The organism is Vibrio sp. VP6 (assembly GCF_028823755.1).
GTDB classification, from domain to species: domain Bacteria; phylum Pseudomonadota; class Gammaproteobacteria; order Enterobacterales; family Vibrionaceae; genus Vibrio; species Vibrio parahaemolyticus.
On sequence record NZ_JAPEID010000005.1, the window covers coordinates 1 to 57,671 of the forward strand.

A 57,671-nucleotide genomic window follows, 5' to 3' on the forward strand; every position below is an offset into this window, starting at 1 on the left:
AACCGAGGTCCACGGATTTGCAATCCGCTGCATAGCCACTCTGCCAACGCGCCTTTCTTTAACGCTTTAAGAGGTCTCCCCCGTTGCGTGGTTGCTACTTTACGGATTCAGAAAAGATAGTCAAACAAAAATCTTTCATTTTCTGTTTGTTTGCTTTTTTTTAAATCAATCAGATGAAAATTCGATCCAATTGCGTATTTATTGATTCTGCCCCAAACACTTTCATCCGGTAAACGAACTAAAAATAAAGCGGCGAATTCGCCGCTTTAGGTCATCAACCGTTACTTACACGCTTGAGTAAACGTCCCACAACGTTTGGATGGTAAGACCAAGTATGATCAAACATCGACATTAACGCAGGGTTTCCGTACTTAGATAAACTGATCGCATGGAAACGGTTTTTCTTCGCTTTAAGCGCATCCACTTTTGCCAACAACTCATCTTGCTGTTTTGGCGCAATAAAATCAGAAATTACCACCATGTCTGCGTTTTTGTATTTATCTCCACTCATCAAATCGATGGATTTGATAAGCGTTGGCTCCAAATCTGTACCACCATGGAAACTATACGTTAAGAAATCCGCCGCCTCACGCAAACCATCTTGTTTGGTGAGCTCGTAAGTAATGTGCTCAGTAGAGAAAATGATCACGTAACAATCGCGCTGTTCGGCCAGTGCAATCTGCATTAACGCATACGCCATCGCTTTTGCGCACTGCTCAGGGAAACCACTCATCGAGCCAGAGGCATCCACACAGACGATGAACGGCCCTTTTTCGATATCCACAGCTTTGTTGTCTGGACGATGCGCTTTGACTTTACGTAAAGTGCGAGATTTACCTTGCGTGCGATAGTTCATTAAACGCTTGTCGACCAGATGCTTGTAGAACACAACTTCTAGCTCAGGGTAAGCCAAAAACATGGTCTCGTTTGGCAGCAGCTTGTTGAGATCGTCACTTTCATGGATACCGACGATATCATCAGTCGCTTCGTCGCTTTTTTCTTCAACCATTTGCAGCTCTTCCGCTGGTGCACGGTTTAAGTCAGGATCATTCACTTGCCCAGCCATACGGCCAAGCTGTTCTGCGATTTCTTGCAAGCCTTTGTGCTTTTTCAAAAACTCCGCATGACGCTTCATCACCGTTAAATCGGTTTTGCTGAGTTTCGCCGAAGCCATATCCCACAAGCGCCCTACGCTTTCAGCGTCACCAGATTCCGTCACTTTATCCATATTGCGCATGGTTTCCATACGTTGATACAGATCGTTAAGAACTTTCTCTTTGTTGGCTTCTAACTCACTTACTTGCGCCTGTTTAATTGCATCAGCAAGGCTTTGATACCATTGGTCACAGAAGTAATGCGGGAACATCGGGTTGTTGACCCCTTTGTTCTTTTCCATCATGCGGCGTGCTTGCATGTAAAACGCAGAGTGCCACTCAAGCTTTTTGATCACATCCTCTATGCGCTCAAAAAACTCGTCTTCATCCCAGTGAATCACTTCTTGATATAAAGCGAGCTCTTGTTGGAAACGCTCCGTCTCACATACTTTGGTGATGCGTTTCTTTACGTTGCCGCGCCATTTTAACAAATGGTTTTTCACCGACGATTTTACACCTCGGTTTTCTGCCATCATCATGACTTGAGAGCGAGCCATCAAATCATTTACAGCACTGTCGATGATGCCTGAATCCGCCACCATCAGCGCCAAGTTGAGTCCGTCTGCACCTAACATGTCGTCTCCTTAAGAGAAAAACTGATGTAAGTTTTTAAAGCGTTGAATGATCTTCTCGCTTTCACCTTGGATAGACTCAAGTCGTTGGCTCACCTGTTGCAGACTCGACTCCATAAGACGTGGTAATTCAGGATCCACAAAACTGTGTGGCAGTGCATCATGAAAGTTCGCTTTGACTTTACGCATGTGGTGCTCTGCTTCACTCAGTTGGTTTACGGCTTTTTCGCTTTGCGACAACCATTTTTGGTACAGCTCAATGTCCAAACCTTGTTGCGTTACCAAGCTCACCAAAATACCGCGGTTAGCAATATCGCGGATCACCAAGTTGTTCGCCGCATCCATATCAAAACGCAGACGACACATATTGGTGTTTTGGTTTACGTAACCGTACACATCACCTTGGCCATCTTTGATCACACGGTCCAGTTCATCTTTCGGTACATAAACCCAACGGCTATCGCCTTTTTCCGATTCCGATACCGACATGTTGCTTTGCAAGATAACCAACTTCACTAGGTTAACGGCCGCACCCACTTTGTAGGTTTTCGCCTTCGAAGTATCGAAACGCATGGTTTCTTTGCGCAAAATACCGGTTGCTGCTTCAGAGGTCAGCGTCATACGGTAGGTATCTTCTAGCTCATGCTGAACATCAATCAAAGACTCGCGGCAGTACTCGATTTCCTGCTCTGCGTCTTGTTGGTCAAAAGCGTGCTTGAGCGCGAATTCTTGTACCACTTCACGCACGACATCACGCGACTCAGGGCTATTCCAGAGACAGTCTTGCAATAACAACAGATCAAGAGGATTAATTTCATCACGACCATTAAAGAAAGCGCTCGCTTTCAGTAACTTAACCGCCTTTTTCCAGCGACGGTCAGACACGTACATGTCGGTATGTGCTGCGTCACCAAATTGTGCTTCCACTTTGGTTTCCAGCATCGTTTTTAGTTGGAACAGCTTTTCAAACGCATTGTCGGTGAGCGTCAGTTTGTCGAGTTGTTGCTGCCACTGGTGATACTCTTCATCGGTAATCGCCAAACCTTCCGGAATTTGCGCTTCTTGCGATGTGCCAACGGTCAGCATGGATTTGAAGTTTTGCTTATTCTGAATTCGGTTTACGAACACACGTACGAGCATTCGGTCGTACAGTGCGTCTAGGCCGCTGTCTTCATCTGGTAATTCGTTGGAAGCAGAAACCAGCAAACGCATTGGAACACGTTCAATGTCACTGCCATTTTTGAATGTTTTTTCGTTCACAACGGTCAACAGAGTGTTCAGAATCGCAGGGCCCGCTTTCCAAATCTCATCAAGGAAAACGACTTGTGCAGTAGGTAGGTAACCTTTGGTGAGTCGGACATAACGGCCGTTGTCCTTCAACTCTTGAATACTCAAAGGACCAAACACTTCTTCTGGTGTCGAGAATCGAGTCATCAAGTATTCAAAGTAACTGCTGTTATCAAAAGCTTGGATAAGACGCTTTGCAATAAGACTCTTTGCAATACCTGGAGGACCTAAAAGAAAGACGCTCTCCCCAGCCAAAGCGGCAAGGAGACAGAGTTTGATGGTGTGTTCGCGTTCATAAACGCCATCAGTTAACGCTTTTGCAAGCTTGTTAATACGCTCGGAAAGTAGTGCTTTTTCGGCATTGGATGCAAAAGAAGGTTGGATCATACGTACTCCGGCTGCTGAACTGATGCTGTGTATTTATTTTTATACATTTGTTATCACTTTGTTACAAGTGTAATTTGTTCGAATCACCCTTATAACAGATGCTTATCCCTCTCTTTGCTGAGCAATCAAAGTTTCCATTTATGAGATATAGCTCACTGAAAGTGCAAACGCTTTCGTGGTCTTGCAACAGTTTTTGCTTTTGTTTCCCAGCGTTTGTGGTTAATGTTCAAAAACGTCAAATTGCGGTCATTGCTAGGGTTTACAACTGCATGAGCAAAACAATTCATAAATGGAAGCAAATTTCTTTGGTTGAAGAAGACGTTCAGCTTCCTACAGGTCAAGTCATTTCACACACCACCATTCACCATCCAGGCGCTGCTGTAATACTGCCAGTCGCCGCCAATGGCGATATAGTCTTAGTGAATCAGTTTCGACCTTCTCTCAATAAATGGCTTCTGGAGTTACCAGCAGGGACTCGCGAAGGCGACGAAGACCCGCTCTGCTGCGCGCAACGTGAGTTGGAAGAAGAAACCGGCTTCAGCGCAGATAAATTTACCCCACTCGGCCAAGTGACACCGCTTGCTGGGTTTTGTGATGAAATTCAGTATTTGTTTGTCGCCGAACACTTAGCCAAAACCAATCGCTACGAGTGTGACGACGATGAAGTGATTGAAGTCGTGACATTGTCACGAGAACAGCTCGAAGAAAAAATTATTGATGGCACCATTACCGATGCCAAAACCATCGCTTGCTTAAGCAAAGCTCGCCTTTGCGGATACATTTAGGAATTTGGACCAAGGAGATATTCATGGATTTTCGTTCAGACACAGTGACTCAACCCACCCAAGCTATGCGCGAAGTAATGTTCAGCGCCCCTGTTGGCGATGATGTTTATGGTGACGATCCTACCGTAAACGAGCTAGAGCAATTCGCGGCTGAATTAGCAGGGTTTGAGGCAGCGTTGTTTACCACTTCTGGCACACAAGCAAACCTTTTAGGATTAATGGCGCACTGTGAGCGTGGCGATGAATATTTATGCGGCCAGCAAGCGCACAATTACAAATATGAAGCAGGTGGCGCAGCGGTACTGGGTTCTATCCAGCCTCAACCAATAGAAAACAATCCAGATGGCACGTTGCCATTTGACAAATTAGAGGCGGCAATTAAACCTGATGACGCGCACTTTGCTCGTACTCGTCTGCTAAGTTTAGAAAACACCATCAACGGTAAAGTGATCCCACTGTCTTACTTAGCGGAAGCTCGTGAATTCGTTAATAAACACAATCTGAAACTGCATCTCGACGGTGCCCGCGTGTTTAACGCAGCTGTTGCGCTCGATGTTCCCGTCAAAGATATTGGTCAATACTTTGATTCCATGACGATTTGTTTATCGAAAGGTCTTGCGGCACCCGTTGGTTCACTGCTGCTTGGCAGCAAGGAATACATCGCGAAAGCTCGCCGTTTAAGAAAGATGGTCGGTGGCGGAATGCGTCAGGCAGGTATTTTAGCGGCAGCAGGTAAACTGGCGATCACGGAACAAGTCGCGCAGTTAAAGCAAGATCACATCAATGCAAAAGCATTGGCGGAAGGTTTAGCTGAACTACCGGGTTTCTCGGTAAATCCTGACTTCGTTCAAACCAACATTGTGTTTGCTAAGTTGGATGCTAAAGTCGATATCCAAAGCATAGCGGAACAACTCAAGCAACAAAACATCATCATCAGCCCAGGAAACCCAATTCGCTTTGTCACACACAAAGACATCTCTGCTGAAGATATTCAAACCTTCCTATCGAGCCTTAAATCTCTGCTTTAGATTGATTTTGATCATTGAGCTTCCCCTTGGGGGAAGCTTTATTCTACGGTCAATTATCGCTAAATCGAGAATCCATAATGCTAAGAACCCTCCTTTTAACGTCTCTCATTTTTACTTCCACCGTTTATGCCAATCCTTTTGGCGATGCTGAGAAAGGCAAAGTTAAAGCCCCAAGCTGCGTATATTGCCACGGCACAAATGGACTAAGCAGTAATGACGCCTATCCGAACCTTGCAGGTCAAAGTCCTAAATACTTGTATGACTCGATGAAAGCCTATCAGGATGGTTTGCGAACCGGGCCACTGGCAGAGATGATGAAAGCGCAATTACGTATGCTGAACGATGAAGATCTCCGCGATGTTGCTGCATTTTTTGCCGAGCAATCAGGCGACTAAACGGTCTGCATTAATGAGTGAGAAAAGGCTCGTCAGCAGTACGAGCCTATTTATTTTCCTGAATATAAAACCAACAACACATTCCACTAGCAAATGAACACAAATCAATCAAACACACTTTAGATCAAATATTTGATGAATTTATAGTTCACTACAGGCATTAATATTGACTTTTTATTCTACTTTATCGATATTTCATGCTTTGTTTGATTCGACGTGAAGTAAGTTATGTCTCACACACATGCGCAGCCATCGGAATCGGCTGCAACAAAGCAATCATGGCAGATGCCTGACACTCTCATTTTAATCTTTTTTGTTGGTATCTTTGCTGCGATTCTTACCTATCTAATTCCTGCTGGTCACTTTGATAGCCAACAGGTGTCTTACGTGGTAGATGGTGCGGAAAAAACACGTACTGTTATTGATCCGTCTTCTTTCTCGTACGCAACCGACGAAAACGGCGAGCTGGTTTACAACAAAGTGGGTCTCTTCGCTTCTGGCGGCGGTATCGGCTTGATGAACTTCCCATTTGAAGGTCTGGTTTCAGGTTCAAAATGGGGCAGCGCAATCGGCGTTATCATGTTTATGCTTGTGATCGGCGGCGCTTTTGGTGTCGTGATGCGCACGGGCACTATCGACAACGGTATCCTTCGCCTGATCGACAAAACCAAAGGTAACGAAGCGCTCTTCATTCCTGTTCTGTTCTTGCTGTTCTCTTTGGGCGGCGCTGTCTTTGGGATGGGTGAAGAGGCGGTGGCGTTCGCCATCATCATCGCTCCATTGATGGTTCGCCTAGGTTATGACGGCATTACGACCGTAATGGTGACTTACGTTGCGACTCAGATTGGTTTTGCGACATCTTGGATGAACCCATTCTCGGTTGCGATTGCACAAGGTATTGCTGGTATTCCTGTACTATCGGGCATGACGGTTCGTATGGCACTTTGGGTTGGTTTTACACTCATCGGTATCGCCTTTACGATGGTTTATGCGTCTCGCATCAAAGCAAATCCTGAGTACTCTTACAGCCGCCGTACGGATAAATACTTCCGTCAGCAAGAACTAGGTAGCCACGACTCTCGTTGGAACTTCGGAGACACGCTCGTTATTCTAACGGTTATCGCAACGACGATTTGGGTGGTTTGGGGCGTAGTAGCCAAAGCATGGTACATCCCAGAAATCGCTTCTCAGTTCTTCACAATGGGCTTTGTGGTTGCCATCATCGGTACGATCTTCCGCCTAAACGGCATGACCCTTAACTGTGCGGCGGACGCATTCAAAGAAGGCGCAGCAATCATGCTAGCTCCTGCTCTTTTGGTTGGCTGTGCGAAAGGTGTATTGCTTATTCTGGGGGGTGGTACTACCGATGAAGCAAGCGTACTGAACTCGATTTTGAACAGCGCAGGCGGCGTGATCAGCGGCCTTCCTGATGTTGCCGCAGCTTGGTTGATGTATGTGTTCCAATCCATTTTCAACTTCTTCGTGACCTCGGGTTCTGGCCAAGCAGCACTTACGATGCCTCTGCTGTCTCCTCTTGCAGACATCGCTGGCGTAACGCGTCAGGTAGCGGTTCTGGCATTCCAACTGGGTGATGGTTTCACTAACGTGATCGTCCCTACTTCTGCGTCCCTAATGGCAACACTTGGCGTGTGTCGTATCGACTGGGGTGACTGGGCGAAATTCTGCTGGCGCTTTATGCTATTACTCTTTACCCTATCGAGCATTGTCGTCGTCGCAGCTCACGTGATGGGTTTTGCGTAAACTGATTAACAGATAAGAAGGCGAGACAAGTTCTCGCCTTTTTTGATTCAAGCCAAATGGCAAATAAGCATCAAAACGATGTTTTGGAGTGACAACTTTAATGGCAACACAATTTCTGGATGACGTAATTCAAGGTCATCAAGTCATTCAATCTCTCGACGTAACTGACTTGCCTGCTGGCGAGCATAAATTCTGGTTCCGCATTGCAACCAATGCCCTATCTCAGTGGCAACACCTACCAGTATTGGTATTCAAAGGCGACAAGCCGGGCAAGAAGATTATGATCACTGCCGGTGTTCATGGCGATGAATACAACGGCGTTCTTGCCGCGCAAAAAACAGCTCGAGAGCTGATCGGCAAAGAACTGGCGGGCACTGTCACTGTTGTTCCAACCATCAACTTAACGGGTATGTTGAACCACAGCCGCGATTTTTACTCCGCTGATCCTGATGCCTCACCAGCAAACCTAAACCGCTTTTTCCCAGGCGACGCAAACGGCAATGAGGCCAATCGCTACCTGTTTGCATTATGGAACAATCTGCTTAAGCCAAATGCAGAGCTTGCGATTGATCTTCACACCCAAACCAGTGGTGCCGCTTACCCATTGTATGTGTTTGCCGATTTCCGTATCGAACAATCGTTGGAAATGGCTCGCTCAATTAACCCAGACGCTATCTTAAACGATCCGGGGGACGCAGGTGTTTTAGAAACCGTGTGGAACAACAGCGGCATTCCAAGCATTACTATCGAAGTGGGCATGGGGCGTTACACTGAGCAAGCGCTGATTGATCGTACGGTTGCGGGGATTTTTAACGTGCTAAAGCGCCACGAAGTGATTTCTGGTGAAGCTTCGCCAGTCATCCCTTGCCTTGAAGGTAACGAGATCATCAGTATTCGAGCCGAGTTTGGTGGCTTCGTTCTACCACAAGTGAAAATGATGGATACCGTTGAACAAGGTCAATTGCTTGCGATTCAATACGATAGCTTTGGTGACGAAATTCAGCGCTACATGGCACCAACTAGTGGCACGGTATTAAGTCACAACATTGAGTCGATCAGGGCTCCTGGTTCATTGGTTGTTCGCCTAATCAAATAGCCCTAGTTGTTCGCTATTTGAAAGCACTTTTTCGGATAGGTCAATTTGCAACAAAAAGCCCCGCTCATTTAGTGGGGCTTTTTACGAATAAGATCTATTTCTTCATTCGTGACATTGTCACTAACAATACGGTTACTGCACAACTTGTCTGTACTACACCTAGGTTTTGAATTATTCCTGCCAATCCAAGCCCCGACCCAATCAGTAAGTAGTACATCAGCCCAAATACTGCGCCAGCACTGCCCGCTTGCTGTTTATAATCCACCAAAGCAGCGCTTAGTACGTTAGGTATCGCAATGCCAAACGCCATCACGACCAATAACATTGGAACTAAAAACCAAATAGATGTTTGAGCCCAAAAGACACCAAACCCACCAGCCAACAACAGTATCGATGCGATCCACAACAAAGATGTTTGCGTCCGTCCTTTACCCAACAAAAATTTATTCAACAAGCTGCCGACAAATGTACCTAAGCCAAGTACAACGCCACTGTATCCAAACTCCGATGAGCTAAAACCTAACGCCTCAAATGTGAAAGCACCTAATTGGTAGTAAGAAAACAATGCGATATTGTAGAGCGCAACTAATAACGTCGATTGCCAGATTTGCGCATCTCTCAGCATTCGTCCCAGAAGTGAACCAATATTCAAAGGCTGTTTCTGAATTTGTGTCTCTGGCAGTTTGAAAGCGTTGTAAACAAACAAGCCTAATGCCATGACAAACAGTGTAAAAAAGACGGTTTGATAGCCGCCCAAGGCGGTTAATTGGCCGCCGAGCAACATGCCAATCACCGGACTGACAGAAATTCCTATTCCCATTACGCCGAATACTTTACCCAATTCTTCGCCAGAAAAACTGTCCCGCAACATGGTTTGCGTCACCACAGAACCAACCGCAATACCAAAGGCGCTCAACGCTCGTGCTAACATAACCACATCAAAGCGGTCAGTTTGCATCGCAACCAATGCAGAAAGCCCATAAACGAGCAAGCCAACTAGCATGGTTGGACGTCTTCCCCATTTATCTGCTAGTAGCCCCCAAACCACGACTCCGATTGCAAATGCTGTAAAGTAGATCGATAGGGTTTGCGCTGCTTGCGTATAGGTGACTGAGAATGACTGTGCAATATCACCAAGTGCAGGGCTGTAAATCGTCTCTACAATTTGTGGAAACATCAGCATCACAACCATTAATCCAATAGAAGGTTTCGTTTTCATTTTTGCCTCTCTATCCCACTTCGACCTGATGAATTCAGAAGCTTAAGTGGGTAACAAACTTAACTTGGCGCGCAGTATAGAAGGCGTTATGCTTTACCCATTAACATCATTAAGACCAAAAACATCAAAATTCGGACAAATGGCACTTATTGAAGAAAACACTCAGTTTGATGCAGACAAGCTCACAGCCAACGTGGTCGGCATTGCTGCAGATGTTGGTAAACACGACTCAGGGATGCATCAGCACCATAAAGGTCAGTTACTTTACGCGCCACAAGGATGCATGACGTTTGCCCTAAATGATTCCATTTGTATTTTGCCGCCAACCAAAGCAGTGTGGATCCCGCCTCATACTCCACATCGCGCCGTAATGACGAATGTTGTGTCGTATCGCTCTGTTTATTTCGATTGTGACAAGTTTTCTTGCCCGAAAAGCATCGTGATGATTGAAGTTAACGATCTTCTAAAAGCACTGATCAATAAAATGGCTTTGTGGGAGTGGGACATAGAGCAAACCAAAACAAATGCGACAACCATATTGTTTTGGGAAGAGTTTTATCAAGCAAAGCAATTCGAGCTCACTTTACCATTGCCATCGGATCGTCGTTTGGCTTCATTTCGAAACGCGATGACAAAAGACGGATTCATTGCTCCTGATCTCAACCATTTATCGAAAACAATCGGGGCAAGCGGTAAGACAATTACAAGACTGTTTAAGTCCGAAACAGGCATGTCTTATCAAGATTGGCGTCAGCAATGGCGATTGTTAAAGGCAATAGAGCTGTTGTGTGAGGAGAGGCAAGTCAGTGATGTTGCCCATTGCTTGGAGTTTTCATCAGACAGCGCATTCATTGCGTTTTTTAAAAAACAAACGGGACAAACACCACTGAGCTTTATGAAGCATCGAACCTTACTGTAAGGTCAGCAGTTGGACCATTTACTGTTTTTGATCGACCAGGATCAACTCATCTAGCGCAAAGCCTTTCTCTTTGGCGACTCGCTTAAATCGCTCCACCGTCGCCTTATCGACATTTGGTTTCCGAGAAAGTAGCCACAAGTAATCATGGTTAAAACCTGAGATAAAGGCATACTCATAGTTTTCTCCTAGCTCGAACACAATGTACGAGGAATAGAACGGGCCAAAAAATGAAACTTTAAGATGGCCGATGTTTTCATCTCCAACGAAATACGCTTGGCCTTCGGCTTGTGTCCACTTTTTATTTTCTTGCGAATAACCACGGTTGATAACCGTGACACCACCGTCTTCACGCAATTCGTATTCAGCCGTAACGTTAGAGAGGCCGCGCTCAAAGGAATGATCCAGTCGAGCTATTTCATACCATTTACCGAGGTATGGTTGGAGTGCAAAGTTGTTTACAGGCTCAACATCATCTGGTTTTGACGTACAACCAAACATCGCGATCAAACATAACAACATCCATGCTTTTATAGATTTCATTTTTAACTCCAATAGCGATTACTCATTGATTTTACTCTATAAGATTGAAAATCGATCACAGACGAAAGATTTTAGAATCTCCGCAAGCCAACCCTTGTTCCTGATAACCTTGCAAAGCTTCAAAAACATTGAAATGACTGACGACAATAACTTTGTCATATTGTCTGTACCTTTCCAAAACCGCCATCGTTCGTGCTTTTAACGCCGTCACATGCTCATAGCGCTCGTCGCTCATCGGCAGTCTTAGTTTTAGCAACTCGCGATATTCGTGCCAACGCCGGTCTCGCTCAGCCAACGAAATATAACCACCAGCAGTATCCGCCCGCCACTCTCTCAGATCGTGTTCGACAAACAATTCAAATCCATGACGGCGGTTAAGGATCTCCGCCGTTTGGAGCGCTCTCGTATATGGTGAACAAATAATAGCCTGCGCATCATCGAATACGGCGTTGGTAAGCTTTTGATGAAGTTCCGATAAATACGCTCGATCTAATGGCGCGTAATCTTTCTCTAACTGCGTCATGCATCTTTCATCAGCTAATGAAAAATCTGGCACGCCATGTCGCACAAAAATAATGTCCATCTATCTGTTTTCTCTTAGTTTTTACTTATTTTATAGTTTTTCGAGATAAGCTTGTGCTTTTTTCGGGTTAGTCAAATGAACAAATTGAATGGGTGAGCCGCTCAATTCACGTTTCAGTTGAAGATATTTTCGTCGTCGTTTTGCGTAGTTTTTAATAGACCATAATACGATGGAGTCTTTTGTGAACAGTCGATACAGACTTTCTCTGTTACCAGTCCCTTCCCACAGCTCTTGCTCTGTGTAAATACGAGTGAGTGCACGTTTGATCGCTCGGTAAAACGTCACCGTTCTTGAATAATCCAACCAAATGATCGTGTCGACGTCTTGCCACTTTATGCTTTCAGTTCGAGAATAGTTTCCATCCAAAACCCATTCGCTTTGCGTGAGGGCCGTTTTTAAGTTGCTGAAAAACTCATGGTCGGTGCTTTCTCGCCAGCCCGCTTTCCAAAACAATTTGTCCATTTCGATATGTGTAACGTCGAGCTTCTGAGCTAAGGCTTTTGCGAAAGTAGACTTACCACTACCGCTACTACCAATGACATTTATCCTTTTCATATAACGCCCTCCATGGCGCTGGCAACAAACTGACGAAGAACGCTGCAATTAGTCAAAACTACAGCTTATTTTTACAGGTCGGTGATAGTAGTGTTTTGTATGATTGATAAGAAGTTTCAATGTCAATCATGTAAACCATAACTCATATTAAATTTGATTTATAGCGCTTAACGCTGCCCCAACTCTCGAGTAAATTGAGTCTTCGTAGGCAACAACATCACGAGTTTTTACACTGTAAACTGATTTATCAAGAACAGAGCGTTTGATTTATCGTGCTTATTTTCTATGTAAACTCGCTCCAATTACTCATCGAATTAACTTTGTGCATATCAAAAGTTTGCACAACATAGACAATGGCGTGATCTCATCACCACTATAATACGACCCGATATGAATAGAGGTGATGGTTATGATGTTAAAAACAGTGTCGACTTGTGCAATTTTGGGGTTGCTTGTTGGTTGCCAACCAAAAAACCAAGAAGAGACGACACATGTAACAGCCTCGGCAGATGTATGTAATACACAGGGAAACATGCCAGGTGGGTGGAACGAATTTGATGCTACCCCTGATGCACAAAAGGCGATGGCCTTTGTCCTGAAACAAATGGATACCCTTTCGTCATTCAAACAAATTCTGACAGTTCATGCACAAATAGTGAGCGGTGTGAACTACGCAATTGAATTTGAAATGGATGATGGCTCGATTTGGAACACTATTGTGTATCGTAATCTCGACGGAGAGTACGCGATTACTCAATCGCCAAAAGAAGGTCACTTCTGCGAACAATAAGTATCAGAGTCGATAAAAAAGCCCCATAAAGGGGCTTTTTTGTTTTCATTTAACTATTTGATTTTTATTTAGATATTAGCATCTGAGATTTAACCGAAACGGTAGAACCAAACCTAGACGGTTCAACATCGATTCGCAACGCCATCTGCTCTTTGAGTTCAGACACGTGCGAAATTACGCCAATCATGCGGCCCGTTTGTTGCAAGTCGACCAATGTTTGAATCGCCAGATCGAGAGATTCAGGGTCCAAGCTACCAAAGCCTTCGTCGATGAATAACGTATCTAAACGAATTCCACCGCTGTAAGATTGCACGACATCAGACAAGCCTAATGCCAAAGCTAAAGCTGCCATGAAGGATTCTCCACCCGACAACGTTGCAACATCACGCATTTTTCCGGTGTAACCGTCTTCCACCACGAGATCAAGTCCTCGCCCTGCTGCACCCTTAAAACCCTCTGTTTTACGCGCTAGAATATATCGACCCTTGCTCATCAAACTCAGTCGTTGAGAAGCTTGAATCAACACATCATCCAATAAAACCCCCAACACAAATCGGTGTAAACTGATACGGCTGCCCGTTTTACCACTGGCGACATCATAAAGCGTACCGAAAACTTTGTACTCTTCCTCTAATTTACGGTTTTTATCGTGCAGATTAGAAATTTCATTGCGAACTTTTTCCAAGCCTTCAAACAGTGAACGCGTGCTATCCAGCTGATTTCTAATTTCTAGATACGAATGTTGAGCAGTGCTTAAACTCCCGTTAAGCGCTTCTAAATTAGGCTTCTCGACCGCCTTCAAAGCTTGATTTAAATCCGCAAGAGTTTGTTCTAACTGAATTTTTGTCTGCTTAAAGTTATCTATTTCTTGTTGCCAAGTTTGAGTTTGTTGTTCACTCACTTTACTCTGTAAGAAGTGCGCTTCATCAGCAAACGCACTCGCTTTTAGTGCGCTTTCCCATTCGGTTTTAGCATTTTCCAGTTTACTATTCGCTTCCAACAGCCACTGTTGGTGAGTCGTCAACTGACTATCGACATTTGATTTCGCCAGCTCAGCTTGTTGTAACTGCGCTTGCGCAGATTCTAGGCCGTTATTCAGCTCAACAATTTGCTTGTGTATCTGAGTCAAGTCGTTTTCTAGTTGCTCTAGTGATGTGTATTTATCATCTAATGACGCACTCAATTTCGCTAACTGCTGCTGATTTGCTTTAATCGTCGATTCATTTGCAGCCATCTGGTTTTGCAAATCGTTGATCTTACCTTCGCCAACCACACAACGTTGATTCAACTCGTTCACGCTTTGCTCAAGCTGAGCAATATTAATTGCGTTCAAATGCTGTAATCGTTCATTGAGTTGATGAATTGATGCCTGTAATGCTTGCAGCTCTAGGTTCGCGTTCTGCCCCAACTCCGAAACCATTTGCTCAATTTGCTGCGTGTATTGAGCAATCGCAATATTGTGTTGTTCCAACTGGTTGCTCAATTGGTTCAGCGTGATTTGAGCCTCACGCTCCTGATGACGAGCCTGTTGAACTTGCTCTTTTGTGACTTCATCACCAACAAACTGAGCAGGCTGAGGATGTTCGGTACCACCACAAACGGGACACTTCTCTCCAGTTTGTAAACGAAGAGCAAGAACTGCCGCTTGCGCATTATGCCAACTGAGCTCTAACGCATCCGCTTCACGTTGAAGGTTTTCATAGTGAGACTTGGCTTGAGTTACCGAGGCTTGTTTACTTGATGTCAATGCATCTAGCTTTGAAAGCTCTTGATTTAAGTTACCTAACTTTTGAACATCCGACATCAAACGCTGCTGCTGTTTGATCTTTGCATCCACACTACCAATACTTGCGACATCAATGCGAGCTTGCTCCAACACTTTTTGCGCTTGCAGGGCGTCTTGCGTCAGTTTTTCCCTAAACACTATGTATTTTTTTAGCGTTTCTTCAAATTCTGATTTCTGCTGTAGTCCTGCAGCGATGGCGATATCCAGTTCAACCTTCTCGACCAACTTGCCTTTCATGCTTTCAAGTTGGTATTGCTGCTCTGTCAGCCTAGGAACCCGATTCGCTTGTTCTTTCGCCTGTTGGAAGGCTTGTTCCTTCGTTTTTAAGACGTCGTCAGCGGCTTTTAGGTCTTGAGAAAGAACGGCAACCTTTTGGTTTAAATCTTGAACTTGCTGGGCGGCATTTTGCAGCGTGATATAAGGCAGTTCAATCCTACTCGCCTTTTTCGCATTATCTAACTGCAGTTGGCGAGCCGAAATGGTTTCAGTTTGTTGCAAGTGCAGATGGAGCGCAGCTTCTGCTTGTTCACGCTTTTTAAATTCATTGCTTAACGTTTCAGCTTTCTGAATTTCTGTTTTCACGGCATTTAACTGAGCAAGCGATTCCTGCTCTCGCTTTTGCGCTGACGCAAATTGGACAGACAGCGTTTCACGTTGTTCTGTTAATTCCGCTTCTGATGTCACTCCCGCAACTTGAAGCGCGCCACGAATTTGGTTATCAAACTCATCTTTTGCTTTGCTTATCGAGCTTGCTTTGTCTTTTAAGGCGTATTCAATCTTTTTGTAGATATCCGTTTCGAACAACTGGCCAAAGATCTCTTCACGCTCTTTAGACGTTGCTAATAACAGCTCGCGAAATTTACCTTGAGGCAATACCATAACCTGACGGAACTGAGTTTCGTTCAAACCGATAATATTAGTGATCTCAGTTTTAACTTGGGTCGTTTTGCTGGTGATGAGTTTTTCTGTCTCACCCAATTCATACAATGACGCCGTGTGTTTGCGAACGGTCAATCCCTCACCACGGGCTTTCGGAGCTTCTTGCTCCGGCGCGCGAGTCACTCGGTAAACTTTGCCATGCAAAGAGAAATCTAGAATTACTTCGGTTAGCAGCTGTGGCGATGCTAAATCACAGCGCATTTGGATCCCTTGACGTTCATTGCTAGTGGTTTCGCCATATAGCGCAAAGCAAATCGCGTCTAAGATCGAGGTTTTACCTGAACCAGTAGGTCCATTAATTAAAAATAAAGCATTACTTCCAAGCTTTTCAAAATCAATAGTTTCTGTTTTCGCAAACGGACCAAAGGCTTGCATCGTGAGTTTGATTGGTTTCATATTTGGCCCTTACTGCTGTGAAAGTTGCTTAATGATGTCGCTGATTGCTTGCTCTTGCTCATTGGATAATTCACTATCCTGTGCTTCAGCAAAGAAATCTTTGAACATGTCAATTTCACTGCGAGCGAGCTTAGCTTGCGCCATTTCTTGCTCGACACCAATTAGCATTCCTGGCTTCTCTAGATGCAAAACATTCGGGTAAACCGTACGAAGTTTCTCCATCGGGTTCAAAATGGCGTGTTTATCCATTAATCTCACCAGTAAATAATCTTCATTTTTCGGGTCCGTTTTGCCCCACCCTAGAATTTGTTCCAATTCGCCTTCAACGATACGCATTTCATGAGGCGCCGTTAACTCAATATGTTCCGCCCCAATAAAGCCATCTTTGCCGATTTCAACTAATGTGAAGCCTTTCTTTTGATTTTGTTCACCGAAGCTGTACTTCATCAACGAACCAGAATAACGAATGTACTCCTCACCTTTCTTTTGAGGTTGGTGCAAATGACCTAACGCGACATAATCGAAGTTTAAAAAGTGCTCGTGGCTAACTCGATCAGAGCCACCGATAGAGAGCGGTCGCTCTGATTCAGATTCAATAGCACCATCTACAAAGCAATGACTGATTAGAATATTTCGATGCTCAGATTGGAACTGCTCTGTAATTTTTTCGGCAATCAGTTTATGAGCTTCATCGTGTGTCGACACCGGCTCTTTATACACATAACGTACTTGTTCAGGATCATTGTATGGCATTCCATAGAAAGCCACATGACCAGCGGCTTTCGTTTCAATCACAACTGGCGTTAACATATCTTCAAAATTGCTGATGATATGCAATCCCGAACGTTTCATTTGCTCAGAACCAAAACCCAAACGCTCTGCGCCATCGTGATTGCCTGAAATCAATATCATAGGAGTATTGAGCTCACCACAGATTCGCTTTACGACTCGATTAAGCAACTCGATAGCAATCGTTGGTGGAACGGAGCGATCATAGACATCTCCGGCAACGATTACAGCATCAACCGGATTGTTTTCAATATATTGGATAAGTTGCTCAAGAACTGCCTGCTGATCTTCAAGCAAAGAGACATTGTGAAACTGTCGGCCAAGATGCCAATCTGAGGTGTGGATAAACTTCATTCGAATTCACTTTCTGCCACAAACATGGCGTTATCTTATTATCCCGTTAGGATATCGTGACTTCGTAAGCTTTTCATGTGGTTTGTGTTGATTGATCTAAGAATTTTCGCTCTCATTTCGACCAAATAAGGCTCCAACAACATACCCACTTGGCTCGATGTCTAGCTGAACAGCGTGAAAGCGTTCGCTCGCCTCGTTCAATTGTTGTTGATACAGGCAAACTGCTTTGAGAATACCGCTACAGGCTCCAAGCGAACCTAACTTCACATTCAGAAAATGGTATCTCGTGTCGGAGGTAATCCACGGTGAGAAGCTCTGAATATGATGCATCCAAATAGGCTCTTCGCCTTCAACAGATACAGTAAAGTCACTCACCGGATATTTACAGTTAAGCCCTAACTGCTGCATGACCTTCTCTACTGCGATTGAGTGTTGTGTGGCATCTAAATCAACACAAACGTTTCTGCTGAATAAACCACCTTTGCTCGGCTCGCATTTCGCCGCCACGACCGAACTACGCGAACCATTCACGTCATCATTTTTGGCATTAAATCCCAAAACCCAGGTAGGTCGACTTGAGACCAACTCTCTTTCTATTCTTCCAAGAGCCATCAAAAAGGATGCCTGCCCGTAAGGATACAAGTAGATATTTGTACTTGGATGACCACCTAAGGCAGATGATATCTCAAGCATGATTTTTTTCAGTAGCGTTTTATCGCTGAGTTGGGGCAACAATACGCAAACACAACCAGATACTTCTGCTTGTTTTAAGCTTCTCTCATGTGACGCAATCAGCTTAAAAAGTCGTTCTTCATAAACTTCATTGTTAACGTTTTGTGTTCTTTCACCGGAAAACCTAAATGAAGCATCGAGAATAGAGCTGACTTGTACTTCCTCATCGTCAATAAGACATAAAGGCATCTTAAAACCAATTCGCATCTATCCCCCGATGAGGACGGTCGGTACACCCACGAGAATTTTTCCACCATGAGATGTAGAGTCCCCTGATCTAGCAGCCGGTTTACCATTAATCTTAACGCTAGAAGACCCCGCAGATATGCTGTCAGGCGGCCCGATACAAACGAGTTTGTCACCTTTTCTCGCGGCAGGGATGCCTCCTATTTTTACATTTGGAGAACCCATAACAACAGGACCTCCAACATGAGGGATCTTGCCTGTTTTCTTTGGACAAAGGTGAAAACTTCCAATCACTGCTGCTGGTTTACCCATTCTCAGTTCCCTCTTAATTCAAAGAGATTTGTCCTGCTTTCAATGCGATTGCAGAGCCATTGATAGAAATCTTGTTGCCCTTAATGTTGATTTCGCCAGAACTCGACATTTGAATTGAGGCTCCACCGACTTTAATTTCAATACTTTTCCCTGCATTGAGGGACAACACTTTTCCAGTGTCAGAGGTATAGTTCTCTCCCACCTTTAACATCGCATTTTTTCCAACGTCTTGAGTGACATCGTTGGTTACTTTCTCAACTTTATTGTTTTCAACCACAATATCCACGCAGTCTTCGACTAACATTTGGAACAACTTTTCTGCGTGAAGGTAAATGTGTTCTTCGCCAGGTTTATCTTCAAAGCGTAACTCGTTGAAATTGGCGTTTCCTTTTTGAACTGAGCGGGACTTAAAACCGCTTTGAGAACTTTTCTCTGGAAGAGAATACGGGGGCAACTGGCTCCCGTTATACAGCGCACCCGTGACAATAGGTTGATCTGGGTCGCCATTCACAAACTCTACGATAACCTCTTGCCCTACCCGAGGATGAAACACCGCACCCCATCCATTTCCGGCAACACTTTGAGCAACTCGAATCCAACACGAACTATTTACATCGTACTTACCCAAACGATCCCAATGGAACTGTACTTTTATTCTGCCATGTTTATCAACGTATACCTCACCGTCTTTATTACCAGTCACAATGGCTGTTTGAAGACCTTTAATTTGCGGTTTAGGGTAAGTAACCGCCGGCCTTAAAATGGTTTTAGAGTCCACACAAGTAAACGCAACACGAACACCTTGAGAAGCGGTGCCACCCAGACCAGTTTGATTAAACACAGAAGCAAAAATCGTCACAGAGGCCAAGACATATTCTTTTCCTACTCGCGATTTATCTTCGTGTTTTTTGAACTTAAAACATTTACCCACAGAAAAGGTTCGACAACTCGCCTCTCCGCTACATAGATAAACGTTCTGTTGAAGGGATTCAATTGCGTGAGTGTTTCGAAGCGAGTACTGATCGTCACTTTCTGTTTCACCCAGATACTCAAAATACTCACTCGCAGGTACGGTAAACAGTGCAGTATCACCAGCAGCTACGTTTTTGGGTTGTGAGGCTGGTTTTAGCATATTGAAGCCAGACTTCTGGCTTGATTTAGTCGTTATAACTTGTGTTTCGTTCCAAGCAGAAATGTGACTCGACTCTGAACTGCCTGTATCGAAATCGACCATAAACTCAGGACTGGGTTTGTAAAAGCTTACATCATCAAAAATATCTAGGACATGGGATGATTTAGAGTGACTAAAGCAAAAAGAGAGCCCTTCTTCGGCTAGGAGGCGCTGAACAAAAGCAAGATCAGATTCTTCATACTGAACTTTGTAGGAATATTGGGGATACGTATTTTTTAGTTCAAATTTAAATGCAACACCATGCTCTGAAAGCACTTCGGAAATAATGTCTTTTATATTTTTCTTCTGAAAGATCTTACAATTATTTCTGTACGCTGCGAACTTAACTTTCGGTTCAACAATAATTTCAATATTTTTGTAGTTTTCTCCATTATGAGAATTCATCACTCTCTGGCCTTCGAGCTTTGCAGCAGAGACAATGCCATGGAAAAAACGCGGACTTTTAGAAACACGACTACTATTTTCCACTGAAATCGTTACTTCTTTACCCACGATTTCATTGAGCTCATTTTTTTGATCATTAAAATAAGCTTTAGCACGCAATGAAAAAAGCTCCGAGATCCCTTCTCTATATTCGAACGAATTGAGAATTAGAGCATCTTTTCCAAACGGAGAAGAAATACGGATAAAGTTGTTGTCTTGACTTGCTTTTTTCATTGGATACTTATATTTCCTTTTGAAATGGCGGAGGAGATAACCCCTCCGCACAATAAATTACATTTGTTGACCTTTAACACCGCTGTAACCGTAAACCAACGGAGCAGAAGTGTTGTTTTTGTCATCAGTAGGTGTCACTGTCATCATCATTTCAGTGTATGAAATTGTGATAGTTTCTACTGGGCGATCATCTTGAATCGATACTGAGTAGTTAGAAATCATCGCATCAGTCAGTTCGATTTTCATGATTTCTTCAACTTTTTCACCCTGCTTAGTGATGTGGAATACTGCAGGTTTACCTTTACCGATTGTTGCTTCCTTGAATAGATCAGGAGACGAACGATCTTGAAGTTTAGTGATAGTTAAATCATATAGGCGTGTTGCACTTGCTTCACGGTCCATTGCTGTACCCGTGTAAGAAGAAATTTCACGACCAACACTCCAATCTACAGATAGTAGTGTAATTAAATCCTTATATTGTTCCGCTGTCGCTTCACCTTTAATATCTGCGTATTTAAGATACGTATTAGACTGCATGCTAATCTCCTAGAGCATTATTAATTGACATATTTCGTATTAATTAAATTATCTGAATAATGATAATTAATGATTGATGTATCAAAAACTTCATTTTAAATACGCTCCTTTATATCTTTAAATTAGATTTAAATTAAGCGATATTTATAACTAATAATAGTTATTATGAAGCAACTCTCAATTATTATTTACAGAGTTAAACTTGTTAAATAAGTGAGACTTCTAGTTCTTTAATTGAACCTCTAACATTAATTTCATCGAACGTCTTACCATTAAGAATTGCATTCAATATTTCATGAGAAATTTTAGGAAGTAAATTATTTTCAATGGTGGTTTGAACTACACGAGCACCACTTCCTGACTCATTACTATTGTCTACAATGTCATTAATTAGTTGTTCATCAAAATATAACCCTGCCGAATAATGTTTTCGGATACGGTTAGATACTTTGTTGAGTTTTAACTTAGTTATTTCCGTTAGGACTTCTTTTCCGAGAGGCAAGTAAGGTAATACATTAACTCGCCCCAAAAATGCAGGTTTAAAATCTGTTAGCAAATCATCTCTAAGCGCTTCTTTTAGAGCTTCCGGTTCTGGCGCTAAGTCTGGATCTGCATAGAGAGACATTGTGGTTTCTGTGCCAGTATTCGCCGTCATGATAATGATGGTGTTTTTAAAATCGATATCTCGACCTTCACCATCTTTAATGGAGCCTTTATCAAACACTTGATAGAAAATATCTTGCACACCGGGGTGCGCTTTTTCCATTTCATCCAACAGAATCACACTGTAAGGTTTACGCCTTACGGCTTCCGTTAGAACGCCCCCCTCACCGTATCCGACATATCCAGGAGGAGAGCCTAACAACAATGAAACCTTATGCTCTTCTTTGAATTCCGACATATTGATCGTGGTTACGTTGTCTTCGCTCCCATAAACTTTCTCTGCGATAGCAAGAGCGGATTCCGTTTTTCCGACACCACTAGGGCCAGTTAATAAAAACACGCCATTAGGTTTAGTTTCATCCGTCAATTGGGCACTTGCTGTTTTGATCACTTCGGACATGATTTCTAGAGCATGATCTTGCCCCACCACTCGCTCGCACAAGCTATCTTTTAGGTTAAGAACCGCTTCAATTTCGTCATCTTGCAATTTTCCAAGTGGAATACCTGTCCAATCAGAAATTACCTCAGCAATCAAAGATTCATTCACATGAGAAAAGACTAAAGGTTGCGCGTTGAGCGCTAAGTTCGATTCGATTTCCTGTAATCGCTCTTTGTCACAGTCGGCATTCTCTTCTATCACCTTAGCTCTCAAGGACTTAGCTTCTTGAACCCACTGCTTTTCTTGTTCCCAAATTGCCTCTAATTCTATGACTTGATTAGATAACTCATCGATCTCATATCGAATATTATTAAGCTGTTCATCGTGACTTACGCCTAACAGAGCCTCTTTGGAAAGTTGTTGAAACTCCGCTTCTTTGATGTTTAGCTTTTTCTTTTTGCTATCCAACGCGCCCGGAGTGGCAGATTGGCTCAATGCAACACGCGAACATGCAGTATCTAATACCGATACTGCTTTATCTGGTAGTTGGCGTCCGTTGATGTAGCGAGCAGAAAGTTGTACCGCAGCATTCAGTGCTTGGCTTGTGATATAAACATCATGATGTTGCCCCATGATGTTAACCAAGCCTCTAAGCATATCTACCGCTAACTCAGGAGTCGGCTCGTCTACTTTCACAACCTGGAAGCGCCTCGTTAACGCGGCATCTTTCTCAAAATATTTTTTGTATTCAGCCCAAGTAGTTGCAGCGATGGTCCGTAACTCTCCTCGAGCCAACGCTGGTTTCAATATATTAGCAGCATCACCTTGTCCCGCTTGACCACCACCTCCGATTAGACCATGAGCTTCATCGATAAAAAGAATGATTGGCTGCGAAGATTCGTTAACTTCTCGAATGAGATTTTTAAGTCTGTTTTCAAACTCCCCTTTCATCCCCGCACCCGCCTGAAGCAAAGCAAGATCGAGTGATTTGATGGCAACATCATGTAAAGCCGGAGGAACATCCCCATCCACTATTTTGTGCGCCAGCCCCTCAATTACCGCAGTTTTACCTACACCAGCCTCACCCGTTAAGATCGGATTGTTTTGGCGGCGACGCAATAAGATATCGATCATCAAGCGGATTTCATTGTCGCGACCGATAACAGGATCTATTTTTCCAGCTTTAGCTTGCTCAGTAAGATCCGTTGTGAACTGATTCAATGCTGAGTTCGAGCTACTCGTCGCCTTAGAAGTATTGTTTCCACCATCGCCCGCATGCTCTTTCATTGCGACTAGGCGAGATGGTTCGACTTTGTCTAGCTCCGCGCTAATAGCGTTCATCATATTCACTAGCGTGTCATCAGAAAGATACGCAAACAGTAAGTGGATACAGTTCACTTGTTCTTCATGAAACTCTATCGTTGCGCACATCAAAGCATTCTGCATCATGGTTACAGTATGAGCAGAAAGGCCTGGGACGGTTTGGCATCCCGTTTTGTATTTTTCAAGCTGAGCTTGCAGTTGTTCTTCGACTTTTCTTTCATCAATATCAAAAGCTTCAAACACTTCTGAATAAATACCGGATGGATGTTGAACTATCGCCAACAACCAGTGGGTCAACTCTATACTATGATGTGTACGCGAACTTGCCATTGCCGCCGCTTGCTCTAGCGTTTCCTTCGCTTGCGGAGACAATCTTTCGACCAACGCTGAAAGTGATAATGAAGCCATTATGTTTCCTTTAAACCGTAATTGTTATGTTGCGATCTTCCGTACGTTCATGTTTTTTCAGTACAGAGCCGACACCTAACTGACCTTGTTGCTTAGATATTTGAACTTGAGGCAATAGACTATGTTTAGTCGTAAGTTGCCACTTAACGTTCTTGTGTTTGCCAATGAAGTCACCTGCTACCCGTTTTATCGTTTTCAATGTATTGGTCTTGGGTAATAGATTTTTGACTTGCTTACTTTCCTTTGGGAGAAACTCAATTGTTGTACTTGCATTGATATTCCAGGCTTTTTTCCCTAGTGACGCACCAGCACCGAGTTGTGCAAACTGGCCTTCGGGCATACTTTTCGATGCCAAACGAGTTTGTTCAGATTTAGACAGTCGCATCCATTGACCTTGAAACTCGTGAATACGAATTTGGCAACCAGACAAACATTCCAAAATGCTCTTCAATGCACCTTTACTTCGTGTTGGAGATGCATACATGCCGCCATAATGCAGTGCTAGATCATTCCCATCGCCAGTCAATGACGACATGCAATCAGTTAATGGGGAACGCTGATTTTTTGCATGCGCACGCGCTTGTATGGTTAACTGACTCAACTGCCAACTTCGATAATAGAGGGATAAAAGCCGATGGTTAAAAATGTCATAGAAGTCCACCATCGCATGATCGCCTTCTTTCAGTCGATTCAATGCAAACTCGCTGTAATGCTGAGGCAGTACTCCCTGCTCCCCCGTCAAACCAATCAAATTTGTCTCAAGCGCTAATTTATCTTTACCTAATGGTTTAGTAGAAACGAGTTGCGCATTCTCAAACCCTAAAGACGCATTGACCTTTAAGTTAAGTTTCTCGTTTTTTGGTAATGCATCTGTTCCAATTTGCGATTCAACTTTCAAAAGCTCTTGCTCAATAAGATGAATAGCTTCAAACAAAGAACGTTGCTTTAGCTCGCGGTAGAAGTCCTCTGAGCTCATAACAACACCTTATCACCTGTCAGCGCAGGCCATACGTGAAAGGAGCTGCTGGTTGATTTCAACTTAATCTCTAACTGCGTAAACACGTTAATCTCCGCATATTGAGTAAAGTAAACAGATAACACGCTACCCAATAAAAAGATCTGCTCTTTTGGCAGTATCTGATCGGATACTGTTAGAACCAGCTTTACTCCATGTGCAAAACCAACTTTTCCTTTCTGACTAACCCTACCGGTTGTATGTTCAAACTCTAGCTTGACTAGAGCATCTATAACGGCTTTTGTTTCGGCAGTGCCTGCAAATGCATACAAGTTCAATGTTTGTTTTAACGTTGCTAAGCCGTCAGCTTCAGTAAAATTGTTCAATGTTAATAGCTTGGTAAGCTGCCATCGTGTGCTTTCATCCATCTCTGGTCTAAGCGTTTCGGAGAGAGACGTTAAGCACCTGATTGATTTAAAATTATCATCAACATTGGGTAACTGAACCTTTGGTAGCCCGCCACCAAATGGAATTTTTTGTGGCAAATTACGATTGCAACACTCAGCTTCCACATACATCAGCCAATTATCTCTGCTTTCAGGGCTGAACAACTGGTATTGCTTATCAACAAAAGAAACATAAGTCTCTCGACCAGGCTCATCGTAGCCACCGGCCCAGTTTTTATCCTCTCGTCTCATTAACCAATACACTTCACTCGCGCTCATGTAGTGCGTGTGTTCTCCTGAATGGTAGCAGGGTAAGTGCTCGTAAGTTTTGTTCCAGTTTCTCAAGGTCACATCAGAAATCGAGACAACTTCATTACTCTCTGCATCTTGGTACTGAGGAGATAATTGATACTCGTACTCTGTTGGAAGGAGACGTTTAGGTTCCATGGTTGATTTGAACAGATTTACAATGGGAACACAGCCAACCATGACACTTTCCTCGTCTACTTGCTTTGGTAGCCAGTCATCGCTTGTATCGAAGTAAAAGCAAATCTCGACCTGCCCTTGAATCTGTAACTTATCTAAGCCGAGCTCAATCAAGTCAAAGAACATGAATTTTTCTGGGAAATGAAGGTACTCGACCAATAAACGAGATCCCGAAAAACTTCTCTTACTGTAAGGGACGACTTGCTCCTCGTCCCCAAAACCAACCGATTGAAGATGCCTCTTAGTTAGAGGCATGATTTCTTTACCATCCAATACGATTGAAAGACCAATCAAACTTTGGAATAACATTTGATATAGCTTGAGTGTTAATTGCGTCTGTCCATTTAAGTACAAACGCAAACAATCAATACCCATGGAATTGATAGAGGACTCTGAATCATGAGCACACAGCTGACACCTTAGTACAGAGTGCGCATTGTGCTCCCACTTGGAGCCAGTAGGCTTGAAAGGCGCGTTCTCAAATGAACCAGAGATAATATCGAGTGGATACATTGTTGTCGGGTAACAGGTTCGAAACTGGCAATCTTGATATCCAGGGGCGCTAACTTCGACTCTTTCACCCACAGGAATAGCAAATGAACTAGTGGTTGACTCTGAACAGTTCAATTTGATCACTGACATCGAAGGAATTGGCGCATGAAAGTCCGGATATAGCTGTCCCATCAGTGATTCCGTAAACTGTGGGTAACTGTTATCCAGACTTTGTCTTATCCGAGCGGTTAAAAAAGCACAACCTTCCAACAAACGTTCAACATGTGGGTCTTCAACTTGTTCTTCGCTGATACGTAACCTAGCCGCAATTTTAGGATATTGCTCGCCAAACTCTTGTCCTTTGTGTCGCAGATAGGCCAATTCACGATTGTAGTATTTTAGAAACTCTTCACTCATTTCGCTCGACTCAACTTCATTCCTAAGTTCACAGGCTCGACTTCCGAATTGAATTTCAACTCGTGGATATCATTATCAATCAAACAAGTTGCGCTAATTTCTAACCGTAAGGTTCGATCTATCGCATTTTTTTCATCAGAAATTTGAACGTGCGGATTTCTTAACCGAGGTTCAAACTCCCGAATAGCTTCATAAACGATGTCACACAACTGACTTTGTCCATCTTGGCTGCTATAAGGCATTGAAGAAAAATCAGGTAACCCATAGTTCAGAATTGAGTATCTAACTTCTAAAAAGTCTTCGTGAATATTTTTCCAACCAATACGACTATTAAGCATCGACTCTAAGTCTCTTAACAAACCATTGAGCATGTGTTGCTGACTGACAGGAAAATCTTTTTCTTCTCTGGTAGTTGGGTCGCTATCAATCAACTTGTCTAGCAGTGAAACCGTTAAAGCCATAATTGTTCTTACGCCAACTCTTTTATTACTTGTAGATTTTGTAAGTCAGAAATCGGCAGCGCCATTTCACCGACAAGCCAACACTTCAGACCTAAACCTAAGTAAACTTCTTCGTCTGCTATTTGTTTCCAGTCCGTTTCACGACCTAGTTTCTGAGCATCACTTTCTGAATCCACGTAAGTCATCGGCATATGGCCTTCACCTTCACCTAAACCGTCAATGTCAAACTCAACGGGGCGCCAAACACTTTCTAGCAAAGAGGTAGCAGATTTGATTTCTAAAGTGTTGATGCTAGCAATAGGGACGAGGAAGTAGTTGCCTGCGGTAGAAAACAGCTCAATGTAACCACCTAAACGATCATCAATATCCCGCACGTCTGAGAACGAAGTATCATTAGCTAAAAAGCCTTTTTCTTGTCTCAGTTCTTCGATTTGAAGAGCAAGTTCAGAAACTTGTTCATAATCTTGACTCACCATTGATAAGTTGAAGCTAACCAATGACTTAGTTAGTTCTTCGTTCTCACCCAATACCTTCGCGGTTGCCGCACCTTGAGCGAAATCCTTTCGCGCTTGAGCAGCTTTAACCAGATGTCTTAACTGGCTAGCGCCTGGAAGATATTCAGGAAACAGTTTAATAGACTGCATCAGTTGCTCATCAGCTCGCTCAAAATCACCATCAATACAAAGCAGCTCAATAAAAGAGCTTCTCAAACTGGCATCCTTTGGAGATGCCTTTATTGCTTCGATTAGTAGTTCTAAAGCTTGTTGCAACTGCCCTTCAGATAAGACATTTTTCCACAAAGTCATATTTCTTTCCTTACACCAAATGTTCTGGTGATAATTCCGTAATTAATTTGATACTTGAGACCATTTGGTCGAGCTGAAAATGAGGGCGTAAATGTATCACCGAGTAGAAGTGCCCTGGCGTATCGCGTTTCTCTCTAACTTTGATCTTCGCTTCGTTCAATGGGTACTTAGCTCTGAGTTCATCCGAAGCTTCGTCTGAAGCCGTTGTATATTGATGTAACCAAGTCTGAAACTCCCTCTCGAGCGATGCCGCGTCCTGATAACCACCTATCTTGTCTCGCCCCATAACTTTGACGTAGTGTGCTATACGCGATACACACATCGTGTATTGGAGCATTGAGGTGAGTTTTGCATTAGTCGCAACATGCTTCTCTTCGTACAGTTTTGGCTTATACAACGAAACATTGGAAGTCATGCCGACCATGTCTGTTTCAGGAACTGGTGAAATCGGAATGAATCCACAATCAGACAGTTCTTGCTCTTTACGCTCAGAGACTTTTAGATTTAAAGGGCATCTATCTCTGTCATTTTTGCCATTAATGCGCGTTTTGTTTCTTGTAGGAGCAACAATAATGCCTTGACTATAATCCCCCTGTTTTATTCCTCGCATGTGAGTAAACCAACCGTGCTCTTGGAATGCTCTAATCGAAACAGCAGCAAAACAGAAGGCTCCACTTCCCCACAATAAATCGTTATTTGAATCGTCAATATTCTCTTGAAATTCAAATTGATCGTTTCGAGAACCATCACTTTTGTAGGGTTGTCGAAAAAGCACGTTAGGAGCGGTTAAGCCAATAAACTTGGTATCATCGTTATCTCGCAACTGTCTCCATTTGACATAATCAATTTGTTCAAATTGTGCCGCAACGTCTCGAGTCGACGAAAGTTCGGCAAATGTGTTCACACCGAATATTTCAGGAGACGCAGACATTACAAATGGACTAAATGCCGCAGCAGCAGACTGAGATATCTTGCTTAGCACAGAGATATCTCTATCAAAATAATTTGTTCTCGGGTCATAACGTAATTGATAATCACCAACAACCACACCAAAGGGTTCTCCTCCGGCCATTCCATATTCATTTTGATAGAGCAATTTAAACAAGGCAGACTGATCGAACTCGATAGCCTTGAGCGCATCTTTACTTACTTCATTCCATGTTGCAGATAGAACTTTAATTTTTACGGAGTCAGACGATGGTTTATCAACTTGTTCACATAAATATCGAACGCCTACCCAACTGCACTCTAATTTCTGAAAATCTGGATGATGAATGATCTCATTGAGCTGCTTCTGTAATAGTGTGTCAATGGTATTAATCGAGCTCACAATGCTATGGCGAAAACTCGCAAAATCTTTAGATTGCGTGCCTTCCAACCAAATTCGTGCCGCAAGTATTGAATCTGAACATTCAACAAATTTAGTCAACCAATGACTGTCAAACTCAGCCAGGCCCATCGGTGTAAACTCGTGTGTGAGTTCCTCTGGGTCTAGAAAGTTCAATGCATCTATTTTCGTCATAACTACCATAAGCTTGGCTGAATGGCTGGTCGAAGTGACCAGCCATTAACTCTATTTAGCCACCCGACTGAGGAATTTTAGCAACGAGTCTTAAAGACGTGGTTAGCTCTTCCATTTGAAGCCATGGTTTGAGCCAAGCAACCGCGTTGTAAGAACCAGGAGAACCTGGAATCTCCTTAACTTGTACGCGAGCGTCGGCAAGAGGGTATTTCGCACGAATTTCTTGACCGCCACCTTCAGAAGCGTTCACATAGCCAAGAATCCAACGGTTCAACCAAGATTCAACGTCTTCTGCTTCCATAAAGCTACCGATCTTGTCTCGAGCCATTACTTTCAAATAATGTGCAAAACGAGAGGTTGCCATCATGTAAGGAAGTCTTGCTGAAATTGCCGCGTTTGCTGCCACTTCTGGAGATTCATGATTTGCTGGTTTTTGACAAGTTTGAGCACCAAAGAACACGGCATAGTTCGTATTTTTGTAGTGACACAAAGGTAAGAAACCCAGTTTACCCAATTCCGCTTCACGGCGGTCTGTAATGCCAATTTCCGTTGGGCACTTCATATCTGGGTCACCATCATCACTCATGAAGAAGTGTGTTGGTAGGTTATCAACTCGACCACCACCCTCTGCGCCACGAATAGCAGTACAGAAACCATACTTAGAAAATGCATCCGTCAGTTTGACGCCAAGCACGTACGATGAGTTCATCCAACAATAATCATTGTGATCAGCATTAACGGCGATACCCGACACAGGATCCACATCAAACTCTTCAAAGCCAAACGCTTCTACAGGAGAGGTAGCTTGGCCGTATGGTAAGCGAGCTAATACTTTAGGCATCGTTAAGCTTACAAAACGAGAATCTGCACTTTCACGGAAAGAGCGCCATTGCGCATATTCCAACGACTCAAAGACTTTATCTAAATCGCGCGGTTTAGATAGTTCTGTCCACTCATCAAAACCAAATAGCGCAGGAGAAGCAGCAGACAAGAATGGTGAGAAACCCGAAGCAGCAACATTCGACATTAAACGCAAAGACTCAATATCTTCTGGATGGTTTGTAAACTCGTAGTCACCAATTAAAGCACCATACGGTTCACCACCAGCGCTACCAAATTCAGATTCGTACACTTTTTTAAAGATTTGACTTTGATCGAATTCAACCGCTTTACTTAAGTCTTTATGAAGCTCTTTCTTCGTGATGCTGATCATGCGAATTTTCAGCGTAGAACTTGTCTCAGAATTCATGACTAAGTAATTCAGCCCACGCCATGAGCCTTCTAACTTTTGTAGCTCAGGATGGTGCATAACTTCAGAAAGCTGCTCTGAAATCTGTCTATCAAGCAAATTAATCGCTTCACGGAAAGTTACGGTTAGGTTTTTATTCCAAGAAACCGTCCCCTTCATCGCTTCTTCAGTCAGTGTCTTGATCAGCTCTTCTGCTCTCGATGCTTCTGTTTGTTTCGTCGCACCAATAGCCTGTTCAAGAAATGAAGTGGTTTGTTCACCCACCGTAGGATCGAGTTGTTTTTCAACTTGAGTCGTCATTATTCTGCTCCCTCAGTACTTTCTGATGGCGCTTTTTTGCCAAGATCTAGCTCACCAGCTAGTTTTGCCAAATTGTCTGTATTGTTGAGAACTTCTTCTAGGATGTTTTCAAGTTCTTCCGAACGGTCGACTTTAGTCATCAAGTCTCGCAGTTTGTTACGAGTTTCCATCAGCTGACGCAATGGTTCTACTTGATTGACAATCGCTGCTGGTTCAAAGTCTTGCATCGATTTAAAGCTCAGTTCAACCGCAAATTCAGAATCGTCATTTGCTAACTTGTTTGCGACTTTGAACTTAACCGATGGACTCATCTTTTTAAGTACATCATCGAAGTTATCACGATCGATTTGAATGAAACGGCGATCCTTTAATGGTTTCAATGCTTCGGTATTTTGGCCTGCAAAGTCGCCCATAACACCCACCACAAAAGGAAGCTCTTTTTTCAAAGTTGTTCCTTCGGTTTCAACATCGTAGGTAATGTGAACACGAGGCTTCCGTACTCGTGAAAGTTTCGAGTGGATACTCGTCATACCATTCTCCCTTTATTAATTTTCATTTTGTTCTGCTATGCCAACCAAACGGAAGTAGCTTCGTTTTGCGTCTCCGTCGGAGATTAGTTCCGCCAGTAATTCAGGCAGAGGCATTCCACACCAACGAATAATTTGTTCGATGGAGTAAGAAACTGGTGAGTGAGGCTCGCTTTCTCTAAAAAAGTCCGCCACATGTTGCAACTGTTGAATAGCTTGTTCTCGAGATTGCATGTTTGTAACTAATAACGCAGATGAGTTGTGAGTAACTGCTTGTTGACTTGCTTCTTCTAACTCTTCATCACCATTTTCGTCAGAAATGGAGACCTCAGCCTTATCCTTAAAACGATTACCCAACAAGTGCTTAAGTGCCGCGTGTATTGATTCAATTCTTTTTGAAATATATGAGCTAGGCGTTACATCCCCTACAGCGTCATCAAGTCTCTGACTGAACTCATTAAAAGCACCTGTAGCGAACTCGAGATCTGCAATCAGAGACTGGTAAAACTCATCAGAAGTTGATTTCACAGTGTCAGTGATACGCGACAATTCAATTGCGCCTTGATCTACTCGTGCTCTTCGCTTGTCTTCGTCCAAGCGCTCGAGTTCAATAGCTTGTTGGTATTCCCAATATGCATAAGCTTGCTCTACACCCATATCCGTCAATGGAATCGAGGCAAGAGGAAAGATCAGCGTTCCCTCACTATCAATACCATTAAGTCCGGTGATGGCAGAAATCCGCGTTTCTATGCCGTCTTCATCAGGCATTGGGTGCAGCTCATCCCAATATGACTCAACAAACGCGCTAGCAATTTTGTAGCCTACGCCCATGCCTCTAAAACCATAAAGCCGAGTTAATGCTTCTATTAGCCAGGCAACAAACTCAAAATCTTTTGATTGTGTAGCGAGAACTTCTGGTACTTCTTCAACAAAAACTCGCCATAAGTTGTTATGTGTATGAATACTCTCTTCTTCGATGATGGCGTTTCGCTCTGCGTTTCTTGCCACCATTCGCTGATCTTTAAGTCGATAATAAGCAGACTGAGGAGAGACATCCTCTCTTGGATCAATGCCAGTCGGATTGTCTTCCGAAATTGGTGCAAGGACTTGCTCATACCAATCAAACATCGTGTTACTCATACTCTCCCCCTCAAAAACACAGGAATAGTCGCATCATCTCGCCTAGCGGAGTCAAACTCACTAGGTTCTTGACGCACTTTAATGAGCGCACACGTCACGTTATCACTAGCGCCACGCACCAGAGCAGAGTGCATCAATGCCAAACCAGCTTGGTTAACTGAATCTGCACATAGAGTTTTATGCATTTCATCACAGCTTAGTTCCTTGGAAAGTCCATCACTGCACAACAAGAACTGGTCACCATCCGCAAGCTGTCCCGATACTTGGTCTATCGTCACCATCTCATCAACCCCAACAGCTCGGGTAATTACATTGGCTAATGGATGGGACTCTGCGTCTTCAAATGCCAACAAGCCTTGTTCAACTAACTCCATCACTTGGCTATGGTCACGAGTTTTTTGTACAAAAGTACCGTTTCTTAGTTGATAAATACGGCTATCACCAACCCATAGGCAGTGGTAATAACCATCCTGAATAAACAACAGCACCAATGTTGTGCCCATTGTCTTTCCATCTAAGTTCATTTGAGCATATTGATAGATCTCAAAATTCGCTTTCTGCACTGCAACGCGAATATCATCTATATTGGTGTTTGGCACGTCTTGCATATGGCGTGCAATTCTGTCGACCAGCATTTGACTCGCGATATCGCCAGCGCTATGGCCGCCCATGCCGTCAGCAACAACCCAAATATGCTGTTCAGTCATATCCAGTAACGCATCCTCATTATAAGGACGAACTTTACCTGCATGAGTTTTAGCAAAAGTAAAATAATTCCAATTCATTCTTTGCTTCCTACCAACTCCACTTTTGCCAACGACCATCTAACATTGCAGAGAATTGGCCAATAGATGGCAGTCCTGTGCTAACAAACATACATGATTCAATATGAGTAGAGCCTTCTGTCCACCAGAAGCATGGTTTTCTCTGTTGACTCTCAATTAGATGATTTAACAACGTGTTTTGCGTTGCTTCAGTTGAAAAGCTAAACACTGTTGAGATCGGGCTTTGGTACAAAAGCGCCATTTCTTCATTGCATATCGATACTTCAGAAACAAGCTCACACTTTTCCTGCATGCTTCGGTGCCATGCATCAAATACAAATTCATCATCTAACACTGACAGTGCTAGAGCCTGGCTATCTTCAGTCCAGCCACTTTGTGCCCAATACTGTGCTGCTTTGCCTTTTACCGCTCGAACAACAGTAAAAAAGAAGTAGCGACCGCATGCATCTACACTTGGAATCATGCTGCCGATATACGTAGCATCGTCCATGTAACTCACATCCAGTGCAAAGTGCCAAACTGGTGCAGTTAAAAAATAATCGTTCCAAGTGTCACCCAGTTGCTCTTTACTCACTGCAATAACAGCTTGCTGCCAGTCGTGCCAACGGTTTGCAAATTCAGGAGAAATACCGTCCTTAACAAAGTCACCTTTAGCCGGCATTTTTCCGATGTAGCCCCACTCAGGCGTTACAAGGTTTGCGGACATCTGAACCTCTCCATCTCATTAGACCAAAATGGGTTGATTGCACTAGATGGAATCAACTCAAGCTGAACCTTGTTCCCCTTCAAATCGATCATGACAATGTTGTCGTTGCGGGACTCTGGTCGAGCCTTGAGTGATTGGTCCAATAGTTTGAAAATGCCCCATTCCCCTTCATAGGTATGAGCAATTTCTCGTTTTGATTCGGGCGGTGTAAACACAATACGCGTCTGATCTTGACCCGATGGCCAGCGAAGTTCCTTCGATCTCGCAGGACCGTGCTTATAAACCAAGTCTTGATCACCTAGCTCTAGCACAAATCGAGTAATGTGTTGATCTAGATATACGGGTTTCATACCAAACTCGACTCGTAGCGAGTTATCTGATTCAAAGAACGATTGTCTAATGCGTTTTGCCCTTTGAAAAACCGCAAGCGTCTCGGGCCTTACACCGATTTCTTTTTCTAGTCTCCAACGACTCTTAGACGTATCAACAAACGGCTCCAGATATTCTTGGAAGAACGAGTCCAACGTACCACCGTACCCGAAGAATCGTTGAAAGTCCTTTAGACGAACTTCCTTCGTTGCATTAGGTTCAAATGGGTATCTACCTGCTATAGTCCGCTGATAAGGACGCACTACATTAGTCATCCAAAGTTGATTTAGATGATCTTTAGAGCCGCTTTCTGCAAACTTAACCGATTCCTGTGACAACTCTCCCAACCATTGATTAAACGGTTTTGGTAAGAGATCTTTTGCTCTAGCAAAGGAGGCAGCAACATCCTGAGTTACCGTTCCATCCAATATGCTTTTGTAAGCAATTTTTTGATTGTTGCCAGAGCTAGACAAATCAGATAAGTACGAACGCAAATTCACCATCGCTTGCTGAATATCATCAAAGTCTTGTTCACTAAGTCGTAAGATTTCGGTGAAATGGGATTCAACTTCTTTACCTGGTAGAGCAACATTAAATCCATTCTCTTCAGGCAAATACATATCGAGTTTGTCTGCCGTATTAGAAAACTTCACTTTTGCAACCTTTCCTGCGACTTCCGTTGCTGCCTTTTGATTTTCCGATAACGTTACTTTCGATAACCCCACTTCCTTTTGTATTGCACGCAGAAGTGATTCAATTGGTCTTTCTACACCGGATAAAACTCTTGATTGCTCTGTTGCTAAAGCCAAACTCGGAGCTTGTTTAAGCTGAATATCCTCTATCAGAGTTTTCCACTCATTGACATAATCTTGATAATAGCGGGCTTGAACCCCCTGAATAGCACTATCATGATCAATTTCATGAGCTTTAAGATCATCCCCATACACCCAGTTTTCTTCCATCAATCCTTTGACGGTGCGATTAATCTGAATTTGGAAAATGCTGTGAAAACCGTTGTAGGTATAAAAACCGGAAATACCTTGCGATAGAGGTTTTCCACTTGCTCGCTCAAATTGTTCTAAACCTTTAGGTCCTAACACGTCTGTTAAACGGAAAGACGGAACGTGACTTTTAGCAAACTGCATCTTCATACGCTGATATGCACGCTCTGGAAGTGACATTTGCGTTAGAACTTCTCGTGCTGCACTAATAGCAGTCGCATTCATTGAGAAGCCTTTCTCGTCGTTCTCTAGTAAGTTTTTAGTATGCACTAGCAAACGCTCACGTAGCTCTTTGTTTAACTCTCCTGGATACTGACGTTCAAAGTAGAAGTTGAACCAAGCAATTACCTCTTCTTGTTGATACTTTTCCGGATTAAACAACATCAAATACGTCTTTAACGTCTCGTATAAGTATTCACGATGCTGCTTATTCGCTTCCATTTCCGAGAGCAAACTCTCTGACAGCAGAGTAGCAAAGTGTTGAGAAAGAGCATCTGAATACGCGTTATTTGCTGCTTGAGAAACTTTGTCACCTTGATACAGACCAAACTTTTTCACTGCATCAGAATGACCATATTCACTATTTTTCCCTAGTGGCAACATCATGATCTTGTCTAACGTGTCTACAGCACTGATAACGTCCGATTCAAAATCAAGGCTCTCTGCACCTATCATCGCTTCAATATGATTTGCTTGGTTATTGGTATCGACAATTAACTTTGAATTCCATTGATAACTCAGGAACCAAAGGGCAGAAGCACCAACAAGAACACCAGCACAACCCACGTATATGCCCGTACGCATCCATCCAGATTGCTTTTGATAGTGGCGGTTAACGGTACCTAGTAATTGCTCTTTAAAGATGACTCGCTCAAAAAGATTTTTAACAAAATAGCTATGCGAACTGTTAACGTTTGTCGCTAAAGGCAACCTCCCTAGTCCCAATCCATTAGTTGATTCACTCATCAGTCGATCAACAGGAATGCCTTCTTGTACAGAGCTAAGCAAGAAAACACCGCGAATAAGGGCTGGCTCTTCAAACGTGTTCTGCGCAAATATCTCAGACAAAAACTCATCTAAGTTTGCTTGTAAAACTCGCAGCTGTTTTGGAAATTCGAATATTAGCGTGCGCTTTTCTAAGTCATCTTCAGTTTCTAATATACGTAACATGCGCGCATCGAGCCGCTCCAACATGCCGTGAAACTCTTTATTGAATAGAGAAATCACACCACGTTCGTCATCAACTTCTCGTGGGAACATAAATCCAAAAAGTTCCTCACGCTCTTCTTTACTTAAATCAGCAAAAAATTCATTAAAGCCAGCAACCAGATCCATTTTCGTCAGCAGAACATAGATTGGGAATTGCATACCCAACTGATTTTTGAGTTCCTGAAGGCGAGATTTTATTGATCTGGCATGTAAGCTACGCTCCGTACGAGTTTGAGACATCACACTTGCTAGGCTGACTGTTACGATAGCGCCATTTATAGGCCTTTGAGTACGATATTTCTTAAGTAACCCCAAGAAACCGTGCCAAGCTTTAGAGTCAACCTTTTCTTGACTATCTTGCGTGGTGTAACGTCCTGCTGTATCAATAAGTACTGCTTTATTAGCAAACCACCAATCACAATGACGTGTTCCACCTACACCAGCTATAGAGTCAGCTCCTAAGCTCTCAGCTAACGGAAATTCCAAGCCAGATTGCTTTAGAACCGTGGTTTTACCTGTTCCAGGAGGACCAATCAGAACGTACCAAGGTAAATCGTACAAACTACGCTTTCCTTTATGCGTTTTCGTCACAACTTTGATCGCTTGCTCTATACGATCGCGCATTACGTCAATTTCACTGGCGGCTTCTTTGTCTGACTGACTGTCTACTTCAAGCAACGTCTGAATACTTTCGTCTTCTCTAACTTTCTGTTTGTGCTGCTTTGTTAAGTTGATAAGCGCCCAAGCAAAAACAATCACTAAGATCGTAACTAAACGTTGGAAATCACTTTTAAGCGGCTCGTAACCTGCAACCGTGATCAGAGGACCCACAACCCAAATAAAAATGGAGCACGCGGCTACACCAACTAAACCAAGAAACCATCTTTGGGTAAATACTCTGCCTATTTCTTTAATACTCATTTCATTGCCCAACCGTTAGTTGCCCACAATAAGGTCGATTTCAATTCGACGATTCATTGCTCGGTTCTCTTCACTGTCATTTTCTACCAAAGGTCTCGCATCACCCAACCCTTCAGGAATTACTCTGCCTTTAAGTGCACTGTTGGCGATTAACTGTTCGGAAAGAGAAGTGGCGCGAGCTAAAGACAAGTGCCAATTGGATGGGTACTTGCTGGTAAATATCGGACGGTCATCGGTATGCCCGGTAATTATGATCTTCCCTTGTGTCGCTTCTAAGGTACGTGCAACTTTAGAAATAACTGGCTGTATGTAAGCCACAACGCTCGCACTACCAGATTCAAATAGGTCTTGAGCTTTAAGAGAAATACGAACTCTATCTTGCAACGCTTCCACAGTGACAAGATCCTTGCCAATCTCCGTTGCTAAATACATAGATATTCTTTCGGCAATAGGGGCTGACTTTGACTCAACCATAGGATTACTAACTGCTGGGGTTGGTTGAATCAGGTTTACCAATTGAGCAAAAGTTTGGTTGGAAGCTTTGTTCAACTCGTAGCTGAAGTACATAAAAATACAAACAAGCAGTGCGGAAGTTACCGAACAAACCACCCATAGAGGAGCACGTTCCGAAACCTGAGCACCTGCCAATATATGTTGTTCTACTTTGTTACTAAGCTCTTGCTGTACTCCGCGACCATGTGACTTAAGCACTGATACAACTTGTTTTCTCAATCTACGGTGAGCTTCAAGCCCATTTTTTTCTAAACGATACTGACCTATAAAACCCAAAGATAAGCATACGTACATTAGCTCTAGTAAATCTAGGTGGGATTCCGGATGAGCCAAACAGCTATCTAGATGCTTAAAAAAAGCCTCTCCACCTTGGCTGCTCGCGTAAAAAGAACTCAACAGAGAATCATGTGTCCAAAACGATTGACTCCCCCAATTGGTATTCAATACTGCTTCGTCTAAAGAACAGCACAGACAATAACGCGCGGTATCAATGGTTTCCAAGTCAACATCATGTTGACGCAGACGATTCTCATAATCCCTAAGTTTTTGCGCGAGCGTTTCTTTAAGAAACAAAGGATCGGAATGAGTAGCTGTTGCTCTGATTTGTCCAATAATCGAAAGTAGACCATTAGCTTCTGCCAATAGTGGATTATCTCCATAAGCAACAACTGAATCGTTGTTAACCAACTCAGGGCTTTTGGATATCACAACAGTACTGTCTGCTGATCTTTGAGGCTGAGCTTTAGATATAGCCGCTCTTCCGCCAGGAGTAGGTTTTACTATCGTCTGTTCCATACTTACCACTTTTATTGATTAATGCTCCAAAGCTCTATGTCCGGATTTGGGAAATGACCAGATAAATGCAGTGCAATACCACCGCTGTCTTTAAGTCGCATCCAGAATGGCCCCCTCTTAACGACCTCAAAATAAACATACCCGGTTTGATATGGAATCTGTCGCGGCACGACACTTAAAGGAGCTACGTTAATTCCATTAATCTGGTTGTTGATTAGATCTCTAATCTGTTCTGCCGGACCAAGCTTCAATTGCGCAGGGACTAAGCGTCTAATCTCATCCGTTGTTGTGTCCGCTTTAATCGCCAATACAAACTGACATGATTCCAATAGTCGCTTATCTGGAAGTGGTGTCACTTGGATACCGTACTGGCGTACTTCTAGTGGCAACTTACTTGCAGTCTGATCAAGAACGACACTCAAGTACTGACTAAGGACTTGATTAAGTTCAGCAAACACACTTGCAACTTCAAGGTGATCGTAAGCTTTGAGATTAGGTAAGCGCTTGGTGGTGTGAGAAAACGTTGCCAACTCGCCTATGTAGCCTTTAAAGGTTGTCGCAAGCTCTAAGGGGTGTACTTTCTCCAGCTCACTAAAATGCTTCAATATGGCTTCATATCGATTCAACATTTGCAGCATTATGAAATCTACCGCAGATGCTGAAGCCGCTTTTCCTTTAACAAGTCGTTGAGCGATAACATCTGCGCGTATCTTGGTCATTGCCATTGCATTACGTAGATACCCTGTCATCACCTTGTCATTTAACAAGTTTAGAAGTGGTGGTACGTAAGAATCATCAAGAATGACCTCTCCTTCCGTAGAAACTTCTTTAATCTTAAGGATTGGTAGCTCTATATAACCTGTTAACTGCTCATTGCTTGATTTCAGCTCGATATTTAATGAGGCCACTTGAATCGTTTCTTCATCTTGGCCCGTCAGGTTATCAATAACGTTTAGATCTTGAAGTAAATACCGAGAAACCGTTGTTTCACTTGGATCCGCGATCATTTTACTGCTGACTTTTGAGAGTGGAACGATCACCTTCACTAAGGTATTTTCCGTCCCTTTTTTTACCTTTAAAGGAGACAGAAAACTTGTCGTTGCTGAAAAGTCTATCAGCGTCATATCAGGAAGAATTGCTTGAAGATTATCAAGTTCAATCAAGCCTGTTTTTAAGGCATGTTCTTTTACACGGCAATTCCAAACGCCCCAGTTATATGAGCCACCTAAACTGTGTAAGCCTTTATATTCATTAGATATTGCGCGTTCGTGCTGTTGAAAATGCTGGGGACGCAGAAACATCCCCTCGCACCAAGCCGTCTTGGAGTATTGCATCATTTATAATTAGCCAACTAAACGTTATTGTACGACCAAAGACAGATCTTCTAACGAGATTTGATAAGTGTTGTAACCCGTCTTATCTACTTTAATGACTTGTCGCCAATTTGAATTCTCAATATCGCGAAACGCGGCTACGATACCCAAATATTCTGTTTTAGGAGACATACTAGCTTGGTAGATTTCTTTTTGGCCTGGTGTCAAAGATATTTCATATTTATTCACCAAGTCAGGACCGAGTACTTTTTCATGCTCCTCATAAATAGAGAAAAAATCTTGGCTCTCAAACAGTGTATTTGATGTAAGTTCAAATACATATACAACAACTGGTGATGGTCTTCCATTCGAGTCAGGGTTGATATTATGATTTGCCGTTATTTCTAAATCCGCATATGGGTCGACCACTAAATTAGCGGCGGAGCATCCCATTAATACTAAAAATATAAACAGCAAAAATGATTTATAAATTTGTTTCACAATCCCACCTTAACCTTTATTCTTGAGCGCTAATTCGTAGTGCTTAGCAAAATCTTCTAAATAAAATGGAGACTCTTTATTGACAAGTTCATCTGTTAATTGGCTATGAATACCTTCAAAGCGCTTCCAACTCTGAGTATATTTTCTTGCTGGAATAACCTTGTTAATTACATTGTCTTTAGCCAATGCATCTGAATAAATAGTATTAGGTTCAACGAGAGACATGACACTCGATACCGTACCCGCTACTCCTTGCATTAAAGCCTGCTCATGATTTTCAATATCGTTAAATGCTTCTTTTATTGCGGCATTAGGCTTTAAAAAACTTGACGTTTGACGGTTATACAAATTGTGGATTGCATCTTCCAAATTTGCTGAAAACTTAAGTGGATTATTTTCAGACTTTCTAAATGCAGTATGGTTGACGCGATTGGTTTGTTTAAATACAGCCCGATTGTGAAGAGTCTCCATTAGCCCAATAAGCATGAGAGAAAACGACTGACCTAATTGTTCAAACCACTGCTCTCGATTTTGGCTTGGTACCATATTGGGGTCGATCCCCATGCCATAAATGAAGGCTTCCAGTTCACCTCGATGCACTGTAGGTTTTTGGCTTTTAGCGTTGGTATCAGGCTGCATTGATGCAACTTTAGGTTGTGGCACTTCAGTTTCGTGACTCGGAATTTCTAGAAAATCATCTACTAGACCAATGTCTAACTGAAAATCTGATGGGACACTTTCATCCATCAACTCGGCAGCGCTTAAACCAAAATCTTCCATCTCTGGAATCGATTCTACGTGCTGTTCGAATCCAACTGGCGTCTTAACCTCTGGGTTAGATGTAAATTGATGCTCTGTCCTATCTTCAGAGATATCACTAATACTAATTTGTATTTGATAATCGCCTAAAGCAACAGTGTCACCATGGGACAAAGCAAGCTCATTCCCTTGGCCGATTGGAGTAACTGCATTATTAACAAATGTGCCATTTGTTGATAAATCTTTAATTAGATATTTATCGCCAAATTTAATCAATTCGCCGTGAGTCCCAGAAATAACTCTCTCAGGGTCTGGTAACGTCCAGTCACATTGTTCTGAGCGTCCGAAGGTTACCTTTGCATGCTCATCACTTGATTCAAACACAAACTCACTCTCTATTTCCGGAGTAAATTTGTGGAAACTCGTTATGGTCAATACCAATTTCATGAAAAACCTCGCCAAAGACCTGCTAAATATTTATATATCGATTTTTATAATTAGATTTGAAGCTTTAATTATTAACATTAAGATTAATAGAGTTCTTATATCTGTTATAAAAACTATTGACGGCATAATGAATCATTTTTTTATCAAAGCAATCATGAATTGTTGAACAATTTTAAATATCCAACCAGGTTCAAATTTTTGACACTCAAACTTTCACCCGTCAAAAAACCGATGTTAGTTTGGCCGAGAAAATCTAACCGAAGTATTTTTCATTTAGCAGGAATATATATATTAACCCCATCATTTATATGGAGTCCTTGTGATGGAAGAAAAAAATAAAGACAAATCTATAAATAGCAGCGATAGCGGAGATAAAACAAAAATTGTAAAGACTCAAAAAAGAGAAAACGCAATTGAACCCGCTAAAAACGTTAATAAACAAGACTCCGCTGAAAATATAAATGAAACGGATACAAAACTGTCTCAAAAAGAAAACACAATACCACCTATCAACAAAAGTGATAATAAGAACACAAAAAACAAAAGTGTTATTAACTCAAATTTAATTGGGCAAACAGTAAAAAACCGTTACGAAATTGAGTCTATTTTAGGTCATGGTGGACTCTGTGATGTTTATTTAGCAAAAGACAAAATTCTTGAGTCTTCTGGCTCGGAGTCCCCTTATGTTGCTCTAAAAGTTTTACAGAAAGAGTTTGCGTCTCAGCCAGAGACAGCAAGAATGTTGATTCGAGAAGCGCAACAAACACAAAGACTTAGTCATCCAAACGTAATCCGGGTCTTTGATTTCGGAGTCGACGGTGATATCTACTTTTTAGTGATGGAATATATTGACGGCGAAACGTTGGAAAGTTTAATCCAACGATCTCGTCCAAATGGTTTGAAGTACCATGCAATGCTTTCTATCCTCAACCAAATCCTCGACGCACTATCCTATGCTCATTCGCTCGGTGTTGTACACGCCGACTTAAAACCAGCCAACGTAATTTTAACCTCCGAAGGCCATGTAAAGCTTTTGGATTTTGGTGTGTCGAAAACTCACCAGATCAAACAGGATCAGTATGCAGCAAAACGTAAAACAGAAGATCTAGAAACGCTGGGCTACACGCCTAACTACGCCTCACTCAACCTGCTCTCAGGAAAAGAACCAAACATAAGCGATGATATGTTCGCCTTATGTTGTATTACGTATGAATTGTTGAGTTGTAAGCATCCATATTCAAGAACACCAGTTAATGAAGCACTAAAGAAAAATATTAAGGTCTCTAAACCAGCAAATATGCCAATAGCGAAGTGGCCGATTTTCTCGAAGATTTTTTCAACTGGCACAATTCCAGCTGATTTTAATGCAAAGACAGTTAAGCGTCGTTTGAACAAGCAATATTGGCCCTTGGCCACTGGAGTCGCAGCCAGCTTGTTGTTTGTGGCAGGTCTTGGATTAGTCTACAACAAACAGCAAGTTGCCATTTCCGATCTAGAAGCAAAGCTTAGTCAACAAAACGAAGTTATCCAAAATGCAGAGCTTCTATTAAGTACCTCGCCGGAGCATAGCCGCTCTTTAATCGATGGTGACGCTTCCCTTCACCCTCTAATTAAAGCTGGGTTGCTCCGTCTACATAAGCCCTATTTACTCGGTCAATTTGAATCAGAAATAGACGATGTACTCAATTCCGATGCGACTAGCTATCCGAATTACGATGAGATTGAGGCTATTTTACAAAAGGCCAAGGGCTACTACCCGGACTCACATAAAATCGAAGTTCTTGCATTAGACATTCAATCAAGTAAGCACTCTACTCTACTTTCTATTGCTCGTCAGATTAACAGTCATTTGGAGAAATCACGTTACGATAAGGAAGAAGATACCAAGTCTATCTATGAGCTGAAAGAAGAGCTAAACCAGATCCATCAGGACTACCCTTTCGTACCGAGCTCACTTTCTAGTGACGTGTTTGGTAAACACTTAAGTGACGCGTTGAAAGATCGTGATGCAGCGGCATTAGTAACATTGATAAAGGTTGGCAACACGTTCTTCACCAATAGCGATGAACATAAAGCTAACTTAGAGATAAGCAATGCGATGAAAGATGCGGTGCTCGAAATGAAGCTCTATGAAACGGCGATAGATTCGAGCAATCCGTTACCTTTCCCTATCGATGCCGCTCGTATCTTGTATCAAGACGAGTTTGATGGCCTGTACTATCGCCTAAAGCAAGCAAGAACCACTGTACATTTGGATAAGTTAGCTAAAGACGTCGATAAATTCTCTGAAAACTTCCCTGTTGGATTCCAAGATATCAATGACCTACGCTTCCAAACAGCGGACAAGTATCTACAATTCTCCGACATTCTGTTGAATAAGAGAAAGACCACCAGCGCTAGACGAGCAATGAAGAAAGCGAACGATTTGATGAAACAAATTGAGCAAGATTCCAAGCAAAGTTAACGAATTTTGTCTCATTTAAGGGGCTTCTAAGCCCCTTTCCTCAAAAACGCCTTGCCTTTATGCACTCAGATGACTAGCTTATTAGTGTAGCTGTAGTAAGGAAGATAGACTTTGGCCGAGGGAAGAGTCGCCGTTGGTGATATCAATATCCTGGTCGTTGATGACTGTTCTACATCATCACTGCTAGTGAAACACCAACTCATTGCATTAGGCGCAAAAGCTTCTAACATCACTTGCGTGACTAACACGCAAGCGGCCTTACTCGCCGCAAAAACTCGCTTTTATTCCTTCTTAGTGATTGATTACCATCTTGCAGAAAAATACACCGGTTTGGATCTCGTTCACCTCCTGAGCAGAGCACAACTGATTTCAGACACAACCGCTGTGCTTATGATTTCTAGCGATGCCACAAAAGAGACAGTTCTCACAGCACTTTCTAGCTCTGGGCGGGTTCGTCACCTGCTAACAAAGCCCCTTCAAACAAAAGCACTTTACACGAAAATGCTCCAAGCACTGCAAGAACAACAGCACATTGCCGCTGTAACAAAAAGACTGCTGGCTTCACAACCTCTCTTACTATCTGATGTCATCTTGCTTCACAAGACCCACGCGTCCAGTATTTGTGTTGAATCTCTAATTATCGATACTTTAGTTGAAAGACGTGACTACACACTACTTGAGGATTATTTACCTCTCTGCAGTCAGAAAGAACATGCAAGTAAAGTATGTGCGACGGCGTTTTTGTTGCATCATCAAGGGCACATATCTGAAGCAGTCAAAGTTCTGGCTGATTATGTAACTCGGAATCCGCTCTGCTTGGCTGCCATTGACAGTTTGATCGGTCTTTATGAAAGCTTGGGGCAACAACGACATGCGCTCTGTTTGGCAAAAAGAGCTTTTTCGCTCACGCCAAGTAATGGTTCTCGCTTTCTCTCAGCATCCCGAATTACTGCCAAGTTGGGCCTGTTTGAAGATCTCTATGAGCTAGGCCGTACCTATGCAGCCCATTTATCACAAACCGATGCCCAATGGCTTAATGTCCTTTCTTCTTACGTTGATTTAGTCAGCGACCATTTTAAAACGCTTACTCATATTCATTCCAAGAGGAAAGTGCTTGTTCAACTGAATGAACTCTGTTTACTCACGCAAAAGCAGTTGGGTAAAGAGCAGCAAGTCAATCTATTAGCTTTTAAGCAGCTCATGCAGTGCAAGCTACTTCTCGTCGAGTCTCGCGCGGCAGAAGCGCACCTAAAATTGCTAGAGTCATTGAGTTACTTTTACGATATTCCAACACAAATGCCGATAGCATTATTGAAACAAGCCCTTCCGCTATTAGCATTTTTTGGTGAGTTTTCTATCAGACGCAGCTTGCTCGGAGTCATCAATCAATCGTGTTCATCAGTCCGACTTCAAGAGTGCAATATCGTACCACACGAATACGACTATCCATTTTCAGTAGAGACAAAACTGAACACTCTGGCAGCGCCGGACCAACAACACCATTCTAATTCGGAGTCGGTGGTTAACTTCCTAAAACAAAGGGCATTACCACCAAATTGGTCACGATGGTTAAGCGATTATCTCTCTGGTTCTTTTTCTAGCCAGATACCCGAACCGTTTAGCTATCACGTAACCGACAGGGAGTGAAAATGATCAACTTCGAATTGCTCAATCAATACATGGACAATGACGTAGACATTATCATTGCTGTCTTTTCAACGTACTTGGAGGATTACTCTGATGCGACAGAACAACTAAATGAAATGTTCGTACAACAAAATTGGCCAGAGCTGTATCTGATAGCACACAGCTTGAAAGGTATTCTAGAAGGCTTTGGAGAAGATATCGCAGTTGTTGCGCTGGAGAAGGTAGAAACAAGTACAAGAAACAATACTGCACCAGAATGCGAAGATATAACTATAGTTAATAACGAGCTGGTGACAATTAAAAAGCAGATTTTCGCTTACTTAGAAAACTTAAAATAAAACACCTTAAGGCTTAGAACGGGGAAATTATGAACATGGACAACAACCATTTCAAGGAGTTGATTGAGTCGCTCAAGGACTTAACTCCTACTCAAAAGCGATATTTGATCAGCAGAACCAAGATGTCCTTAGACGACGAGAGCGGGATGCTAAATCCGCAAGACTTGTTGACCAGAGAAGAACTAGAAGCGCTTCTGTCATCGGCTTCCACCACCGATAACAAATAAAGAAAGCTAATTCGTCATGGACGAAAACTAAGAACCAGGTAAAGTGACAGAACTTTGCTTGGTTGTTAGACGCCCCTCTCTTTTAATCAATACAAACGTATTTTTTCGACCACATCTCAATACCTGAAAACTGTCAACTAGATTACTGATTAACATTAATCCTCTTCCTGACGACATCCAGCTGTCTTCATCAAACAAGCTTGGGGCTGTTATTTCTTTATTCGTGTGCTCTTGGAAAACCGATTTTTTAATAGGACGACCGTAATCAGAAATACGCATTTCGATCTGAGTAGACTTAGAGTCAGATAAGATTGCACATTCGAGCTCAATCGGTTCGCCTTCCCGCTCATCGTAGGAGTGTATAAAGGCATTGTTCATCACCTCAACGACGCACAATTCGAGGTGTTGGACATCACTTACCAATACCTGATGTTGAAAGAGAAACTCGGCAAGCTGCTTACTCGCCTCACGGGAAGATTTTAGTGAGCTAAGAAACGTTTTTTTAAACTCGTAATCAGTCATCCTCACCCTCACATGTCGACGTGTTTGGACCTGACCATTGAAGTTGTAAAAGCGTCAAATCGTCGTCTAGCTCTTCCTTCACTTGCCAACGTTTAATGCTTTCGACGACAGAAGAAACCTGTGCTTCAAATGGAAGTCCAGAAACGCTCTGTACGTTCGCGATCAAACGATTTACAGAGAAAAGTTCATTGTCGTACCGCGCTTCAACCACGCCATCAGAAAAGCACCAAATCGAGTCGTTTGGTTCTAACGTAATTTCCCCGCCCTTGTATTGCATTGGTGCTAACGCCCCTACTATAAAGTTTTCATCACCAATCATATCAATGGTTGCTTCTGATTGATGTCGCCATAAGAACTTAGGGTGACCGGCGGTACAGTACCTCAGTTTGCCTGTTTGCGTATTCAAAACTGCGTAAACGATTGTGAAGTACAATTGGCTGTCAGGTGTTTGTTGATATCGAAGGTTGAGCCTCTCCACCACCACATTCGGCTCCGAAACAACATATTCGCCCTCGACAAGATCTGTCGTTACCGACTCAGGCCCACAGCTTCGAGATAACGTTTTTTGAATGGAAAACGACATCAGAGCAGAAGAGACACCGTGCCCAGAAACATCGAATACATAAAACGCCACATGCTGCTCATCAAGCGCAGCATAACCGAGCATATCCCCACCAAGCTGAGAACAAGGAAGATAGGAATAACTTAATTTTGTCGCTCCGATTTGCAGCTCTACCGGTAAAAGCTGCCTCATGAAATCACCAGCAGATTCTAGATCTTGGCGAATCGTTTGGTAAGCGATATTTAATTCTTGATTTCTCGCGAGTAACATATTGTGCAAATTGAGAGTACGAAACCCTGCTCGTATGCGTGCTTGAAGCTCTTCTACCGATGTTTTTTTATCTACGAAATCATCCGCGCCAGCGTCAATGCCTTTAACAATCGAGCCCTGATCATTGCGTGAAGAAAGTAGGACAAAAAAGATATACCGCTCAAACGCCGCAGATTTGAGTAGACGACACAGATCAATACCACTGAGCCCAGGCATCATCAGGTCACTGAGAACAAACTGAATATCTTTTCTGTGCGTCAGCACTTCAAGTGCAGACTCACCGTCCTCCACAGCGATGACTTCGTACCCTTGCTTTTGCAATGCGGAGGTCATGTAAAGCAATACCGTTTTGCTATCGTCGACCAATAAGATTGGTTTCATTTCTCTCCTTAACACTGGTAGCGATTAACGAAGAACTCTGTTTATTGACTGCTCATCTCTAAAACGACTGTAGTCTTCGGCTAAAAGTTGATGTTGATAACGGGTGTAAGACAATGCTTCGTTTGAAATGACGATCTGATTTTCTTTTTCGATAAGCTGCCCGCGCAATTGCTCTATTTGATCACTTTGCTGCGTATAGTTCAGGTACATCGCAACTAAACCAAAAATAGAAACAACGAGCGAAGCAAACAGTACGTTGTTGATGGTTTTGATTTGAAGATTCATAACCTCTCCTTGTCTCTTGCCAGACATCTCTAAATGAAAAGAACGTCTACAGACTAAGAGCACTCTGCTCTAAAACGCATTGAAGCCTATTGAGGTTGTTGTATATAAAAATAATTATAGGAGATGAGTAAAAAAAGAAGAGAAAACTTGAAGTATTTGAATACCTTTTTGTCATTGGCATTCAATACGCAGCGAGAGAGAAAACGCTCGCTGCGAAAAAATTAGCTTTGGAATGCGTCTCGGGCAGACACTTGTTCAAACCAGCGAGCGATGTTTGGGTACTTCTCGAAGACTTCAATACTCAAACCATTCACCGCAAAACCAATGAAAATATAACCGGTAATATCGACAACGGAAAACTGGTCTGTCGCGATGTATTCACTCTCTGACAAACGTTTATCTAAGGTTGGCAAAAACTCAAGGACGCGAGACTTAGATTCTTCACCCCACGCTGCCACACAGTTTTCACGATCTTGATAGATCGCCGTAATGTTGCGAAACGCTTGGAATGCCGCATAAAGGCCTTGGAACTCGACGACACGGTGCCACATTTCCACCTGTGCTCGTTCTAATTGATTTGCGCCAAACAGAGCTAAGTCATTTTCAAACGCTTCATCGAGATAGCGGCAAATAGCCACGCTTTCACAGATCGTTGTACCATCGTCTAGCTCCAGTAATGGCACTTTGCCATTCACGCTTTTTTGCTTGAAAGATTCAGACAAATTATCGCCCTCACGTACGTTCAACGCGACACGCTCAACCTCTCCACCGATTTCCTTTAAAAAAATGCTAACTCGCTTACAACTTGGAGTCATTGCTGTTTCATAGAGCTTCATTTTGTATCCTTTTTCTTTTTCTAACCGATTGGTTAGGATATACTGTAGCCAGTTTATAAACGATCAGTCAAGAACTTCATTTCCAAAAAGTTGTTCAATAAGTTTAGGAGTGGTTTGAGAAAAACCGCTCAGGTAGGTACGCATATGGCAAGAAAAGCCAACTTCGATCGAGAAGAAAAACTCTTAGTCGCTATGGACGTTTTTTGGCGCAAAGGTTTTGCTAATACATCCATTTCTGATCTCACTGACGAGTTGAATATCAACCGCTTTAGCCTTTACAACACCTATGGTGATAAGCAGCAGCTTTACTACGAAGCACTGGATGCTTATCTAAAAAAAGTCTCATTACCCTCACTCACCGACTTAGAGAAAGACGGCGCATCCCTGCCAGAACTTGAGTCTTTCCTTAAGTCCTTTGCAGAGTTGCAACGCAAGCGAAGTTGTGGGTGTTTTATTCAAAATGCGCTTGTGGAGCATGCAGGCGAAGACGATGATGTACTGAGAAAAGGGCATTTTTTATTTGATCATTTAATCGACATCATTACCGATGCCTTGAAAAACGCACAGAAAGAAACCTTAGTGCCGAAAACGCTCAAGCCAGAAGAACTCGCCCGTTTTGTTCTCAACAACATGCAAGGCATGCGCGTACTTGGCAAAGCCAAACGTTATGCCGACTTGGATACGGCGCTTTCCTGCTTGCTGGTTTTGATTAGGAAGTAATATGTCGATTGAAGTAATAGCAGTACGTCTTACCAAAGGCATGGACTTAAAGCTGAGCCTAGCGAAATTGGTCGAGAAGCACGGTATCAAAGCGGGTTCGATTGCTTCATGCGTTGGCTGTGTCTCTCACCTCAACCTTCGTTTGGCAGGTGCAGAGAGTACGTTAACCAAACAAGAACCATTTGAAATTGTCTCTGTGATGGGAACCCTGACGCCTGAACATCAACACGTTCATATCTCGGTGTCTGATCGTGAAGGACGAGTCTGGGGCGGGCATTTGCTGGAAGGCACAGTGATTGATACTACCGCAGAATTGATCATCCATTCTTACTCAGAACTTGAGTTCACTAGAGCGATGGACGACTCGACTGGCTATACCGAACTGCAAGTGAATCCTTCCGAATAGCAAAAAGCTCCAGAGCCATACTGTGCTGTCTCTGGAGCTTTATTCGCTTGTCTCTTCAGCTAAGAATTTACTCATATCGAGCAGACTAAAGAACTTCGAGGATCATTCTTCGAGTAAGTAACAAACCTGATTATCGTCGACCGTTACTTGCCAAGTTTTTAGACAGTGCGCTTCGTCTTCCAAACATTGCCCACTCTTTAAACTGAAGTGTTGTTTGTATAGCGGTGATGCAACACACATCTCACCATCGATATCACCGACAATCCCTCGACTCATCACATAAGCCTTACCAATTGGGTCCCAATCCTGAACAGCGTAAACACCGTTATCAGGAATGTAGAATAACGCGACATGCTCGCCTTCAATCAACACTGTGGCACCGATGAACGGCATTAGATCATCAAGCTGACACAATTTCACTTTGGTTAAAGCTGCCATTTACACCTCCTGTTTCGCCGGAATACGCTGACCGCGTACACGCTGGTACGGTAAGACTTTACTGCCCGCCGTGCTGTTCAAGAAAGGACGGAAGCGTTGCAGTTTTTGAGGATTATCCAGCGTACTCTTCCACTCACATTGATAGGTATCTACGACTCGCGCCATTTGTTCGTCCAAAGAATCACATAGATTCAGAGAGTCATCCAAAATCACTTGTTTAAGGTAATCTAAGCCCCCTTCCATGTTCTCCATCCACACCGACGTACGCTGCAAGCGATCAGCTGTGCTGACGTAGAACATCAAAACTCGGTCAATCATGGTGATCAACTCTGATTTGGATAAGTCGGATGCGAACAAATCAGCGTGTCTTGGTCTCATGCCGCCATTACCGCAAACGTATAGATTCCAGCCGTTTTCAGTGGCGATCACCCCAATGTCTTTACTTTGCGCTTCTGCACACTCGCGAGTACAGCCCGATACGGCAAACTTAAGCTTATGGGGCGCTCGCAATCCTTTGTAACGGTTCTCTAACTCAATGGCTAATCCAACCGAATCATCAACACCATAGCGACACCAAGTAGAACCGACGCAAGATTTCACGGTGCGCACCGATTTGCCGTAGGCGTGCCCTGTTTCAAAACCAGCATCAATTAAGGTTTGCCAGATTTCAGGAAGTTGCTCTAACTGCGCACCAAATAAATCCACTCGCTGACCGCCAGTGATCTTGGTGTACAGATCATATTGCTGAGCAACTTCGCCGAGCACAATGAGTTTGTCTGGTGTAATTTCGCCGCCCGGAACACGAGGCACTATCGAGTAGGAGCCATCTTTTTGCAGGTTAGCCATAAAGGCATCGTTAGAATCTTGTAGAGACTGATGCTTAGGCTCCATGATGTGTTCATTCCACAAAGAAGCAAACACAGATGCCGCTGTCGGCTTACAAATATCACAACCATGCCCTTTGCCATGCAGTGTGATTAAAGTGTCGAAGTCTTTGATCTGTTCCACTTGGCAAATATGGAACATCTCTTGCCGACTGAGCTCAAAGTGTTCACAAAGGTGGTTGTTAACCTCTACCCCCATAGCTGCCAATTGAGTATCCAATACCGACTTGACCATATTGCTACAGCCACCACAGCCAGTACCGGCTTTGGTGTTGGCTTTAAGGTCCGTCAGGTTGGTAGTACCAGCTTGAATCTCGGCAACTAAGTCGCCTTTTGTGACGTTGTGACAAGAACAGATGATGGCGCTGTCTGGCATCTCTCCATCAAGCATTCCGGTATCAAACAGCAGGTTCGCCGCGTGGTCTGGCAGGACCGTTTTGTTCAAATAACACTGTAAGAGCGCATCGTAATCGCTGTTGTCACCAACGAGAATTGCACCAAGCAATTGGGTACCGCTCGCATCAACCACCAGCTTTTTGTAGATGCCTGCAACCGCATCTTGCAACACCATTTCCTGTGCGCCTTCGGTTTGCATTTGTACATCGCCGATAGATGCCACATCCACCCCAAGCAGCTTGAGCTTGGTGCTCATGTCCGCACCTTTAAAACCTTCGCTCGGCATTCCAGTCAAGACATCGGCTGTAGTTCTCGCCATGGTGTAACCGGGTGCGACCAAACCAAAGATCTTCTGCTCCCAAAGGGCACATTCGCCAATCGCGTATATGTTCTCATCGCTGGTTTGGCATCGGTTATTAATCACAATGCCGCCTCGCTCGCCGACTTCTAGTTCAGCTAGCCTTGCCAACTCATCTTGAGGGCGAATGCCTGCGGAAAAGACAATCACATCCACTTCGAGAGGCTCTTTGTCTTTAAACACCATACGATGCTTGGCCGTTTCACCATCGCAGATTCGTTCCGTACCTGTTGAGGTGTGAACGGTTAACCCTAGCGCTTCAATCTTCTCTTTTAGTACTAAGCCGGCACCATCATCTAACTGTACGGGCATCAGACGAGGAGTAAATTCAATAACGTGAGTTTCTAACCCCAATAGTTTGAGTGCGTTTGCCGCTTCTAAGCCCAACAAGCCACCACCAATTACTGCGCCCGTTCTTGCGCCTTCACATGCCTTTTTGATTTGTGAAAGGTCATCAAGCGTGCGGTAGACAAACACGTTGTCGCGGTCTTTACCTTCAATTGGCGGCACAAATGGGTACGAACCGGTCGCGAGCACGAGCTGGTCGTAACCCAGCACATCTTCACCATCCAACAGAATGCGCTTTTGCTCTCTGTCGATACCTGTTACTTGGCTGCCAAGTACGAGTTGGATGCCATACATGTCGTACCATTCTTGGTTACTCAGTATTAAATCATCATGAGACTTACCCGCGAACAAAGAGGACAACTGTACACGGTCATACGCGATAAAACGCTCTGCACCAATCACGGTAATTCGGTGCTCCAAATGCGCATTTTTCTGCACTAATTGCTCGACGAGGTGTTGCCCGACCATACCGTTGCCTACCACAACGATGTGGCTCAATGCGTTCTTTACTGGGATCGTTAAAGGACTGTTCATCGCTGCCTCCTTATGCCGTTTGCGCTGCGGTTTTGGGTTTGTCTTCTTTCGAAGCTGGAATCTCGGTTTTAGATTGCTTCTCGTAAAGGAACTTCAACACCGCTTGTCGACACTTCTGATACTGCGCATCATCTGCCAGTGCAACACGCTCACGAGGGCGAGGTAGATTCACTTCTAACACTTCACCAATAGTTGCAGCCGGTCCGTTGGTCATCATCACGATTTTGTCGGATAGCAGCACCGCTTCATCCACGTCATGGGTGATCATGATGACGGTGTTGTTCAGCTCGGCTTGAATCTTCATCAGTGCATCCTGTAAATGCGCACGAGTTAACGCATCCAACGCGCCAAATGGCTCATCCATTAGCAAAACCTTCGGTTGAAGTGCCAGTGCTCTCGCAATGCCGACTCGCTGCTTCATACCACCCGAGATTTCATCCGGCTTTTTGTGCGCGGCATGCTGCATTTGAATCAACTCCAAATAGTGATTCACTTGCTCCTGAATCCACGCTTTGCCCTTTTTGCCGGCAATTTGTTTTACTGCGAGCTCAACGTTTTGATACACGGTTAACCAAGGCAATAATGAATGGTTTTGGAACACCACCGCGCGGTCGGGTCCCGGCCCTGCCACCTCTCGCCCATCGACTATCACGCCGCCGTCTGTTGGCATGTACAGCCCTGCGACTAAGTTCAAAACCGTTGATTTACCACAGCCAGAGTGACCAATCAGGGATACAAACTCACCTTTATTGATTTGTAAATCGACGTTCTTAAGCGCGATGAATTCGCCATCTGGCGTTGGGAATCGCATCCCTAAACGCGTTAGATCTAATAATGCTTTTTCCATGATCTTTTCCCTTATCTCAACGCTTGTTGTTTATTCCAAGACAACCACTTTTGAAGTTGCAGCATGCCTCTATCGAGCATCAAACCAATAAAGCCGATAGTGATGACCGCCACCATAATACGACCCAATGAAGCCGAGCTGCCGTTCTGGAATTCATCCCAAACGAACTTGCCTAACCCTGGGTTCTGAGCGAGCATTTCTGCCGCAATCAACACCATCCAAGCGATACCTAAAGAAAGACGTAAACCGGTGAAGATCATCGGAATGGCAGAAGGTAAAACGATGGTGCGAATGTGCTGCCACCACGAAAGTTGAAGCACTTTGCTCACGTTGATTAAGTCTTTATCAACGCTCGTCACGCCCACAGCAGTGTTAATCAGCGTCGGCCATAAGCTACACAGCGCCACTGTGATCAGAGAGTTAATGAACGACTTTGCAAACATCGGGTCATCACTCACATAAGTGGCACTCACCACCATGGTTACGATAGGCAGCCACGCCAAAGGTGATACAGGCTTGAGCAATTGAATGATTGGGTTGAACGCTTGATACAGCCCTTGATTAAGACCAAGCACGATGCCAAGTGGAATCGCGATAACTGTCGCCAACAGAAAGCCCGCAGTCACAGTCACTAAGCTTGTTACGATTTGATCGAAGAACGTAGGCTTACCTGTGTAAGGACGAATCTTCACTTCCGTGTCTGGATTCTTGGCTAACTTCGCAGCATTGCGTTTTTCCTGACGTTCGATAAACGCTTGTTCCTTTTCTCGCTCTTGCCAATGGTCATCGACAAGGTTGCTGAACTGCTGAAAAGTTTGCACAGGTCCCGGCAGCGTACCTAATGAAGTTTGCACTTCTCTCGCTGCTAAGTGCCACATTGCCAAAAAGATCAGCAAGCCAATGACGGGCAAAAGCACCAGCCGACTTCGGTTCACTACCTGCTTAGCAGGAAAAAGGGAAATGACATTACTAGACATACTCACTCCTAAGAAATCTACATCCTTGTTATTGCGGGCAGACTCACCTGCCCCCTGAATTTTTAGTAGGATTGCTCATCCTAAACCTTGTCTTTTCCTTTAAGCCCGATAGAGAACTTCTCTAGATACTTATTTGGCTCACGGCCGTCATAAACGATGTTGTCGATAAAGTGTGTTTGTGGTGCACGAAACCCATCTTCAACGCTGAAATCTGGGAAATCTTTTTTGCTCAACACACCATCTTCAATTAACGCTTGAGCTGCTTGTTGGTAGATATCTGGACGGTAAACCTCTTTCGCCACATCCATGTACCAATCATCGGATTTCTCGCTTGAGATTTGTCCCCAGCGGCGCATTTGGGTCAGATACCAAATCGCATCGCTGTAGTACGGGTACGTGGCGTTATGACGGAAGAACACGTTGAAGTCTGGTACGTCTCGTTTGTCGCCTTTCTCGTATTCAAACGTGCCTGTCATTGAGTTGGCGATAACATCGGCATCGGCTCCCACATACTCGCTCTTCGCCAACATCTTCACCGCTTCTTGGCGGTTGGCATTGTTGTTTTCATCCAACCAATGTGCCGCTCGAATCAGGGCTTTCACGACACGAATGTGCGTGTTGGGGTTCTTTTCTGCCCATGCTTTGGACACACCAAACACTTTCTCTGGGTTGTTCTTCCAGATTTCGTAATCGGTCACGACTGGCGTACCAATGCCTTTGAATACGGCTTGCTGGTTCCATGGTTCGCCGACGCAGTACCCTTTGATTGTGCCCGCTTCCATTGTGGCTGGCATTTGTGGCGGCGGCGTAACACTCAAAAGAACATCAGCATCCAACTGACCACTGTTATCGCCTGAGTCTGGTGCATAAAAACCTGGATGAATCCCACCAGCAGCAAGCCAATAACGCAACTCGTAATTGTGAGTAGAAACAGGAAACACCATGCCCATATTGAATGACTTGCCCTTGTCGCGATAACTGTCAACGACGGGCTTCAACGAATCCGCTTTGATTGGATGTACAGGTTTGCCATCTGGCTGCTTTGGTATGTGTGGCTTCATCTGTTCCCACGTGTCATTGGAAACCGTGATTGCGTTGCCATTCAAATCCATGCTGAACGCGGTAATCACTTCTGCTTTTGTTCCGATACCAATCGTCGCGCCCAACGGCTGCCCTGCCAGCATATGCGCGCCATCGAGTTCACCATCGATAACGCGGTCCAACAGCACTTTCCAGTTTGCTTGCGCTTCGAGCGTGACGTATAACCCTTCGTCTTCAAAAAAGCCTTGCTCATAGGCAACCGCTAGCGGCGCCATATCGGTTAACTTAATAAAACCAAACGTCAGGTCTTCAATTTCTGGCTCACCCAACTCTGCCTTTGCGCTAACCGTGGTGATTACCGATAACGAAATTGCTGACACTTTCAGCATCGAACTCCATTTCATTGGATTGCTCCCATAAAAAAAGCGCTACTACTCCGAAGAGCAGTAGCGCCGTTGCTAAGTCTGCAATTACCGCCATTGATAATTGAGATAAGCGATTCAACATTGCGCCGTTGCTAAGTCTGCAATTACCGCCATTGATAATTGAGATAAGCGATTCAACAATAAACCCGTTCTAACTAATCCAATTACTGTGCCAACTAATTTTTCACTTTAAATACAGCAAATTAGAGTTGACCCTAGTTACCAAACAATTGTATTTGCTTACTGTTAGTGCAACACGCACCACAGTAGAATTTTCACCATAACTCCAAAGTAGTAGAGAAGTTAATCCATTAACTGCAATGCGGTAATCAGGTTCTTCGCAACTTGAGTAAGCGTTTGACTCGATTGCATTGCAGAGTTTCGCATTGCTTTGTACGCGTGTTCCTCATCTACATTGTGCACTTTCATCAATAAGCCTTTGGCTTTTTCCACCAGCTTTCGCTCTTCAATCTTGTTCGTCAGCGATTCAATTTCTGAATTCATTCTCTCGAACCGCTCACGTACCAAGGTTGCGTGGTCAATCCAAGGTTGAAGAGCAAACTCAGTATCATGAGGCATCAACACATAATCCATTTGGCTTGATAACCGATTGATATCATTAGAAGATAGTTGCTTTAGCACGATAAGAAGTGGTACCGATTTTTGTCGGCAGAAATCGACGATCAAACGCAGCTCTGCGGTTGGCTGTTGCCATCCAACCACAACGCTTGCCGATGGTTCTCTCCGTATCAGCGTTTCTAGCTGTGCCAATTGGCTACCGATGATGTTGTCGTAATCTTTGCTCAATAAGCCGGACAATCGAGCTTGCTCTTGAAGGCTGTCACAGCAGACGATAATGGGTGTTTTTGACGTTGATTGAGTCATGCACATTCCTTGTTAATATCTCACTCACTAAAGGAG

General features: G+C 43.4%; 51 protein-coding genes. 13 read left to right on the forward strand and 38 right to left on the reverse strand.

What is annotated here, in order from left to right; genetic code table 11:
• Positions 1-274 precede the first annotated feature (274 nt).
• On the reverse strand, positions 275-1,729 hold the full coding sequence (gene viaA / locus OU793_RS04735) for an ATPase RavA stimulator ViaA (RefSeq protein ID WP_005463855.1): 1,455 nt from the start codon (positions 1,727-1,729) through the stop codon (positions 275-277).
• Positions 1,730-1,738: 9 nt separating this feature from the next.
• Positions 1,739-3,400 (reverse strand): ATPase RavA domain-containing protein, encoded by a 1,662-nt coding sequence (locus OU793_RS04740; RefSeq protein ID WP_274647731.1) that lies wholly within the window; start codon positions 3,398-3,400, stop codon positions 1,739-1,741.
• A gap of 269 nt (positions 3,401-3,669) precedes the next feature.
• Here OU793_RS04740 and OU793_RS04745 point away from each other — a divergent pair, with 269 nt between their 5' ends.
• The 5 genes from OU793_RS04745 (at position 3,670) to OU793_RS04765 (ending at position 8,465) form a co-directional block, all read left to right on the forward strand.
• The gene (locus tag OU793_RS04745) at positions 3,670-4,185 is read left to right on the forward strand and encodes an NUDIX hydrolase (protein ID WP_193237413.1); all 516 of its coding nucleotides are present in this window, start codon (positions 3,670-3,672) and stop codon (positions 4,183-4,185) included.
• 23 nt (positions 4,186-4,208) lie between these two features.
• Positions 4,209-5,213, forward strand: coding sequence for a low-specificity L-threonine aldolase (gene ltaE, locus OU793_RS04750; RefSeq protein ID WP_005480299.1), 1,005 nt, complete (start codon positions 4,209-4,211; stop codon positions 5,211-5,213).
• 77 nt (positions 5,214-5,290) lie between these two features.
• Entirely contained in the window at positions 5,291-5,608 is a 318-nt protein-coding gene (locus OU793_RS04755) for a cytochrome c (RefSeq protein ID WP_005498990.1), read from the forward strand.
• Between the two features lie 228 nt (positions 5,609-5,836).
• The gene (gene yfcC, locus OU793_RS04760; RefSeq protein ID WP_005463845.1) at positions 5,837-7,369 is read left to right on the forward strand and encodes a putative basic amino acid antiporter YfcC; all 1,533 of its coding nucleotides are present in this window, start codon (positions 5,837-5,839) and stop codon (positions 7,367-7,369) included.
• Between the two features lie 100 nt (positions 7,370-7,469).
• On the forward strand, positions 7,470-8,465 hold the full coding sequence (locus OU793_RS04765; protein ID WP_005498994.1) for a succinylglutamate desuccinylase/aspartoacylase family protein: 996 nt from the start codon (positions 7,470-7,472) through the stop codon (positions 8,463-8,465).
• 94 nt (positions 8,466-8,559) lie between these two features.
• Here the strand turns inward: OU793_RS04765 and OU793_RS04770 are convergent, their stop codons facing one another.
• Positions 8,560-9,684: a multidrug effflux MFS transporter gene (locus OU793_RS04770; protein WP_024701991.1), complete on the reverse strand. Its 1,125-nt coding sequence runs from the start codon at positions 9,682-9,684 to the stop codon at positions 8,560-8,562.
• A 139-nt stretch (positions 9,685-9,823) separates the two neighbouring features.
• Between OU793_RS04770 and OU793_RS04775 the strand changes: the two genes are divergently transcribed.
• Positions 9,824-10,603, forward strand: coding sequence for a helix-turn-helix domain-containing protein (locus tag OU793_RS04775; protein WP_024700672.1), 780 nt, complete (start codon positions 9,824-9,826; stop codon positions 10,601-10,603).
• An 18-nt stretch (positions 10,604-10,621) separates the two neighbouring features.
• Here the strand turns inward: OU793_RS04775 and OU793_RS04780 are convergent, their stop codons facing one another.
• The 3 genes from OU793_RS04780 to OU793_RS04790 are packed head-to-tail and all read right to left on the reverse strand — an operon-like array spanning position 10,622 to position 12,281.
• Positions 10,622-11,143, reverse strand: coding sequence for a lipocalin family protein (locus OU793_RS04780; RefSeq protein ID WP_024700673.1), 522 nt, complete (start codon positions 11,141-11,143; stop codon positions 10,622-10,624).
• A 55-nt stretch (positions 11,144-11,198) separates the two neighbouring features.
• On the reverse strand, positions 11,199-11,726 hold the full coding sequence (locus OU793_RS04785; RefSeq protein WP_005463834.1) for a histidine phosphatase family protein: 528 nt from the start codon (positions 11,724-11,726) through the stop codon (positions 11,199-11,201).
• A gap of 30 nt (positions 11,727-11,756) precedes the next feature.
• Complete coding sequence (locus OU793_RS04790; RefSeq protein WP_029798503.1) at positions 11,757-12,281, reverse strand: AAA family ATPase; 525 nt, start codon at positions 12,279-12,281, stop codon at positions 11,757-11,759.
• 409 nt (positions 12,282-12,690) lie between these two features.
• On the opposite strand from OU793_RS04790, the gene OU793_RS04795 reads away from it, so the two are divergent.
• Positions 12,691-13,071, forward strand: a complete 381-nt coding sequence (locus OU793_RS04795) for a cystatin domain-containing protein (RefSeq protein WP_005480328.1) — start codon at positions 12,691-12,693, stop codon at positions 13,069-13,071.
• A gap of 64 nt (positions 13,072-13,135) precedes the next feature.
• Here the strand turns inward: OU793_RS04795 and OU793_RS04800 are convergent, their stop codons facing one another.
• From OU793_RS04800 to tagH, 22 genes are all read right to left on the reverse strand, one after another.
• Positions 13,136-16,192 (reverse strand): AAA family ATPase, encoded by a 3,057-nt coding sequence (locus tag OU793_RS04800; RefSeq protein WP_159404347.1) that lies wholly within the window; start codon positions 16,190-16,192, stop codon positions 13,136-13,138.
• A gap of 9 nt (positions 16,193-16,201) precedes the next feature.
• Complete coding sequence (locus tag OU793_RS04805; RefSeq protein ID WP_159404348.1) at positions 16,202-17,335, reverse strand: exonuclease SbcCD subunit D; 1,134 nt, start codon at positions 17,333-17,335, stop codon at positions 16,202-16,204.
• 96 nt (positions 17,336-17,431) lie between these two features.
• Positions 17,432-18,274, reverse strand: a complete 843-nt coding sequence (locus OU793_RS04810) for a transhydrogenase beta subunit (protein WP_140103669.1) — start codon at positions 18,272-18,274, stop codon at positions 17,432-17,434.
• Positions 18,275-18,565, reverse strand: a complete 291-nt coding sequence (locus OU793_RS04815; protein WP_005499010.1) for a PAAR domain-containing protein — start codon at positions 18,563-18,565, stop codon at positions 18,275-18,277.
• Positions 18,566-18,578: 13 nt separating this feature from the next.
• Positions 18,579-20,414, reverse strand: coding sequence for a type VI secretion system tip protein TssI/VgrG (gene tssI, locus OU793_RS04820; RefSeq protein ID WP_159404349.1), 1,836 nt, complete (start codon positions 20,412-20,414; stop codon positions 18,579-18,581).
• A gap of 57 nt (positions 20,415-20,471) precedes the next feature.
• The gene (locus tag OU793_RS04825) at positions 20,472-20,951 is read right to left on the reverse strand and encodes a type VI secretion system tube protein Hcp (protein ID WP_005375967.1); all 480 of its coding nucleotides are present in this window, start codon (positions 20,949-20,951) and stop codon (positions 20,472-20,474) included.
• Positions 20,952-21,156: 205 nt separating this feature from the next.
• Positions 21,157-23,724: a type VI secretion system ATPase TssH gene (gene tssH, locus OU793_RS04830; RefSeq protein WP_159404350.1), complete on the reverse strand. Its 2,568-nt coding sequence runs from the start codon at positions 23,722-23,724 to the stop codon at positions 21,157-21,159.
• A gap of 10 nt (positions 23,725-23,734) precedes the next feature.
• On the reverse strand, positions 23,735-24,700 hold the full coding sequence (gene tssG, locus OU793_RS04835; protein ID WP_005499019.1) for a type VI secretion system baseplate subunit TssG: 966 nt from the start codon (positions 24,698-24,700) through the stop codon (positions 23,735-23,737).
• Positions 24,697-26,520, reverse strand: coding sequence for a type VI secretion system baseplate subunit TssF (gene tssF, locus OU793_RS04840; protein WP_029830958.1), 1,824 nt, complete (start codon positions 26,518-26,520; stop codon positions 24,697-24,699). Before tssF ends, tssG begins: the two co-directional genes overlap by 4 nt.
• Positions 26,517-26,981, reverse strand: coding sequence for a type VI secretion system baseplate subunit TssE (gene tssE, locus OU793_RS04845; protein ID WP_015313304.1), 465 nt, complete (start codon positions 26,979-26,981; stop codon positions 26,517-26,519). The genes tssF and tssE overlap by 4 nt, the downstream gene beginning before the upstream one ends.
• 8 nt (positions 26,982-26,989) lie before the next feature.
• Positions 26,990-27,787: a type VI secretion system accessory protein TagJ gene (locus OU793_RS04850; RefSeq protein ID WP_025794357.1), complete on the reverse strand. Its 798-nt coding sequence runs from the start codon at positions 27,785-27,787 to the stop codon at positions 26,990-26,992.
• A 10-nt stretch (positions 27,788-27,797) separates the two neighbouring features.
• Positions 27,798-29,309 carry a type VI secretion system contractile sheath large subunit gene (gene tssC / locus OU793_RS04855; RefSeq protein ID WP_180760786.1) on the reverse strand — a complete coding sequence of 504 codons (1,512 nt, stop codon included), beginning with the start codon at positions 29,307-29,309 and terminating at the stop codon, positions 27,798-27,800.
• A gap of 55 nt (positions 29,310-29,364) precedes the next feature.
• The gene (tssC, locus tag OU793_RS04860; protein WP_005463811.1) at positions 29,365-30,858 is read right to left on the reverse strand and encodes a type VI secretion system contractile sheath large subunit; all 1,494 of its coding nucleotides are present in this window, start codon (positions 30,856-30,858) and stop codon (positions 29,365-29,367) included.
• Complete coding sequence (gene tssB, locus OU793_RS04865; RefSeq protein WP_005463809.1) at positions 30,858-31,388, reverse strand: type VI secretion system contractile sheath small subunit; 531 nt, start codon at positions 31,386-31,388, stop codon at positions 30,858-30,860. Before tssB ends, tssC (OU793_RS04860) begins: the two co-directional genes overlap by 1 nt.
• Before the next feature lie 15 nt (positions 31,389-31,403).
• Positions 31,404-32,525 carry a type VI secretion system protein TssA gene (gene tssA, locus OU793_RS04870; protein ID WP_005480330.1) on the reverse strand — a complete coding sequence of 374 codons (1,122 nt, stop codon included), beginning with the start codon at positions 32,523-32,525 and terminating at the stop codon, positions 31,404-31,406.
• The gene (locus OU793_RS04875; RefSeq protein WP_140103956.1) at positions 32,522-33,310 is read right to left on the reverse strand and encodes a PP2C family serine/threonine-protein phosphatase; all 789 of its coding nucleotides are present in this window, start codon (positions 33,308-33,310) and stop codon (positions 32,522-32,524) included. Before OU793_RS04875 ends, tssA begins: the two co-directional genes overlap by 4 nt.
• Positions 33,311-33,320: 10 nt before the next feature.
• The gene (tagF, locus tag OU793_RS04880) at positions 33,321-34,016 is read right to left on the reverse strand and encodes a type VI secretion system-associated protein TagF (protein WP_140103957.1); all 696 of its coding nucleotides are present in this window, start codon (positions 34,014-34,016) and stop codon (positions 33,321-33,323) included.
• Positions 33,998-37,516 carry a type VI secretion system membrane subunit TssM gene (gene tssM / locus OU793_RS04885; RefSeq protein WP_159404351.1) on the reverse strand — a complete coding sequence of 1,173 codons (3,519 nt, stop codon included), beginning with the start codon at positions 37,514-37,516 and terminating at the stop codon, positions 33,998-34,000. The genes tagF and tssM overlap by 19 nt, the downstream gene beginning before the upstream one ends.
• A 15-nt stretch (positions 37,517-37,531) precedes the next feature.
• A complete protein-coding gene (tssL, locus tag OU793_RS04890) occupies positions 37,532-38,824 on the reverse strand; it encodes a type VI secretion system protein TssL, long form (protein WP_180793963.1) in 1,293 nt (430 codons plus the stop codon).
• Positions 38,825-38,835: 11 nt separating this feature from the next.
• The gene (gene tssK / locus OU793_RS04895) at positions 38,836-40,161 is read right to left on the reverse strand and encodes a type VI secretion system baseplate subunit TssK (RefSeq protein WP_159408171.1); all 1,326 of its coding nucleotides are present in this window, start codon (positions 40,159-40,161) and stop codon (positions 38,836-38,838) included.
• 21 nt (positions 40,162-40,182) lie between these two features.
• Positions 40,183-40,638, reverse strand: a complete 456-nt coding sequence (gene tssJ, locus OU793_RS04900) for a type VI secretion system lipoprotein TssJ (RefSeq protein ID WP_005463795.1) — start codon at positions 40,636-40,638, stop codon at positions 40,183-40,185.
• 9 nt (positions 40,639-40,647) lie between these two features.
• Positions 40,648-41,844, reverse strand: a complete 1,197-nt coding sequence (tagH, locus tag OU793_RS04905; RefSeq protein ID WP_159404352.1) for a type VI secretion system-associated FHA domain protein TagH — start codon at positions 41,842-41,844, stop codon at positions 40,648-40,650.
• A gap of 322 nt (positions 41,845-42,166) precedes the next feature.
• Here tagH and OU793_RS04910 point away from each other — a divergent pair, with 322 nt between their 5' ends.
• The 4 genes from OU793_RS04910 to OU793_RS04925 all read left to right on the forward strand — a co-directional run bounded on the left by OU793_RS04910 (position 42,167) and on the right by OU793_RS04925 (position 46,520).
• On the forward strand, positions 42,167-44,308 hold the full coding sequence (locus OU793_RS04910) for a serine/threonine-protein kinase (RefSeq protein ID WP_193237414.1): 2,142 nt from the start codon (positions 42,167-42,169) through the stop codon (positions 44,306-44,308).
• Positions 44,309-44,419: 111 nt separating this feature from the next.
• On the forward strand, positions 44,420-45,955 hold the full coding sequence (locus OU793_RS04915) for a response regulator (protein WP_031849063.1): 1,536 nt from the start codon (positions 44,420-44,422) through the stop codon (positions 45,953-45,955).
• 2 nt (positions 45,956-45,957) lie between these two features.
• Positions 45,958-46,293, forward strand: a complete 336-nt coding sequence (locus OU793_RS04920) for an Hpt domain-containing protein (protein ID WP_180793881.1) — start codon at positions 45,958-45,960, stop codon at positions 46,291-46,293.
• Positions 46,294-46,328: 35 nt separating this feature from the next.
• Entirely contained in the window at positions 46,329-46,520 is a 192-nt protein-coding gene (locus OU793_RS04925) for a hypothetical protein (protein WP_005480239.1), read from the forward strand.
• A gap of 27 nt (positions 46,521-46,547) precedes the next feature.
• Here OU793_RS04925 and OU793_RS04930 read toward each other — a convergent pair whose 3' ends face one another.
• The 4 genes from OU793_RS04930 to OU793_RS04945 form a co-directional block, all read right to left on the reverse strand.
• Positions 46,548-47,042, reverse strand: coding sequence for an ATP-binding protein (locus tag OU793_RS04930; RefSeq protein WP_025636024.1), 495 nt, complete (start codon positions 47,040-47,042; stop codon positions 46,548-46,550).
• Entirely contained in the window at positions 47,035-48,255 is a 1,221-nt protein-coding gene (locus tag OU793_RS04935; RefSeq protein WP_140103439.1) for a PP2C family protein-serine/threonine phosphatase, read from the reverse strand. The genes OU793_RS04930 and OU793_RS04935 overlap by 8 nt, the downstream gene beginning before the upstream one ends.
• Positions 48,256-48,279: 24 nt before the next feature.
• Positions 48,280-48,540, reverse strand: a complete 261-nt coding sequence (locus OU793_RS04940; RefSeq protein ID WP_015313320.1) for a hypothetical protein — start codon at positions 48,538-48,540, stop codon at positions 48,280-48,282.
• Between the two features lie 221 nt (positions 48,541-48,761).
• Positions 48,762-49,376, reverse strand: coding sequence for a glutathione S-transferase (locus tag OU793_RS04945; RefSeq protein WP_005463777.1), 615 nt, complete (start codon positions 49,374-49,376; stop codon positions 48,762-48,764).
• A gap of 144 nt (positions 49,377-49,520) precedes the next feature.
• Here OU793_RS04945 and OU793_RS04950 point away from each other — a divergent pair, with 144 nt between their 5' ends.
• Together OU793_RS04950 and OU793_RS04955 are read left to right on the forward strand one after the other, a co-directional pair.
• Positions 49,521-50,096 (forward strand): TetR/AcrR family transcriptional regulator, encoded by a 576-nt coding sequence (locus tag OU793_RS04950; RefSeq protein WP_015313322.1) that lies wholly within the window; start codon positions 49,521-49,523, stop codon positions 50,094-50,096.
• 1 nt (position 50,097) lies between these two features.
• On the forward strand, positions 50,098-50,502 hold the full coding sequence (locus tag OU793_RS04955; protein ID WP_140103440.1) for a PPC domain-containing DNA-binding protein: 405 nt from the start codon (positions 50,098-50,100) through the stop codon (positions 50,500-50,502).
• Between the two features lie 102 nt (positions 50,503-50,604).
• On the opposite strand, the gene nirD is transcribed toward OU793_RS04955, so the two are convergent.
• The 6 genes from nirD to OU793_RS04985 form a co-directional block, all read right to left on the reverse strand.
• Positions 50,605-50,940, reverse strand: coding sequence for a nitrite reductase small subunit NirD (nirD, locus tag OU793_RS04960; RefSeq protein WP_005499059.1), 336 nt, complete (start codon positions 50,938-50,940; stop codon positions 50,605-50,607).
• On the reverse strand, positions 50,941-53,460 hold the full coding sequence (gene nirB, locus OU793_RS04965) for a nitrite reductase large subunit NirB (protein ID WP_140103441.1): 2,520 nt from the start codon (positions 53,458-53,460) through the stop codon (positions 50,941-50,943). It lies immediately after the preceding gene.
• Positions 53,461-53,470: 10 nt separating this feature from the next.
• Positions 53,471-54,307 carry an ABC transporter ATP-binding protein gene (locus OU793_RS04970; protein WP_005463767.1) on the reverse strand — a complete coding sequence of 279 codons (837 nt, stop codon included), beginning with the start codon at positions 54,305-54,307 and terminating at the stop codon, positions 53,471-53,473.
• An 11-nt stretch (positions 54,308-54,318) separates the two neighbouring features.
• On the reverse strand, positions 54,319-55,284 hold the full coding sequence (locus OU793_RS04975; protein ID WP_005480283.1) for an ABC transporter permease: 966 nt from the start codon (positions 55,282-55,284) through the stop codon (positions 54,319-54,321).
• A gap of 80 nt (positions 55,285-55,364) precedes the next feature.
• The gene (locus OU793_RS04980; RefSeq protein ID WP_065970745.1) at positions 55,365-56,729 is read right to left on the reverse strand and encodes a CmpA/NrtA family ABC transporter substrate-binding protein; all 1,365 of its coding nucleotides are present in this window, start codon (positions 56,727-56,729) and stop codon (positions 55,365-55,367) included.
• A 324-nt stretch (positions 56,730-57,053) separates the two neighbouring features.
• Positions 57,054-57,635 (reverse strand): ANTAR domain-containing response regulator, encoded by a 582-nt coding sequence (locus OU793_RS04985; protein ID WP_024702020.1) that lies wholly within the window; start codon positions 57,633-57,635, stop codon positions 57,054-57,056.
• Between the last annotated feature and the right edge of the window lie 36 nt (positions 57,636-57,671).

Coding starts and splice junctions, on each gene's coding strand:
- OU793_RS04795 (WP_005480328.1), top strand. CDS start 12,691: ATGATGTTAAAAACAGTGTCGACTTGTGCAATTTTGGGGTTGCTTGTT.
- OU793_RS04745 (WP_193237413.1), top strand. CDS start 3,670: ATGAGCAAAACAATTCATAAATGGAAGCAAATTTCTTTGGTTGAAGAA.
- OU793_RS04950 (WP_015313322.1), top strand. CDS start 49,521: ATGGCAAGAAAAGCCAACTTCGATCGAGAAGAAAAACTCTTAGTCGCT.
- tssK (WP_159408171.1), bottom strand. CDS start 40,161: ATGATGCAATACTCCAAGACGGCTTGGTGCGAGGGGATGTTTCTGCGT.
- OU793_RS04930 (WP_025636024.1), bottom strand. CDS start 47,042: ATGACTGATTACGAGTTTAAAAAAACGTTTCTTAGCTCACTAAAATCT.
- nirB (WP_140103441.1), bottom strand. CDS start 53,460: ATGAACAGTCCTTTAACGATCCCAGTAAAGAACGCATTGAGCCACATC.
- yfcC (WP_005463845.1), top strand. CDS start 5,837: ATGTCTCACACACATGCGCAGCCATCGGAATCGGCTGCAACAAAGCAA.
- OU793_RS04875 (WP_140103956.1), bottom strand. CDS start 33,310: ATGAATTGGAATTATTTTACTTTTGCTAAAACTCATGCAGGTAAAGTT.
- OU793_RS04980 (WP_065970745.1), bottom strand. CDS start 56,729: ATGAAATGGAGTTCGATGCTGAAAGTGTCAGCAATTTCGTTATCGGTA.
- OU793_RS04815 (WP_005499010.1), bottom strand. CDS start 18,565: ATGGGTAAACCAGCAGCAGTGATTGGAAGTTTTCACCTTTGTCCAAAG.
- OU793_RS04940 (WP_015313320.1), bottom strand. CDS start 48,540: ATGAATCTTCAAATCAAAACCATCAACAACGTACTGTTTGCTTCGCTC.
- tssC (WP_005463811.1), bottom strand. CDS start 30,858: ATGACGACTCAAGTTGAAAAACAACTCGATCCTACGGTGGGTGAACAA.
- OU793_RS04910 (WP_193237414.1), top strand. CDS start 42,167: ATGGAAGAAAAAAATAAAGACAAATCTATAAATAGCAGCGATAGCGGA.
- OU793_RS04920 (WP_180793881.1), top strand. CDS start 45,958: ATGATCAACTTCGAATTGCTCAATCAATACATGGACAATGACGTAGAC.
- OU793_RS04975 (WP_005480283.1), bottom strand. CDS start 55,284: ATGTCTAGTAATGTCATTTCCCTTTTTCCTGCTAAGCAGGTAGTGAAC.
- OU793_RS04805 (WP_159404348.1), bottom strand. CDS start 17,335: ATGAAGTTTATCCACACCTCAGATTGGCATCTTGGCCGACAGTTTCAC.
- OU793_RS04780 (WP_024700673.1), bottom strand. CDS start 11,143: ATGAAATCTATAAAAGCATGGATGTTGTTATGTTTGATCGCGATGTTT.
- OU793_RS04945 (WP_005463777.1), bottom strand. CDS start 49,376: ATGAAGCTCTATGAAACAGCAATGACTCCAAGTTGTAAGCGAGTTAGC.
- OU793_RS04985 (WP_024702020.1), bottom strand. CDS start 57,635: ATGACTCAATCAACGTCAAAAACACCCATTATCGTCTGCTGTGACAGC.
- OU793_RS04775 (WP_024700672.1), top strand. CDS start 9,824: ATGGCACTTATTGAAGAAAACACTCAGTTTGATGCAGACAAGCTCACA.
- tssL (WP_180793963.1), bottom strand. CDS start 38,824: ATGGAACAGACGATAGTAAAACCTACTCCTGGCGGAAGAGCGGCTATA.
- tssM (WP_159404351.1), bottom strand. CDS start 37,516: ATGAGTATTAAAGAAATAGGCAGAGTATTTACCCAAAGATGGTTTCTT.
- tssH (WP_159404350.1), bottom strand. CDS start 23,724: ATGGCTTCATTATCACTTTCAGCGTTGGTCGAAAGATTGTCTCCGCAA.
- tssC (WP_180760786.1), bottom strand. CDS start 29,309: ATGACGAAAATAGATGCATTGAACTTTCTAGACCCAGAGGAACTCACA.
- tssB (WP_005463809.1), bottom strand. CDS start 31,388: ATGACGAGTATCCACTCGAAACTTTCACGAGTACGGAAGCCTCGTGTT.
- OU793_RS04925 (WP_005480239.1), top strand. CDS start 46,329: ATGGACAACAACCATTTCAAGGAGTTGATTGAGTCGCTCAAGGACTTA.
- OU793_RS04935 (WP_140103439.1), bottom strand. CDS start 48,255: ATGAAACCAATCTTATTGGTCGACGATAGCAAAACGGTATTGCTTTAC.
- OU793_RS04790 (WP_029798503.1), bottom strand. CDS start 12,281: ATGAAAAGGATAAATGTCATTGGTAGTAGCGGTAGTGGTAAGTCTACT.
- OU793_RS04955 (WP_140103440.1), top strand. CDS start 50,098: ATGTCGATTGAAGTAATAGCAGTACGTCTTACCAAAGGCATGGACTTA.
- tagH (WP_159404352.1), bottom strand. CDS start 41,844: ATGAAATTGGTATTGACCATAACGAGTTTCCACAAATTTACTCCGGAA.
- OU793_RS04785 (WP_005463834.1), bottom strand. CDS start 11,726: ATGGACATTATTTTTGTGCGACATGGCGTGCCAGATTTTTCATTAGCT.
- nirD (WP_005499059.1), bottom strand. CDS start 50,940: ATGGCAGCTTTAACCAAAGTGAAATTGTGTCAGCTTGATGATCTAATG.
- OU793_RS04755 (WP_005498990.1), top strand. CDS start 5,291: ATGCTAAGAACCCTCCTTTTAACGTCTCTCATTTTTACTTCCACCGTT.
- OU793_RS04740 (WP_274647731.1), bottom strand. CDS start 3,400: ATGATCCAACCTTCTTTTGCATCCAATGCCGAAAAAGCACTACTTTCC.
- tssA (WP_005480330.1), bottom strand. CDS start 32,525: ATGAGTAACACGATGTTTGATTGGTATGAGCAAGTCCTTGCACCAATT.
- tssF (WP_029830958.1), bottom strand. CDS start 26,520: ATGAGTGAAGAGTTTCTAAAATACTACAATCGTGAATTGGCCTATCTG.
- OU793_RS04810 (WP_140103669.1), bottom strand. CDS start 18,274: ATGCGAATTGGTTTTAAGATGCCTTTATGTCTTATTGACGATGAGGAA.
- viaA (WP_005463855.1), bottom strand. CDS start 1,729: ATGTTAGGTGCAGACGGACTCAACTTGGCGCTGATGGTGGCGGATTCA.
- OU793_RS04825 (WP_005375967.1), bottom strand. CDS start 20,951: ATGCAGTCTAATACGTATCTTAAATACGCAGATATTAAAGGTGAAGCG.
- OU793_RS04765 (WP_005498994.1), top strand. CDS start 7,470: ATGGCAACACAATTTCTGGATGACGTAATTCAAGGTCATCAAGTCATT.
- OU793_RS04850 (WP_025794357.1), bottom strand. CDS start 27,787: ATGACTTTGTGGAAAAATGTCTTATCTGAAGGGCAGTTGCAACAAGCT.
- OU793_RS04970 (WP_005463767.1), bottom strand. CDS start 54,307: ATGGAAAAAGCATTATTAGATCTAACGCGTTTAGGGATGCGATTCCCA.
- tagF (WP_140103957.1), bottom strand. CDS start 34,016: ATGTCCGCAAACCTTGTAACGCCTGAGTGGGGCTACATCGGAAAAATG.
- OU793_RS04800 (WP_159404347.1), bottom strand. CDS start 16,192: ATGAAACCAATCAAACTCACGATGCAAGCCTTTGGTCCGTTTGCGAAA.
- tssE (WP_015313304.1), bottom strand. CDS start 26,981: ATGGCTTTAACGGTTTCACTGCTAGACAAGTTGATTGATAGCGACCCA.
- OU793_RS04770 (WP_024701991.1), bottom strand. CDS start 9,684: ATGAAAACGAAACCTTCTATTGGATTAATGGTTGTGATGCTGATGTTT.
- tssG (WP_005499019.1), bottom strand. CDS start 24,700: ATGAGCTCAGAGGACTTCTACCGCGAGCTAAAGCAACGTTCTTTGTTT.
- tssI (WP_159404349.1), bottom strand. CDS start 20,414: ATGAAAAAAGCAAGTCAAGACAACAACTTTATCCGTATTTCTTCTCCG.
- ltaE (WP_005480299.1), top strand. CDS start 4,209: ATGGATTTTCGTTCAGACACAGTGACTCAACCCACCCAAGCTATGCGC.